General features: G+C 59.1%; 51 protein-coding genes and 2 pseudogenes (1 of these 53 running past the window's edge). 28 read left to right on the top strand and 25 right to left on the bottom strand.

Annotation, left to right across the window (positions count from 1 at the left end):
- The 3 genes from ABIA90_RS44160 to ABIA90_RS44150 all read right to left on the bottom strand — a co-directional run.
- Positions 1-315 carry the 5' portion of a response regulator gene (locus ABIA90_RS44160; protein ID WP_354116297.1) on the bottom strand. 57 nt of this gene lie to the left of the window's left edge, so 315 of the gene's 372 nt are visible here — the first part of the coding sequence; its start codon is at positions 313-315; its stop codon lies beyond the left edge, outside the window.
- A gap of 165 nt (positions 316-480) precedes the next feature.
- The gene (locus ABIA90_RS44155) at positions 481-1089 is read right to left on the bottom strand and encodes a response regulator transcription factor (RefSeq protein WP_354116298.1); all 609 of its coding nucleotides are present in this window, start codon (positions 1087-1089) and stop codon (positions 481-483) included.
- Positions 1086-3014, bottom strand: coding sequence for an ATP-binding protein (locus ABIA90_RS44150; protein ID WP_354116299.1), 1929 nt, complete (start codon positions 3012-3014; stop codon positions 1086-1088). Before ABIA90_RS44150 ends, ABIA90_RS44155 begins: the two co-directional genes overlap by 4 nt.
- Before the next feature lie 483 nt (positions 3015-3497).
- Between ABIA90_RS44150 and ABIA90_RS44145 the strand changes: the two genes are divergently transcribed.
- From ABIA90_RS44145 to ABIA90_RS44125, 5 genes are all read left to right on the top strand, one after another.
- A complete protein-coding gene (locus ABIA90_RS44145) occupies positions 3498-3869 on the top strand; it encodes a hypothetical protein (protein WP_354116300.1) in 372 nt (123 codons plus the stop codon).
- Positions 3866-4819: a metallophosphoesterase family protein gene (locus tag ABIA90_RS44140; protein WP_354122168.1), complete on the top strand. Its 954-nt coding sequence runs from the start codon at positions 3866-3868 to the stop codon at positions 4817-4819. The genes ABIA90_RS44145 and ABIA90_RS44140 overlap by 4 nt, the downstream gene beginning before the upstream one ends.
- 3 nt (positions 4820-4822) lie before the next feature.
- A complete protein-coding gene (locus ABIA90_RS44135) occupies positions 4823-6916 on the top strand; it encodes a sensor histidine kinase (RefSeq protein ID WP_354122167.1) in 2094 nt (697 codons plus the stop codon).
- Positions 6888-7562: a response regulator gene (locus ABIA90_RS44130; protein WP_354116303.1), complete on the top strand. Its 675-nt coding sequence runs from the start codon at positions 6888-6890 to the stop codon at positions 7560-7562. The genes ABIA90_RS44135 and ABIA90_RS44130 overlap by 29 nt, the downstream gene beginning before the upstream one ends.
- A gap of 654 nt (positions 7563-8216) precedes the next feature.
- Positions 8217-8417, top strand: coding sequence for a biotin/lipoyl-containing protein (locus ABIA90_RS44125; protein ID WP_354116304.1), 201 nt, complete (start codon positions 8217-8219; stop codon positions 8415-8417).
- A gap of 255 nt (positions 8418-8672) precedes the next feature.
- Here ABIA90_RS44125 and ABIA90_RS44120 read toward each other — a convergent pair whose 3' ends face one another.
- Positions 8673-9599, bottom strand: coding sequence for a cytochrome c oxidase assembly protein (locus ABIA90_RS44120; RefSeq protein ID WP_354122166.1), 927 nt, complete (start codon positions 9597-9599; stop codon positions 8673-8675).
- A 300-nt stretch (positions 9600-9899) separates the two neighbouring features.
- Between ABIA90_RS44120 and ABIA90_RS44115 the strand changes: the two genes are divergently transcribed.
- Positions 9900-11822 (top strand): chloride channel protein, encoded by a 1923-nt coding sequence (locus tag ABIA90_RS44115; protein WP_354122165.1) that lies wholly within the window; start codon positions 9900-9902, stop codon positions 11820-11822.
- Positions 11823-12119: 297 nt separating this feature from the next.
- Entirely contained in the window at positions 12120-13370 is a 1251-nt protein-coding gene (locus ABIA90_RS44110; protein WP_247307310.1) for an FAD-binding domain, read from the top strand.
- A gap of 460 nt (positions 13371-13830) precedes the next feature.
- On the opposite strand, the gene ABIA90_RS44105 is transcribed toward ABIA90_RS44110, so the two are convergent.
- The gene (locus ABIA90_RS44105; RefSeq protein ID WP_354116307.1) at positions 13831-15165 is read right to left on the bottom strand and encodes a hypothetical protein; all 1335 of its coding nucleotides are present in this window, start codon (positions 15163-15165) and stop codon (positions 13831-13833) included.
- Positions 15166-15553: 388 nt separating this feature from the next.
- Here ABIA90_RS44105 and ABIA90_RS44100 point away from each other — a divergent pair, with 388 nt between their 5' ends.
- From ABIA90_RS44100 to nhaD, 5 genes are all read left to right on the top strand, one after another.
- Positions 15554-16393 carry a formate/nitrite transporter family protein gene (locus tag ABIA90_RS44100; protein ID WP_354122164.1) on the top strand — a complete coding sequence of 280 codons (840 nt, stop codon included), beginning with the start codon at positions 15554-15556 and terminating at the stop codon, positions 16391-16393.
- 277 nt (positions 16394-16670) lie between these two features.
- A complete protein-coding gene (locus ABIA90_RS44095; protein ID WP_354122177.1) occupies positions 16671-17021 on the top strand; it encodes a PDZ domain-containing protein in 351 nt (116 codons plus the stop codon).
- A gap of 295 nt (positions 17022-17316) precedes the next feature.
- Positions 17317-17553 carry a MarR family transcriptional regulator gene (locus ABIA90_RS44090; RefSeq protein WP_354122163.1) on the top strand — a complete coding sequence of 79 codons (237 nt, stop codon included), beginning with the start codon at positions 17317-17319 and terminating at the stop codon, positions 17551-17553.
- A 205-nt stretch (positions 17554-17758) separates the two neighbouring features.
- Entirely contained in the window at positions 17759-18166 is a 408-nt protein-coding gene (locus ABIA90_RS44085) for a hypothetical protein (RefSeq protein WP_354122162.1), read from the top strand.
- 571 nt (positions 18167-18737) lie between these two features.
- Positions 18738-20018 (top strand): sodium:proton antiporter NhaD, encoded by a 1281-nt coding sequence (gene nhaD / locus ABIA90_RS44080; RefSeq protein WP_354116310.1) that lies wholly within the window; start codon positions 18738-18740, stop codon positions 20016-20018.
- 232 nt (positions 20019-20250) lie between these two features.
- Here nhaD and ABIA90_RS44075 read toward each other — a convergent pair whose 3' ends face one another.
- Positions 20251-20532 (bottom strand): hypothetical protein, encoded by a 282-nt coding sequence (locus ABIA90_RS44075; RefSeq protein WP_247303166.1) that lies wholly within the window; start codon positions 20530-20532, stop codon positions 20251-20253.
- Between the two features lie 946 nt (positions 20533-21478).
- Here ABIA90_RS44075 and ABIA90_RS44070 point away from each other — a divergent pair.
- A complete protein-coding gene (locus tag ABIA90_RS44070; RefSeq protein ID WP_354122161.1) occupies positions 21479-22726 on the top strand; it encodes a tyrosine-type recombinase/integrase in 1248 nt (415 codons plus the stop codon).
- 964 nt (positions 22727-23690) lie between these two features.
- Here the strand turns inward: ABIA90_RS44070 and ABIA90_RS44065 are convergent.
- The 9 genes from ABIA90_RS44065 to ABIA90_RS44025 all read right to left on the bottom strand — a co-directional run bounded on the left by ABIA90_RS44065 (position 23691) and on the right by ABIA90_RS44025 (position 32689).
- On the bottom strand, positions 23691-24545 hold the full coding sequence (locus ABIA90_RS44065; RefSeq protein WP_247303162.1) for a carbohydrate ABC transporter permease: 855 nt from the start codon (positions 24543-24545) through the stop codon (positions 23691-23693).
- A gap of 1 nt (position 24546) precedes the next feature.
- Positions 24547-25491, bottom strand: a complete 945-nt coding sequence (locus ABIA90_RS44060; RefSeq protein WP_247303161.1) for a carbohydrate ABC transporter permease — start codon at positions 25489-25491, stop codon at positions 24547-24549.
- Positions 25488-26516 (bottom strand): ABC transporter ATP-binding protein, encoded by a 1029-nt coding sequence (locus ABIA90_RS44055; RefSeq protein WP_354122160.1) that lies wholly within the window; start codon positions 26514-26516, stop codon positions 25488-25490. The genes ABIA90_RS44060 and ABIA90_RS44055 overlap by 4 nt, the downstream gene beginning before the upstream one ends.
- Positions 26517-26630: 114 nt before the next feature.
- Complete coding sequence (locus ABIA90_RS44050) at positions 26631-27971, bottom strand: extracellular solute-binding protein (protein ID WP_247303157.1); 1341 nt, start codon at positions 27969-27971, stop codon at positions 26631-26633.
- Positions 27972-29003: 1032 nt separating this feature from the next.
- A complete protein-coding gene (locus ABIA90_RS44045) occupies positions 29004-29927 on the bottom strand; it encodes a complex I NDUFA9 subunit family protein (protein WP_247303155.1) in 924 nt (307 codons plus the stop codon).
- 61 nt (positions 29928-29988) lie between these two features.
- Positions 29989-30741 (bottom strand): cupin domain-containing protein, encoded by a 753-nt coding sequence (locus ABIA90_RS44040; RefSeq protein ID WP_354122159.1) that lies wholly within the window; start codon positions 30739-30741, stop codon positions 29989-29991.
- Positions 30742-30860: 119 nt separating this feature from the next.
- Positions 30861-31577: a CapA family protein gene (locus tag ABIA90_RS44035; protein ID WP_247303151.1), complete on the bottom strand. Its 717-nt coding sequence runs from the start codon at positions 31575-31577 to the stop codon at positions 30861-30863.
- 114 nt (positions 31578-31691) lie between these two features.
- Complete coding sequence (locus tag ABIA90_RS44030; RefSeq protein ID WP_354122158.1) at positions 31692-32168, bottom strand: MBL fold metallo-hydrolase; 477 nt, start codon at positions 32166-32168, stop codon at positions 31692-31694.
- Positions 32165-32689, bottom strand: coding sequence for an MBL fold metallo-hydrolase (locus ABIA90_RS44025; protein ID WP_354122157.1), 525 nt, complete (start codon positions 32687-32689; stop codon positions 32165-32167). The genes ABIA90_RS44030 and ABIA90_RS44025 overlap by 4 nt, the downstream gene beginning before the upstream one ends.
- A gap of 294 nt (positions 32690-32983) precedes the next feature.
- Here ABIA90_RS44025 and ABIA90_RS44020 point away from each other — a divergent pair, with 294 nt between their 5' ends.
- From ABIA90_RS44020 to ABIA90_RS43975, 10 genes are all read left to right on the top strand, one after another.
- Positions 32984-33433 carry a YbhB/YbcL family Raf kinase inhibitor-like protein gene (locus ABIA90_RS44020; protein ID WP_247303147.1) on the top strand — a complete coding sequence of 150 codons (450 nt, stop codon included), beginning with the start codon at positions 32984-32986 and terminating at the stop codon, positions 33431-33433.
- 406 nt (positions 33434-33839) lie between these two features.
- On the top strand, positions 33840-34940 hold the full coding sequence (pdhA, locus tag ABIA90_RS44015) for a pyruvate dehydrogenase (acetyl-transferring) E1 component subunit alpha (protein WP_247303145.1): 1101 nt from the start codon (positions 33840-33842) through the stop codon (positions 34938-34940).
- Entirely contained in the window at positions 34933-35913 is a 981-nt protein-coding gene (locus ABIA90_RS44010; protein ID WP_247303173.1) for an alpha-ketoacid dehydrogenase subunit beta, read from the top strand. Before pdhA ends, ABIA90_RS44010 begins: the two co-directional genes overlap by 8 nt.
- A 20-nt stretch (positions 35914-35933) precedes the next feature.
- Positions 35934-37034 carry a dihydrolipoamide acetyltransferase family protein gene (locus ABIA90_RS44005; protein ID WP_354122156.1) on the top strand — a complete coding sequence of 367 codons (1101 nt, stop codon included), beginning with the start codon at positions 35934-35936 and terminating at the stop codon, positions 37032-37034.
- A gap of 43 nt (positions 37035-37077) precedes the next feature.
- Complete coding sequence (locus tag ABIA90_RS44000; RefSeq protein ID WP_247303140.1) at positions 37078-37242, top strand: hypothetical protein; 165 nt, start codon at positions 37078-37080, stop codon at positions 37240-37242.
- Positions 37243-37583: 341 nt separating this feature from the next.
- Positions 37584-37718, top strand: coding sequence for a hypothetical protein (locus ABIA90_RS43995; RefSeq protein WP_256468602.1), 135 nt, complete (start codon positions 37584-37586; stop codon positions 37716-37718).
- Between the two features lie 303 nt (positions 37719-38021).
- A complete protein-coding gene (locus ABIA90_RS43990; RefSeq protein ID WP_247303139.1) occupies positions 38022-38414 on the top strand; it encodes a hypothetical protein in 393 nt (130 codons plus the stop codon).
- Positions 38401-39516 carry a DUF1254 domain-containing protein gene (locus ABIA90_RS43985; protein ID WP_247303137.1) on the top strand — a complete coding sequence of 372 codons (1116 nt, stop codon included), beginning with the start codon at positions 38401-38403 and terminating at the stop codon, positions 39514-39516. The genes ABIA90_RS43990 and ABIA90_RS43985 overlap by 14 nt, the downstream gene beginning before the upstream one ends.
- A 35-nt stretch (positions 39517-39551) precedes the next feature.
- Positions 39552-40922: a DUF1254 domain-containing protein gene (locus ABIA90_RS43980; protein WP_502916692.1), complete on the top strand. Its 1371-nt coding sequence runs from the start codon at positions 39552-39554 to the stop codon at positions 40920-40922.
- Positions 40846-41028: a DUF1214 domain-containing protein gene (locus ABIA90_RS43975; protein ID WP_354122154.1), complete on the top strand. Its 183-nt coding sequence runs from the start codon at positions 40846-40848 to the stop codon at positions 41026-41028. Before ABIA90_RS43980 ends, ABIA90_RS43975 begins: the two co-directional genes overlap by 77 nt.
- A gap of 337 nt (positions 41029-41365) precedes the next feature.
- Here ABIA90_RS43975 and ABIA90_RS43970 read toward each other — a convergent pair whose 3' ends face one another.
- The 5 genes and pseudogenes from ABIA90_RS43970 to ABIA90_RS43950 form a co-directional block, all read right to left on the bottom strand.
- Entirely contained in the window at positions 41366-41566 is a 201-nt protein-coding gene (locus ABIA90_RS43970; protein WP_212491321.1) for a DUF6494 family protein, read from the bottom strand.
- Positions 41567-41873: 307 nt separating this feature from the next.
- The gene (locus tag ABIA90_RS43965) at positions 41874-42443 is read right to left on the bottom strand and encodes a PDZ domain-containing protein (protein ID WP_354122153.1); all 570 of its coding nucleotides are present in this window, start codon (positions 42441-42443) and stop codon (positions 41874-41876) included.
- On the bottom strand, positions 42379-43683 hold the full coding sequence (locus ABIA90_RS43960) for a serine hydrolase domain-containing protein (RefSeq protein WP_354122152.1): 1305 nt from the start codon (positions 43681-43683) through the stop codon (positions 42379-42381). The genes ABIA90_RS43965 and ABIA90_RS43960 overlap by 65 nt, the downstream gene beginning before the upstream one ends.
- Positions 43683-44294 carry a serine hydrolase domain-containing protein gene (locus ABIA90_RS43955; RefSeq protein ID WP_502916691.1) on the bottom strand — a complete coding sequence of 204 codons (612 nt, stop codon included), beginning with the start codon at positions 44292-44294 and terminating at the stop codon, positions 43683-43685. The genes ABIA90_RS43960 and ABIA90_RS43955 overlap by 1 nt, the downstream gene beginning before the upstream one ends.
- 59 nt (positions 44295-44353) lie before the next feature.
- Positions 44354-44626 (bottom strand): annotated as a pseudogene (locus tag ABIA90_RS43950) (serine hydrolase domain-containing protein); the annotation flags it as partial.
- On the opposite strand from ABIA90_RS43950, the gene ABIA90_RS43945 reads away from it, so the two are divergent.
- Positions 44573-44800 carry a hypothetical protein gene (locus ABIA90_RS43945; protein ID WP_354122150.1) on the top strand — a complete coding sequence of 76 codons (228 nt, stop codon included), beginning with the start codon at positions 44573-44575 and terminating at the stop codon, positions 44798-44800. The pseudogene ABIA90_RS43950 and the gene ABIA90_RS43945 sit on opposite strands and share 54 nt — an antisense overlap.
- 600 nt (positions 44801-45400) lie before the next feature.
- A pseudogene (locus tag ABIA90_RS45670) lies at positions 45401-46415 on the top strand (IS110 family RNA-guided transposase).
- A 516-nt stretch (positions 46416-46931) separates the two neighbouring features.
- On the opposite strand, the gene ABIA90_RS43930 reads toward ABIA90_RS45670, so the two are convergent.
- The 3 genes from ABIA90_RS43930 to ABIA90_RS43920 all read right to left on the bottom strand — a co-directional run bounded on the left by ABIA90_RS43930 (position 46932) and on the right by ABIA90_RS43920 (position 50535).
- Entirely contained in the window at positions 46932-48131 is a 1200-nt protein-coding gene (locus ABIA90_RS43930; protein ID WP_247457813.1) for an IS256 family transposase, read from the bottom strand.
- Between the two features lie 1431 nt (positions 48132-49562).
- Positions 49563-49898, bottom strand: a complete 336-nt coding sequence (gene fdxA, locus ABIA90_RS43925; protein ID WP_247315912.1) for a ferredoxin FdxA — start codon at positions 49896-49898, stop codon at positions 49563-49565.
- A 34-nt stretch (positions 49899-49932) separates the two neighbouring features.
- Complete coding sequence (locus ABIA90_RS43920; protein WP_247303126.1) at positions 49933-50535, bottom strand: MarR family winged helix-turn-helix transcriptional regulator; 603 nt, start codon at positions 50533-50535, stop codon at positions 49933-49935.
- A gap of 98 nt (positions 50536-50633) precedes the next feature.
- On the opposite strand from ABIA90_RS43920, the gene rpoH reads away from it, so the two are divergent.
- Together rpoH and ABIA90_RS43910 are read left to right on the top strand one after the other, a co-directional pair.
- The gene (gene rpoH / locus ABIA90_RS43915; protein WP_354122411.1) at positions 50634-51533 is read left to right on the top strand and encodes an RNA polymerase sigma factor RpoH; all 900 of its coding nucleotides are present in this window, start codon (positions 50634-50636) and stop codon (positions 51531-51533) included.
- Positions 51534-51713: 180 nt separating this feature from the next.
- Positions 51714-51950, top strand: coding sequence for a zinc-finger domain-containing protein (locus ABIA90_RS43910; RefSeq protein ID WP_247310179.1), 237 nt, complete (start codon positions 51714-51716; stop codon positions 51948-51950).
- Positions 51951-53931: 1981 nt separating this feature from the next.
- Here ABIA90_RS43910 and ABIA90_RS43900 read toward each other — a convergent pair.
- Positions 53932-55095: a beta-propeller fold lactonase family protein gene (locus tag ABIA90_RS43900; protein WP_247310181.1), complete on the bottom strand. Its 1164-nt coding sequence runs from the start codon at positions 55093-55095 to the stop codon at positions 53932-53934.
- Positions 55096-55627: 532 nt separating this feature from the next.
- Positions 55628-56644: an integrase core domain-containing protein gene (locus ABIA90_RS43895; RefSeq protein ID WP_354116317.1), complete on the bottom strand. Its 1017-nt coding sequence runs from the start codon at positions 56642-56644 to the stop codon at positions 55628-55630.
- Here ABIA90_RS43895 and ABIA90_RS43890 point away from each other — a divergent pair.
- The gene (locus ABIA90_RS43890) at positions 56552-56971 is read left to right on the top strand and encodes a helix-turn-helix domain-containing protein (protein ID WP_354122410.1); all 420 of its coding nucleotides are present in this window, start codon (positions 56552-56554) and stop codon (positions 56969-56971) included. The two genes, ABIA90_RS43895 and ABIA90_RS43890, sit on opposite strands and share 93 nt — an antisense overlap.
- Positions 56972-57671 lie beyond the last annotated feature (700 nt).

Below are 57671 nucleotides of genomic sequence, written 5' to 3'. Positions count from 1 at the left end.
AAACGGGTGTTCGAGAAAGTCGAAAGCGCCGGACCGCACCAATTCGACAGCAATCGCGAACTCCGAATCACGTCCGATCACCACGACCGCGAGTGGAAGTTGCCGGCGATTGATCTCGTCGATCAGCCCTCGCAGTCCAACGCCCGGAAGGTCGAGGGGCGCGAGAACGCATCCCGAGGCGGTTGCGGCAACTTCGTCGAGGAATTGTGCGGCGTCGTCGTAACTCTTTACGACGACAGGCTCGCCCGCGAGTGCGTTAACGATGCGGCGGCACTCATCGGGAAGCGGGTCGACGACATAGATGGTTTCGGCCATGAGCCTCTGGCCCTGCTAACGGCGGTCGAGTGACGTGCTGACCGCCGCGTCAGGCCTGGCCGAACGTCAAAGGACACTTATTGAGGGTGGGCTCTGTCCAGCCGCCGAACAATATGAATAAATACTTGCGACCCTTATAGTAGCCGGGCATCGTCCGCCGACCGCTCAGCTATTGCGTCGCTCGATCACGAGCCGGATCAGTTCCGCGGCCGAACGGACCCGCAGCTTTTCCATGATGTGACCGCGGTGCAGTTCTACGGTCCGGTAGCTGATGTCGAGCAACCTGGCGATCGACTTGCTGGACAGACCCTTAGCTACCTGCTCGAGCACATGGTGCTCACGTTCGGTAAGTGTTGCCAGGCGTTCGGCGAAGCCCTCGCCAGTATTGGTGACTAGTCGAGACTCCGCATCACGACGCAGGGCATCGTTGATGCTGTCAAGCAGTTGCTGTTCACGATATGGTTTTTGAACGAAATCAACGGCGCCCGCTTTGATGGTCTTGATGGCGACCGCGATGTCTCCATGGCCGCTGATGAACACGATCGGAATGCGTGCACCAATCGCGTTTAACTCGTCCTGGAGCGCGGGCCCGCTGATATGTGCCATGCGGACGTCAAGCACGAGACACCCCGGCAGCTCGGGATCGAACCCGTCAAGAAACTCCCGCGCGGAACGAAACGTGGCCGCTTGCAGTCCGACCGACATCACCAGCTCCGCAATCGAATCCAGTACTGCAGCATCGTCGTCAACAATAAACACGGTGGGCTCACTCATGCCGTCAGTTTCCCTTCACGAGAGATAGGCAGTGTGAATTGAAAAACGCATCCACTATCCACGTTCGGGGCCAGCGATATGTGGCCGCCATGCGCTTCGATGATAGCGCGGGAGATCGAAAGCCCGACGCCCAATCCCCCTCCCTTCGTTGAATAGAACGGTTCAAAAATATGCTTGGCATCGTCGGGGCCAATTCCCGGTCCGTAATCGGTGACGCTCACGGCGATTTCGTTTTCTGCGGTGCCCGAAACTCTAATTTTGATGAGGCTGGTGGCAATTCCAGCTTCCTCTACCGCCTCAATGGCATTGCGGATTAGATTCAGGACCACCTGTTGGATCTGAACCCCATCGACGAAGAGCGGTGGAAGATCCATCGAGATCACGGACTCGAACCTGATACTCGCGCTGCGGCTTTCCATCTCCACCAGCTTCAAGGTATCGGCGACCAGTTGCCCGACTTCGATTCTAGTCGTCTCCGATTCATGCTTCTTCACCATGGTTCGAAGCGACCGCAGCACATCGCCTGCGCGCGAGGCTTGCTCTCCGATTTTGTCCAGCAAATCTTCAACCTTGGCTGCGTCCACGGTGCCAGCGAGCCGTCTGCGCGCCGCGAGCGCATAGTTCTTGATAGCGACAAGCGGCTGATTGATCTCGTGTATGATCGCCGCCGACATTTCGCCGACCGCATGGACACGCACCAAATGCGCGAGACTTTCGCGATACTGTCCTGTTTCTACCTGGGCCCGTCCCATTTGCTCCGCGGCTCGCTTTCGTCGTTGGCGTTCCAATAGCAACCAAGCGATCAGAGCAGCCTGAAGCAGCACAACAGCCAGAGCACTGAGGATCTGCAAGGGATATTCGCGCCACAAATGCCGCTCGGCGACGCGGATTTCGCATCCGGGGGGCAAGCTGTGCTCGTCCAACGACCATTTGTTTAACGCGTATACATCCGCCACGCATTCAGCGGGGACATCGGAAAGGGCCGGGACCGAGGCACCCGCCCTCATTTGAATCAGCAGTTTGGCGACCGTGCGGCCAAGATCGTCGTAGGATTGCACGATTCCGGCCGCGATGCCGTAGCCCAAGTAGGTTTCGAAGACGCCATAGGTCGGCGCGGTCGATTCGGCGCTAATCGTGCGAAGCACCTCACGTGGCGTATACGGCCGGCCCTCGCGATCACGGAATTGGGTGAGATACAGCACGATGGTACTCGCCGGCTCTCGTGCTACTATCTCCACGAGTTCGGGCTGCGGCAGGCCGATCAAATAGCGTGTCTCTGCAGTCTCATTCCGCGCGGCGAACACCCTGCGGACCTCGTCAGCAAAGTCTTTGTCGTAGTCGGATACACCTGCGACCACGAGGATGCGTTGCGCACCAGGCTGCAGTCGGCGAGCCAGATCGACGGTCCTGCCGATATCCCGCCCCTCTCTCACGCCCTTCGTTCGTGCCGAGAGCGCGAGACCATCAAGCAAGTAGGTGGGAACGCTATGAAACAGGATCTGGGCGCCAGGCCATAGGTCATTGCCGTACCTGTTAGCAAAGTCGAGAGCGGGCTTCGTCACCGCAACGATAAAGTCGATTTTCAGTCCCGTGTATTTTTTGGCCAGCAGAGCCCGAAACTCCTGATCAAAATCGCCGAACGCAAACCGCTGAGCATCGAGCGACTCGGAGAAGAACTGGAATCGCTGCGTTGTATCTTTGGCCAATTCCTCGCGCATGGCATTGTCGAGGGCTAGCAATCCTGGGACATACGGGTGGGTAGCAATGAGGACTAGAATCCGAGTTTCCGGTTCGACCGCGCGCAGCGGCGCCGCCATGATGCAAAGCGCGGCAGCAACGAGCAAGCGTGCCAAGCCGCCCGCGAGCTTCATCGATGCCCTGTCCGCAAGGTTCACCGGATTCGCATCGCTCAGGAAAGCGATCAAAGGCGGCCTCACACGGTACTAAAAAGGTCAGCAGTTCGAACCCAATCCAAAGCAGTCCTATTACGGTACCCCCGCTATCAGGCCGCGACTATGCAGAAGCGGCTGAAGTTCTGATAAGTGGGATTGACCAGGGCTGCCTCTATTGCCGCCGTCCACTCCTGGTAGCTTCTCGGCCGTGCCACGGAAAGGAGGCCGGGACTGCTTCGGCAGCTGCCGTATCTCAGTAGTTCGGGTCGTGGGTATTGATCTATATCAACGACTGCGCAGGGGCGAGTTTTACGCGGGGCAGCCACGCCCCCATCGGTGTTGAAGCTGCATTGATGTTGTCTTGATTTGGATTAACGCGTCTTCGACGGGTGTATTGTTTCGTTGCCAAAGCTGCATAGCTCACTGCCAGTGATCTGGGTCAATTTCGCAAAGCGACGAGGCGTCACTCAGGCAACCAAATGATGGCGCGCCGCCCCATTCTCCTCCAGAGGATCAATGATGATGCAGTCATCATACAACCCCAGCAACCCGAGCCGTCGCCTTGTTCTCGGCGCGCTCGCGGCACTGCCAACCCTCCCCATACCGTTCGTCGCCATTGCGCAGGCGCAGACAACGCCCCCGGGGCCGCTTCCCACCGGGGCCGGTTTTTCGTTCGCGGCGGTCGGCGATACCCGTCCGATGATGTACCTCCCGTTGAAGGAGGGGCAGCCGGACCTCAACAAGTTCTTCGTCGAAATGTTCGGGTTGGTCATGCCGGAGAAGGTCGCTGAAGCCGTTGTGGCGAAGGATGTAAAGATGATCTTCGATCCGGTCACAAAAGACCTGATTAAGGTAATCATGCCATTCGCGTCAAGACGGAAGTCATGACGCTGACGGTCGATAAAGGGTGGGTGACAGAGGCATCCGTTGAGGACGTAAAGCTGCTTCCCGGCGTGCATCGGACGATGTTTCGGCTCCAGGGCGGCGAATGGGTGACGCGTGAAATCGTGAAAGACGTCCAATCCAGTCGCGCCAAATTCGTTGTCAATAGCGGCGACGCCGTATGGTGGGGCAATCAGGGCTTAACCGTCAGCGACAGCCCATACTGGAAACGCGTGAACGACACCATGTTGAAGAAGCTGCCCGCGCCAGATGACGAGATGCGTGCAGCCGGTCTGGATGGGCGGTTTTTCATGAGCGTGGGTAATCATGAGGTATGGGCCGATCCGAAGATCGAAGGCGTTCTTTCGGCGGTGCCGTATCTAAAGAAATTCGGCGTCACGCCGGAAAACCTCATCTACAAATTCGACTTCAAGGGCACCCGTTTCATATATCTGTGGAGCGGCAAGTACGACTACCGGTCGCCCTCACAATGGGACGCTGATCGGCCGAAGTACGCCGAGCAGATGACGCAACTGCAGAAGTGGATGGACGAGGCGAAGGCGAATGGCATTCGGAAGGCCTTTATCGTCTTCCATTTTCCGGTTTTTGCGCGCTCCGGCCTAGGTCCTATCCCGGCTCCCGACAACCCGCACAAGGTGATTGCGTCGTATGCCAAGGACATGGAGGTGGTCGTGTTGAACGGGCACGTCCACACCACGGAAATCTACGAAGTAGATGGGGTGAAGTATCTGATGCTGGGCGGTGGGGGCGCTGGGTTGAATTCGTTTTCCGTCAACAGCGACAGCGATGATGAATGTTCCATGTCAAGCCCAATTCTAGACCGCAACACTGATTGCCTGTACGATGGGATGGATCGAGCGATCCTGGGAGTCAGGGTGACCATTAGTACTGTCGGGAAAAGCCCGACAAAAACCAGAACATCGAGGAAGTGCTGAGACGTGGGCGTTTTGCTGTCTCATTTGATACCTACCCGCATGGAGGCGCCCACCTTGATCTCCCGGCGCGCAGCGCGCCGCCCCCTTATCCTCGTCTTCAAAGCGGCAGCGATGCCTCTTGCGCTTTTCGCGGGGTGGGTCGTTTTCCTGAATGCGCAGCAACAGCGCAGGGATTCTCAGGCGGCCGCGGTGGAGACACTTGATAGCGTCGTCAACCGACTTGCCTCGGAGATCAGCCTCCAGCTCGAGATCGCCGAGACTGTCGCGGCTTCGGCCACGCTCGATAAGCCGGACCTTGACGCATTCTATCGAGAAGCGACGCGCGTCAACGAAGCACGTCCCCTTTGGCAAACGATACAGCTTGTCGATCCCGATGGAAATCAGGTGCTGGACGTTAGCCGCCCGCTCGGAGATGGGATGCGCGCCACCGTCGACCGCGAGAATTTCGAACAAATCCTGAGGACGAGAAAGCCGGCGATCGGCGGAATAGGGCCACGCGGTCCTGTCACCGGCAAACGCGTGGTAGCCGTCAGGGCGCCCGTTGAGCGCGATGGGCAATTGAAGTTTGTGCTCACGGTGGCCCTGGTGCCCGATGCAATAAGCCAGATTTTGAAGAGCGCAGGTGCCCCGGCAGGCTGGGTGGGGTTTGTGGTCGATGCCAAGGGTAACATCGTCGCCCGCACCTTCGGTGAGCAATCCGAGCTCGGACAATCTGCCAGCGCCACAGTCCGCGAAGCGATTGCCTCTGCGCCAGAAGGAAGCTACGTCAAAACCACGCCTGTCGGCGACCAAGTCGACTCGATCTATAAACTCATTCCCGGAACCAGCGGATGGTCGGTCCATTTCGGAATACCGACGCAGGAACTCAACGGGCCCGTCCAGCGCTCAGCCATTTTTCTTGCCGGGGGTGGAGTCCTGAGCTTCGTCCTGGCTTTGACTTTGGCCTGGTACACGATACGCGACATTTCGCTGCGTCGGCGCGAGCAAGAGGCGCAGGCGGCATTGGCACTCAACGCAAGTGAAGAGCGACGCAGGCTGACGATCGATGCCGCAGATCTCGGCGTATTCAGCTGTGACTTTGCCGCCAGAGAAGCGATTGTATCGCCCCGCGCACGGGAGATGCTCCAGATAGAAGGTTCGCGCTCCGAAGGAGATACGAGCCTTCCGATAGATCAGATGCTGAGCAGTATTGATCCCGCCGACCAGCAGAAATTTGAGGCTTCCTTGCTGAGTTGCCGTTCGGGAATCGTCGCGATAGCCGATTTCCGGTCCGCTCCCCCTCACAGCCGGTGGCTGCGGGCCAGCGGAAGGCTATCTCGACTCGATGACAAAAACTTGGACGTGGTATATGGGGTCATTCAGGATATCGATGAGACCAAGCGAGCCGAGCTGGAACGACAGCAACTGCTTCGACGTCTTTCGGAGGCAGAAGAAAACGAACGCCGTCGAATCGCAAGGGAGCTTCACGATCAAATCGGCCAGACGGTTACAGGTCTCCTTCTCGGTCTAAAGAACCTGGAGCCGCTTCTCGGCACGAGCCCCAAACGCAAGCTCGGATTGGAGAGGCTCAATTGGCTGCAAGGACTCGCAAGAGGGATTGGGCGCGATATCCATCAAATCGCCTCTGATCTGCGCCCGACTGCCCTTGATGACCTGGGCCTTTACAAGGCGCTGGAGGCGTTCTGCGCGGAGATCCAGCGGCGGTTCGGGATCAGCGTTGATTTTCAACCTCTGGGCAGAAGAGATCGTCTCGGCCAGGATGTCGAAATCGCGGCCTACCGCGCCGTTCAGGAGGCCGTGAATAACGTCGTCAAACACGCGCAAGCGCGAAACGTCAGCGTGGTAATCGACCGACGTACAGCAGAGCTGAGGATAGTCGTCGAAGACGACGGGAACGGTTTCGACTTTCAGGAATTCTCGCAGGGTGAGAGCCGCCACGCAAAATTGGGCCTGTCGGTAATCGAGGAGCGCCTCACGCTGCTGGGCGGATCTTTGGCGATTGAATCTGAACCCGGCCACGGCACCTCTCTCTTCATGAGAATACCGGTGCCAATAGAGGAGATGGGCTATGTGCCCGATCCGGATCACGTTGACTGACGATCATCCGCTTGTTCTGGCCGGAATGAAGTCTTTGCTCCAGGACGTACAGGACATCGAGATCGTCGGGGAAGCAACGGATGGACAGACCGCCCTTGATATCATTCGCCAGGCCACGCCAGACATTGCCATCCTGGACATTTCACTTCCCGGTATCAGTGGCCTTGAAGTCGCTCGCACCCTAGCGACGCAGCTGCCTCAGGTTCGTCTGCTGGCGCTGACCGTGCACGAGGACCACGCCTACGTTCAGCCCATGCTGCAGGCGGGAGCTCGCGGCTATCTGCTGAAGCGCTCTGCGGCCGACGAGCTCGAGCGCGCAGTTCGCGCGATTGCTGGAGGTGGATTGTATCTGGATCCCGCAATAGCGGAGAAAGCACTTCCGTCCACGCATGGCGCACATTCGTCTTCTGGCGCTTCCACAGCCAGCGAGCTGACACCGCGCGAGAGTGAGGTTCTCAGACTCATCGCACAAGGCTTCAGCAACAAGGAAATTGCCAATCAACTAAACATCAGCATCAAGACCGTCGAAACTTACAAGGCCAGGGCGGTGGAAAAGCTCGGACTGTTTACGCGTGCTGACATAGTGCGCTACGGCGTGACCCTTGGCTGGTTGGACCATCTGGCAAAGAGTCCCGATCAAGTTTGACCTGGAATTAGAATTTAGTGGGCGAAGCGGCCCTGGCCGCACGGCACTCAGACGTCAGGATTGTCCCGACAAGCCGCGCTCATCTCCCGACTGCCCAATGGGACGCCGTAAACTATCTTCCGTGAAGCGGATGCGAGAACGAAAGCGAATCACCGGCCGGGACGTGCTTCTTCCAGGCTTCTGCACTCCGCACCTCCCAGGAACGGATCAGCTTGTTTGGAGACATATATGAGAAATGTACTTTTCCGAGGACGTGCCGGTTGCCAACTCTTTGCACAGTATGAAAAACTGGCTGGGCTCGCGGCTGGGACAAGCTCGCGGCGAGATGACCGCACGGCGAGAACCGCGGGCATTTGTCTCGCGTGCGTATACCTGACTTGCCTTCTGTTCACGGCGTATGCGATTGTTTGAATGGCGGTCGGCGTGCTGACCACCGGACATGGAGAGAGATTTCGAAGTTCGGGCTCGTATGTCCCGATTTTTGGCGGGAACTCGTCCGATCATGGATACAGCCGTGGAGCTCCTTTTCCTCGGCACGTTGGTCACGACTCTTGTCGTCGCGGCGCTGTAAATCGCGGCTCGTCGCTTTTCCCAAGCTCTTAATTGTCAGCTTCCGATGTAACGCGCTGCGTATCATGCTGGACGCATAGACTAATGCGCGTCGGAGACCCAGTCAGCATCGACGAACCGCTAGTTGAGATTGAAACCGACGGCACGACTGTAGAGGTGACAGCGCCAGCTACCGGAGTGCTGTCCGAGATTCTTTTGATGGACGGGAAAACAGTTACGGCAGGCACACTGCTCGGAGCGATTACAAAGTACGGGAGTGGCAGCAAGAGCCCTGGCGCAAGCTGAACGTGCGAAGGCGGAGCGGGCGTGAGACAGCCGATCGCCCTAATCAGCTGTTTGCTTATGAGTGCGCGTGCTAACCTATCGAGGTTTATTGAGTGCGATTCTAGTATCCGGAATCAGAGCTAAGTGATGCGGCGCCTTTGAATCTGCGTTTTCTTGGCACGGACGAAGGGTTCAGCTCTGTCGTTATCGATGTGCTCCTGAAGCTGTTTATTATCCCGACTTGAGTTACAACGCACGCTCTAAGAAACGTGGCTACTAATATTCTCCATCTGATATGTGCGGGATCGAATCGGTCCGGTCGTTGTGCTCCTGGCCTGCCTTCTGCAAGTACGCGATGAGGTCGCGGCGAGACGGGGCGTCGAGCACGCGAACCGGCATGCGTGCGCCGGGAATGAATTTCCGGGGGTCGGCCAGCCACTGATCGAGATTATCCGTGGACCAGATGAGACCGGCGCTCTTTAGCGCGGGCGAATAGTCGTACCCGGGAGCCCAGCCGGCTCTGCGGCCGACCACCCCGCCAAGCACGGGGCCAGTCTTGTTTCTGTCTATCGCGTGACACGCAGTGCAGCGTTCCATGAAGAGTTGTTGGCCGTGGACGGGATCCGGCGCGGCATTGGCCAGGAAACGTGAAAGATTCTCGCTGTGTGACGGATTCGCCGAGCGAAGAAATGTATAGCTTAATGTGATCGTATCGACATGGAGATTGTCCGAATCCTTTGCAAAGGCAGGATCGACGAAAAAGACAACGGGCATCTCGACCTTCTGATGCGGGTCAAGGCGCTCTTCATTGAAGCAGAAGCACTGAATTTTATTGAAATAGATGCCGCTCGTCTCCGGCGTGACGTTGAAGGTCGCGTGCCCGACGATCGACTCGTTGCTGAGATTCTCGGCGGTGAAGAATACGAGCTTTTGTTCGCCCAAGTGAACGGTCACGGAGCGCTGCTCAGGTTCGAACCGCCACGGCAAGTCCGGCGCGACGTTGCTGTCGAACGCAACGGTCACAGTCTGATCGGAGGCGGCAGTTGAGTCGGAATACGCCCGTTGTGTCGTCCCTCCGTATCCGGTTGCGCCACAGAAAGCGCGGTACAACTCTGGCGAATAAGCCACCAGGCCGAACATGATGCCGAGCACCACGAAGCACGGTAGGAGAACATTCAGGTTTTTCCGGTAGCGCGGCTCCATCTCGACTCCTTGCACTGGCCGCCCCCGGCATCTGGCATGATCTAGACCGACGCGGCGTAACCGTCCACCGGTCGATGAGAGCCAGTTTCGCCGTGGTGTTTGACGAGTTTGTGATCGTAGTTGCATCCGTAGGACACGTTCGACCCTCACCACGTCCCAATTTTGGTTCGCATCTCCATCAATCCCATATCAATCTCATGGCGCTCGCTGCACCGGGATTCGTCTTAAACCCTCGCAGGCTCGCTCTGAATATGCGTCGACAGCCGGTTTAAGCAGCAGCGGCTGCCCGATAGGCAGGCCGTGTGGCAGTTTCCAAAGCAGCAAAATTTCCCATTGATTTTGCGGGGACTTCATGTCGATTGGTTTGGACATTTCCCCGATTCAACTGTGCCCGACATGTCATCAGCGCCCCTCTCCTCGTCTAAATTTCCAATTCGGCCTGTCGTCGGCAGCCCCGCACCGGTTCCGGACCGTGAAAGGAGGGTCAATCTACTGGTCCTTTGCGGCCTCGCGCTGATTGTCGGGGTCATGACGGGCTGCGGCGCCGTCGCACTGCGAACGCTCATCGGTCTTTTTCACAACGCGTTTTACAACGGCACTTTCAGCATCTGGTACGATGCCAATGTGAGCGAAGGGCCGAGTCGGTTTGGCGACTGGGTATTTCTTTCGCCCGTCATCGGCGGTCTCGTTGTCGTCTTTCTGGTGCAGCGTTTCGCCCCGGAGGCAAAGGGCCATGGTGTTCCGGAGGTTATGGATGCTGTTTTTTACAAACGCGGCAACATCCGCGGTCAGGTTGCGATCATAAAATCTCTGGCTTCAGCCCTTTCGATTGGCGGTGGAGCTGCAGTCGGTCGCGAGGGTCCGATCATTCAGATCGGGGCAGCACTGGGTTCTGCTTTCTCCCAGGCGATCAAACTGTCGACGTGGCAGAAGATCACATTGCTCTCCGCTGGAGCCGGTGCCGGGATCGCGGCGACCTTCAACACACCGCTTGGCGGCGTGCTGTTCGCGCTGGAAATCCTGTTGCCCGAGGTCTCGAACCGCACTTTTCTTCCAGTCGTCATTGCGACGGGTGCCGCAACGACCATAGGCAGAATCTTGATCGGACCGGATCCTGCCTTCGTCGTCCCTGATATTCAAATGTCGCTAGCCCAGGCTCTGGGTCTGCAGGAGGCAATCGCTTTTGTCGTGCTGGGAGCCCTGTGTGGCGTCGCCTCCTGGGCCTTTATACGCCTGCTGGTAGTTATGGAGGACGGCTTTCCCAAGCTGCCCGGAAATGCCTACACGCAAAACATCATCGGGATGGCCGCCGTTGGCCTGATGATGGTCGCTTTAACTCACGCCTTCGGCCATCCCTATGTTGATGGCGTTGGCTATGGCGTCATCCAGTCGACCCTCGACAACAAGATGACATATGCAGGCCTGCTTGCGTCGCTGTTTGTGCTAAAGATGCTGGCCACGACGATCAGTCTCGGATGCGGAGCCTCCGGCGGTATCTTTTCCCCATCGCTGTACCTCGGAGCCACGTTGGGGGGAGCCTTCGCCCTCGTGGTCAGCATGGTCTTTCCACACGCTGGCCTGACCGTTCCTTCGGCTGCGATCGTCGGCATGGCCGCCATGGTTGGCGCCGGCACCGGCGGGGTCATGACCGCCATCGTCATGGTGTTCGAAATGACACGGGACTACGCCATCATCGTGCCCGTGATCGTCGGTGTCGCGGTCGCGGCCGGCATTCGCCGTACGCTGATTGGTGAGACAATCTACACGATCAAGCTGCGCCACCGCGGCCACCGCATCCCGAAAGAACGGCACATCAACCTTTATCTGGTCAAGCAGGCCCAGGACATCATGGAACGGCGTTTCATCCTTGCCAAGGTCGGGACAACGTTGAAGGAAGCCATAGGCGCGGAAGACACCGACGACCTACGCGCCATCATCGTCGAGCGCGAGGGGCGGATTGTCGGCCTGATACCGCCACGCTCGGGCCTGTGGCTTGAATCTCAGCGTAATCCGAACCTGCTCGTCGAGCGCTTCGTCGAAAGCCGCGCTGTCATTTGCAGGGATATCGATCTCCTGAGTCTCGTGCTCGCAAGATTGAAACGGCATCGCTCCGGAGCGGCGATTGTCTTTCACGGGGTCGATCGGCCGAGAGTCCGAGATATTGTTGGCGTCATCACAAAACGCGCAATAGCTGACACGGTCATCGATAGCTACGACGATTAATCAGCGAGCGACCGAAGCGAAACCAGAAGGAAATGATCAATGTCCGCCTGGTGCGGCCTAGAAGCGTAGACGGGAGATAACTATGCGCGCTATCCTGCTCGCAAGCGCGGCGGCGAAGCCTTGCATCGATATTTTGCATTGAGTGGACGACCGCGTCACTACGCTTAGAGTCGTGGTTGTAAATTCCCCGCCGGACCTATCGGGAACCGCGAGCGGTCGGCACATTCCTCTGATCATCAAGCTCTTTTGATTTCCTGTCGGGGTGACCCGAACGCGCGCACCGTCTAGTTTTTCTGTATGAACAACAGCGTTTTAATCTCCGGTGCGGGAATCGCTGGACCGACATTAGCCTTCTGGCTGAAGGCGGCGGGGTTCCAACCGACTCTGATCGAGCGGGCGCGCGCGTTGCGCGTCGGCGGTTATGTCGTCGATTTCTGGGGTCTTGGATACGACATCGCTGAACAAATGCACCTGACCGACGACATCAATCGCATCGGCTATCACGCGCGTGAGATGCGGGTCGTTGACGATCTCGGGAAACGCATCGCGGGATTTGGCACCAGGGTGTTCGATGAACTTTCGAACGGACGCTATGTAACGATCGGACGGAGCGACCTCTCTCGGTTGCTTTTCGAAAGGCTCAGAGGTGACACCGATGTCATTTTTCAAAGCGAGATTCTTGCCCTTCAGGAACGCGACGACTGCGTGGAGGTTCAACTGAAGAATGCGGGCACTCGCCGATTTGGTTTAGTTATCGGCGCCGATGGCTTGCATTCCACCGTTCGCAGGTTAACGTTCGGGCCGCAGTCACGGTTTGAAAAGTATCTTGGCTATGCGGTCGCAGCGTTCGAGGTCCGCGGTTACCGACCGCGCGACGAAGATATCTATTTGATGTATGGACAGCCCGGCCGCATGCTTGGCCGCTTCACGTTGCATGATGACCTGACGCTGTTCTTGTTCGTGTTTGCCGCCGATAGCGATACGTTACCAGAAGGGCTTGAACGGCAGAAGGCTATGCTGCGCGAAAGATACCGCGAAGGGAAGTGGGAGTGCCCCCTCATCCTTGCCGAATTGGATCGTGCACAACAACTCTATTTTGACCGGGTTAGTCAGATAAGGATGGAAAGCTGGACGCGCGGCCGCGTTGCCCTTATCGGAGATGCAGCATTCTGTGTATCCTTGACGGCCGGGCAAGGCTCGGCTCTTGCGATGATTTCCGCATTCGTACTCGCAGGTGAACTCGCCAATGCCGGAGGCCGCCATGAAGATGCCTTTGGCAGATACGAAGCATTTTTGCGGGCCTTTATCGGGGAGAAACAGCGCGCCGCCGAGCGCTTTGCTCGGGTCTTTGCGCCAAAAACCCGGTGGGGCCTGAACGTTCGCAACCAGGTGATAAAGGCGTTCGCCATTCCCGGCCTTGCAAGGCTAGCAATCGGCAGGGATATTACCGACACCCTACAACTCCCCGATTACCACTGGCTAACGCCTTCGTGGTCAGGCCATCGGGTGACACCCTCTGGCTCGGAACCGAGCCCAACGAGGGCATGAAGCCGCGTAGATCATTTGCTTATGGCTCCTCTCCGCCGAACGACATTCTTTATGGCGCTCTGAAGCGGCGGTCCCGCTCGCGTAGACAACGGGAAAGTCCGGGTCGATTTCCCGAGCAAGTTGAGCGACCTGCCAACCATCCATCTTCCCTCGTAGATTTATGTCGTCTAGGAGCGCTCGGTGCTTTCCCCTGTGTCCCTTGAGCAGGGTAACCGCCTCTTCCCCCGATGCCGTGATGGCGGGTTCGAAGCCGCCACACCGAGCGCTTCTTCAATGAGAGTTTGGAGCAACTGGTCGTCTTCAACGACCAAGATAATCGGCAAGTCCTGCAATACCCCGGCTCCCCACTACTGCATCAAGCGATTCGAGTTACAAAGTGAACATAAGTTCCCGGCCCGCACTGTCAGCCGCACGCAAGAGAGGGGTACCGTGGCGCACTGATTCTGTCGGCGTCTGTCGTTCAACGGCCTTGTCTTGACGTGGGCAGGTCGTCGGACTCGTCCTGTACGACAAAGTGTCTTGCGGCAGAGATCAGCACTACGAAAGTCGCAACCCATGCCATGCGCGCGCCATAGCGATCATGCGGACCCGAGATCACACCGCAAATGAACGCGTTGCCGAGCAGTGCGAATGTTACAGTCCCTGCAAGCAAAGTAAGATCATCCAACGAGCGCCGCCAAAGCCCGCGACCGAACAGAACCACGGTCAGCAACATCGACGCCAGTGCGACCGGCACGTGAAGACAGTTGATCGCGGTGAAGTCGAGCTCGGAATGCTGCTGGCGCGCGGCGCGCATAGGCGTTACTTGCGCCGAGATGTAACGCTCGATGATCCCATAGGTGTGGGGAATCCAGACATCGGAGCCCTCGCCGGTTGCGACGAGAGTAAGTTGCTGCGCGGTCGCAGCCAGTGCGGCCTCGGCTTGCAAGGTCGGATATTCCGCGAGCGAGTGCAACACGATGAAGCCCATCTCGTCGTTCAGGCCCTTGAAGCGGCCTAGCGTGTTGAACATGCTGTTGCCCCAAAGGAACTGATCGGCGGTCGCGGGCAGCTGATCGCGATAGGGACAGAGTTTCAACTGCTCGCGTGGACAATGGTCCCTGAGGTAGCGCGCGACGATACCGTCCTGCATGATGCGGCCGAACGCAACACCGAAGCCACCGGGAGTCCAAGCCAATTGTCCCGACAAGGCGAAGTTTGCTGCGAGCAGCATCGCCGCGCCGGCAACGAGGGTCAGGCTGCCCTGAATCAAACTGATGATTGGGATTTGACCGCGTAGCAGCAGACGTACACTCCACCCGACCACGCATAGCCCTAGTAGCACCCCGAGCGTTGCGCTGTGAGTTGCTGCGGCGAAGGCCGTGAATACAAATAGGCAGCACTTTTCGACGGTAGAAATCCTGTCATTGTGTAACACCAGGACGAACAGCGCGAGCACCGACAGACCGGCAAAAATGTCAGTCAGAAGCATGCTGGCGATCCAAGGCAGCGCGGTCGTCAGGATCAGCACGAGGCCGATCGCCATCAGCCGTAGCGGCTGGCTCATGCCGAGAACTCGCAGCGTCAGTTGCAGGATCCACAGTGACGCCAGGGCCTGGATTCCGAGGTTGATCCAGAAGCTCGAATGCTCACCAAAATGCAGGTAAAGGCCGAACACCGTTGAGCGGCTCGGCACGAGGTAACCTTCGTACCACCTTGCCAGATAGCCACCGGTATCCCACTGAAGCAGCGGATAGCCATTCCAAAGAGCCGGCGCGAGCAACATCAAGGGAATGGCTACCGCGGCGATCCACATCGACCGTGAGGCGGCGATGCGCCCACGTAAAACCTGCGTATTGATGGCCTACCCCCTGCCCTGTTTTGGGGAACATGCCCGGAACTATTCTTGGAATCAAGACGCTGACAGACGGCTACTGAACGTTCTGAATCCAATTTGCTCGAAAATCCGACGAGGGCCAATGCATCGTGGTGCGATGCAATAGGTCATAGTGCGATATATCTGGGCGATATTGCTAATCTTCTAGGCGCTGCGCACCTCCCGTTTCGAGGGCGAGGCGCGAAACTGTCCCGCTTTTGGGTCGATTGTTCGCTGTTTCATACGCTGGCATGTGCGTTGCATCAGCTCTCTTCAAGACGAGTAGGCTGTTGGCGCCGTCGCGACTTTGAGAACAGAGAGGGTATTGATGTCGTATCTAACGCCATCGGAATTCGTCACCAAGATGGTGGACGCGGGTGAATCTAAAATCTTCATGTCCACCCGTGACACGCTGATCCGCGCCTACATGGCGGGCGCGATCCTCGCCTTGGCGGCATGGCTCGCCGTCACGATCAACGTGAACACGGGCCAGCCGTTGGCCGGAGCGCTACTGTTTCCTGTCGGATTTTCCATGCTGTATCTGCTGGGCTTTGACCTACTGACCGGCGTATTCGTGCTTGCTCCGCTCGCGTTGATCGACAAACGGCCGGGTGTGACGCCGGGTGGCGTTTTGAGAAACTGGGGTCTAGTCTTTGTCGGAAACTTTGCCGGGGCGCTCACGGTAGCCTTCATGATGGCATTTGTGACAACGTTCGGCTTCACGCAGGATCCCGATAAGGTCGGCATGACGATCGGAAATGTTGGCGAGGCTCGAACGCTCGGCTACGCGGCACACGGCGCGGCCGGCATGGCAACATTGTTCATCCGCGGGATGCTGTGCAACTGGATGGTCTCCACCGGCGTCGTCGGGGCCATGATTTCAACGTCGGTCCCGGGCAAGGTCATTGCGATGTGGATGCCGATCTTCTTGTTCTTTTACATGGTGTTTGAGCATTCCGTCGTGAACATGTTCCTGTTTCCGTCGGGGCTGATGCTCCACGCGAAATTTTCCATCATGGACTACTTCGTCTGGAACGAAATTCCGACGGTTCTTGGCAACTTGGTGGGCGGCCTCGCGTTCACGGGGCTTACCCTGTACGCCACGCACGTCAGGACGGCACCGAAACGCAGCGAGACCGAACTGGCAATGCGGCGTGCCGCAGCTTGATCGCGATCGCGGAGATATCGCAGCGGGGCATGGTCGTCCGGTAACAATCCGAATGTCTGGATCGGTTGACTGGCGGTGACGTAGGTTTCGGATAGCAAGATGCACTATTGGATGCCGCTGATGTGAATCGGCGCCGTAATCCACAGCGGATCAGGTCGCATGAAGCGAACTCGGCGAGCGGTGCTGCTGTTACCCATAGTTCTCGGCGCGGTTTTTTGGTTGACAACATCGCGTGCGCAGACCGTTGCTCGAGTGGGGGTCGTCGTATCCGATATGACTGAAGCATGAAGGCCATGTTCTCGGTCTGCCGGATCGTGGGGTCTTTGTCGTCGATGTCAGGAGCGATAGCTCGGCGGCCCGGGCAGGTATTCTTGCCAGGGATGTGATTTTCGAACTCGATGGTGGTCCTATCAATGGGGTCGACGATTTTATATGCCGAGTAGCCCGAAAGCAGCCTGGCGACTCCATTCGGTTCCAAATCCTTCGAAGCCTGAAACCTCTGGCGATCACGGTCAACCTTGGCACATGGCCCAACGAGCTTTCGTCATTTCGAAGTATGTCTATTGGATGCGGGGTTGTGGATGCGCAGCCAGGCGCGATGGTCGTCCCGAACAGTGCGGCTACTTGACTTTGATGACTCGGAAGGCAAGCTGAGCATAACTCAGTCTAGGATTTGGCGCGCCATATGCTTCGATCGAAGCAAGATAGAAAATCTCAAACCGCGACTGACTCACAGAAGAAGAGAGTAGCGCGAAAGAGTAGGGATACAGTTGACTATAGAGCGCTGGCCGAATTTCGACTTCAGCTCCGGCGTTTCCTCGAATTCAGCGAAGCCAACACCCGCAAGAACAACCTAACGTCACAGCAGTATCAAGCCCTGCTTACGATAAAGGGCTTGTCTCGGCCGGATTATCATATGTCACGTGGGTGAACTGGCAGATTTTCTGCTCGTCAAGAACCATACCGCAGTGGGTCTGGTGGATCGAATGGTCAAGATCGGCCTGTTGAAACGCTTCCGGAACAGTGGAGACGGTAGGCGGATTCTCGTGATGCTCACTCACAAAGGTGAGAGGCATTTGTCCAACGTTGCCGAGCTCAACTGGGCGGAGCTTCGCTCCCGCCGGCTTGCCCTGGCAAAAGTACTCAAGTCGTTCTCCTGAGCGGCGCTGTATTGCCTCCCAATATGTGACTTTTCAGGGAGACGGCAGGCGGGCAAGAAGGCGCTCGCGCCCCAAACCCGACATCGGCGATGGCTTAATCTTCTAGGTTGAATTATGGCCATCGCGATGTATAACGCCACTCGGGTGCTCGCTGCATCGAGCAGCGACAGGTCAAGCGATGGTCGGGCCGCCTCGCGGATAGCGCGTGCCCGTGAAAAATTTTCCATCATTTGACGATCTGCCGAACCACCAGCGCCCAGCGGAACAGGCCCTCAAGAACCGTCAGCAGTTGCTGCACGCCGCGCTTGTTCGGTTCCGCGCGGCACGCTTGCCCTATGGTGGGGGGCAGTCACGTCCGAAGGTTGTGAGGGTCTCTCCAATGCCCTTTAAAGCTGCGCATGTGTCTTTCGTCTCGTTTGCCGTTGAGATTTTGTCCTCCACCGTTACCCAGGTGATGATCGTCGAAACAGACTTGCACCTGAATCCGCGACATCCCTCGTACAATCGCTCGGCCGTAGAGGATCTGATTTCTTCCGCACGGGCCTATACCAGCGCACACATAGAAGGTCCCTCGTCCATTCGGCTTGTTTCGACGCGTAGTGGAGAGATTTGATGGTGAGGACTCAACGATCATCCGCGCGTGCGCCGTATGCTGCACGCCGGAGCGAACAACTGCGGCCGAGACCTCGAGCCTTCAAGGAAACCATATAAGAGCAAACGACCAGGATTGGAGATGCTTCTTGCGACGCCGTAAGCCTTGGACAGAACAGGACGAGGCAATTCTCTTGGAGATGCGAACTAGTGGGGCATCGTGGGAGACGATCGCCAATTTTTTAGATCGCACTAAAATGTCCGTCGAGGTCCGCGCAGCAGAGATTAGGCGTCGCAATGGAGGTGCTAATTGTGAAGCGTCCTAAAAACATGCGACATGTTCCGTCCCTTCTGGGTGTCATCGTCCTTTTTGGAATCGTCTTTTTCTTGACCAGAGAGACGCTTTCAACACCTAAATTGGTAGGCGGCATTTGTATTGCCCTCCTGGTCTATGCCGCGACCATGGCATGGCACATCCGTAACATCCTTCGGTGAACATCCTGGATCGCGTGCGCTCATCCGTGATCGTATTAATTATCGATTGGCCGGGTCGTGCGTGATCCGAAGGTAACCCCAATTTTCGAGGAGCCGTTTTGATACTAGCGCTGACCGTGGTTTTCGTCGTGGTTTATGCCGCGATCGCCCTTGAGCATCCGATTAAAGTAGAGAAGTCAGCGTCGGCCCTTTTCGGAGCAGGTCTGCTTTGGACGATCTACGCCATCGGAGCAGGTGAGCACGAAGCAGTCGTCCACCAACTAACGGAAACGATAGGTGCGACGGCGGGCATTATCTTCTTCCTGATGGGAGCCATGACCATTGTTGAAGTCATCGACGCACATGATGGATTCGAGCTCATTACCTCGCAGATCAAGACGAAGAGGCTCGCCACCTTGATGTGGCTCGTGTGCGTTATAACATTCTTCCTCAGTGCGGCGTTGGACAACCTCACGACGACTATCGTGATGGTCTCGTTGATCGGGAAGTTGTTCGAAAAACAAGATGACCGTTGGTTGTTTGCATCGCTAGTCGTTATTGCCGCCAATGCAGGAGGTGCATGGTCTCCCATCGGGGATGTCACCACGACCATGCTCTGGATCGGCGGTCAAATCACGGCCCTCGAAATCGTCAAGGCACTCTTTTTCGCTTCCATAGCGAACATGCTAGTTCCGCTGTTGGTGGTAACCTATCAATTGCGCGGCAGAACGTTTTCAATGCCGGTGACCGATAGTAACGAGACTGCGAGCACCCCGCCTTTCGAGCGAAACGTGATGTTCGCCTTGGGTGTTGCCATCCTGATCATGGTGCCTGCCTTCAAGGCCATTACTCACCTGCCGCCTTTTATGGGCATCCTCTTTGGTCTGGGAACGCTATGGCTCGTCGGAGAGGTCATTCACCGAAAGAAGGAGCCTCAAGAACGAAGGCATCTAACGGTCGCCCATGCGCTCACTCAGATCGATCTCAGCTCGATCGTATTCTTCCTTGGCATTTTGCTGGCGGTGGCCACGCTGGAGCACACCCAAGTTCTCGCCGCTCTTGCGAAGTGGCTGGATCAAACGATCGGTCGCACCGATGCCATTGTCATGGCACTGGGGTTGATCAGTGCCATCGTTGACAACGTTCCCCTCGTTGCTGCATCCATGGGGATGTATGGGCTTACGCACTATCCACCTGACACATTTCTCTGGGAATTTATCGCCTACTGCGCGGGCACAGGGGGATCGATACTAATCATTGGGTCGGCGGCTGGGGTCGCCGCGATGGGCATCGAGAAAATTCAGTTCATCTGGTACATGCGAAGGATCAGCGGACTCGCACTCTTGGGTTACACCGCCGGAGCGTTGATATACATCTGGCAGTATCGGTGGCTTCACTAGAGAATCGAGAGTCGCATGTCATCGGTCCGCCACGGTTGATGGCACCCTCGCTTCTTATGTCGGCTATTGGTCGGTAGTTGAAGGTCGTTTGAACCCGAGTCATGCCGGCTTTCAGAAGCAAACCTGACGGCAATTCAACATCGCGTCTTGCCCCCTTGCGGACGTCGTCCAACTCTTTGCAGAGTGGGGGCGGTTCAACTGATTGGCAAAACGTTACTCTGGCGGGCGTTTTTCAGAAACCACAGGCTGCGTAGGTCTTGCGAGCAAGACGGTAGTGCGATCCGACTTCAACGAAATCGACATCGAGGCACTGATTGCCGTGGCGGTAGTCATCGGCGAGCCCTTGGCAATTTAGATATTCGATGTTGATCCGCCAGCGATGTTCCTGCGGGTCATAGGTCGCAAAATCATGTTGCGCCACGGCCGGTCCCTTGCAAAGCCCACCGATGTATTGCCGGATCTCCGGTGGCAAATCGGAAATATGCTGCGGGTCCCATGGGTCGTGCTTGTTCATCGAGGCAGCTTGAACGGTCGATCCTTGACATAGCAGCAAAGCCAATAGGCAGTTGCGCCAAGACATCGGAGCCTCCCCATGGTCATTTGGCGTGGAGAATAGTCTCCTCGCTGCCGGATTTCCATGCCGTTTGCGTTGCCGCCGCTGGCCCGCTCCCGGGGCAGAGTTTAGGCCAGCGGCGCAAGAGCCCAGCACGTCCGTTTCTTGTTTCTCTGAATGCTAGTGAGAGAAGCTGACGGGAAACTGACGACCGGCGCGGTGGAGTGACGCAGGCGCGGATTGGGGGGCGCTGAATTGGGAGGGCATATAGCGCCGGTGAGAATTGTTCGCAGCATTGATTTCTTAAAACTGCAACACATGGGGTCCCTCCAAGGCCGTAGGTGCTGATATGCCGAAGGGGGAGTGCAAGATCGCAGGCTTGCTAGCAGGAGAGGGAATCGAATCCCCGACCCAATCAATCCGGTTCTGGCCTTTAGCAGGCGATTCTTGCGGCGAAGCGTATAACAGATTGTCCGCTTTGCTCGCTCCAGCATCCCATTCTACGACGAGCATGAAATTGACCTAGCCCACAGGATCCGCGCGCTCTATCGGTGAAGGTACAGAAACAAAGGAAAAGCCGAACAGCAATCTCGCCACGCCGGCCCTCACAAAACCGTCGCACGAAATCCGGCTTGTTCTGTCGGAGAAAATAAAAAAGCCCCTTCGGGCCAATCTCTTAAGGATGGTGGGCGCACCAGGGCTCGAACCTGGGACCCGCTGATTAAGAGTTTAAGATCATCCCTTCCCTGCAGTTTCGATTGCACGCCGCGTTACGATGAGTATTCGAGAAGCCCTTTGTTTATAGATGTTTCTCGCATAGTTTCGCGCTCCGTCGAACTCAAACCTCCAAATAGCTCGATCCGCCAACACCGTTTGAAAACCGTTTTGGCGGCCCTGGACTCTCGTCATGACCGATATTCGAATTTCTCTCACCGGGCGGGCTTCATCCATTAGGGTTTCCATTGGCAACGCCAGCGAGATGTCAACCCGAGCTGCGCGCGCCATTGCCAAGGAATATTTGGCTCAGATTAGCCGGGGGCGGCATCCGAAGGACGAGAAGCAAGCCGAAGGGACGAATCCCGCTCCGGCGATGGAGATTGGGGGGACAGTCGCAAGGATCACCCTCAGGCAGGCCTGGCAGCGGTATCTCGAGGCACATCTGATGCGCAAGAGCCGCAGTGAAAAGACCATCAGCGGCTATCGCGACCACGTCGAGCGAATCTTTGCGGATTGGCTCGACACCGCCCTGCATGAGCTCGCAACAGACCCGGCTCGGGTGGCCAGGAAGCACGACGAAATCACAAGAGAGAATGGGCCGTACATGGCCAACGGCAGCATGCGAACTCTGCGGGCCATCTATAATCATGCACGGAAGACGAACAGGTCGTTGCCGTCAGATAACCCGGCCGATGCGGTCGACTGGAATGAAGAGGAGCGCCGCAACACCGGGATGGGCTCCGCCGACCTGAAGGGCTGGTTCGCGCAACTCGCCGCCCTCGACAACCCCGTGCGGAGAGAGTTCCACCTCTTTACTCTCCTTTGCGGTTCTCGGCCCACTGCGCTCCAGGAAGCTAAACCGGAACACATCGATTTTCGGCGGCGGGCGCTGCACATTCCCAAACCGAAGGGCGGCAAAAAGAAAGCCTTCGATATCCCGTTGTCACGTCAGATGATCATTTGCCTCGTCCGCGCGATCCGGTTCAGCAGGCAAATGTATCCTGTGCAGGCACAAGAGTGGGTGTTTCCGGCCGACAGCACCTCGGGGCATTTGGCGGAAACAAAAGAGGACCGGGAAATGCTATCGAAGTGGGGTAACGACCTCCGCCAAACCTTCCGTACGATTGCGACTGCAGCCGGTGTCTCGGAAGTTGACGCCAAGCTCCTGATGAACCATGCCATTCCCGGTGTAAACGCAGGCTACATTACGCGGCACAAGCTTCTCGAAGATCATCTACGCAGCCAGCAGCAGGCGATCAGCAATGCCGTATTTGCTGCGTTGGGCCCATCGATGACCCAGAGGGCCTCGTTGCAGGATTGGCTCGGAAGAGGTGGTAGCCGACGAGCAACTCAACGGGCGGCTTGCGACAGAAAGCAAGGTGTAGTCTGGCCGGTTGTTCAAATTGAACAAGGATCATTCCGGAACTCGGTGCGTTGACGGTCCGACGCTTTTATGCGGGACACATGAATCGCTCCAATCCATCATGGGCCAATTTGAGCTAGCTGTCCCCGGGCTCAATTTGAGCGCCGGAAGGATGGCGACCAGCAGGCCGCTCCAACCAAACAAGGGCCATTCTAGGTAACTCCAAGCGGTCTCGGCACATGCTCCATGTCGGCGCAATCGAGGAAATGCGGAACGCCTGCGGCCAGATCGCGCGCCCCGCGAGACATCCGGCGGCGCCGTCGCCATAGGCGTGGCTGAGCGAACGCTCGAAATCGTCGGCTTCGACGCCCGCCGACAGCATGCCCCGTGGACGCGGCACGGTGAAGTTCCGCCTGGGTCAAGGATTCGAATCGGGGACGGGATTTGAACCTGTGACGTTCAGGTCGTCAGTTGGCGACTAGATACTTGAGGCCGCGGAATGTCGGCCGGCCAAGAACTGAGCGTCAACGAGACGTGGATCTGGTGGGCGGAGACCGACCCATTCCAACATCAGCATTAGATACAAACCAGCTCCGTTCGCCACGTCGAACGAGACCAACGTCTCGCAGTTGCCCGCATGCGCTCGTCAATCCGCTCGGGTCGAGCCCATCCATCATGGGGCCATCGAGAATTTCCAGCGCAAGTCTTTCATTTCATTGATCTATTTTTCCTCCACTCGATCCTTTATGGGATTGGACCGATTGAAGAATTTCGCGCGACCAGGCTTCTGCACATTGGTTTCTCTAAGATCATATCCGACCAGATTGGAAGCGAAAATCGCGCTTTTGCATTCTCAGTGCACACGCGTGGCGCCTACGGCGAATACCCAATTGCCACCGATCACAACGCGTTCGTTGACCGACGCCGCGCCCTGCCGGCGAGCAGCCGCAACACTGCCCGGCATACCGGGACTTTTGCAACACGATCTGCCATGAGCTGACATGGTATCTATGGCGAAGAGCATATTTGGTTTCGCGCGTTACTTGATCGCGCCCATGGTGAAGCCAGCTACGAAACGAGCGACGAAGAAATTGTAGATGACGGCAATTGGCACGCTCGCGATCAGGCAGGCTGCCATCATCGAGCCCCAGAAATAGACGTCGCCCCGCACAAGAAAGGTCGGCACTCCGACGCTCACCGTATAGCTCGACGACGCGGTGATAAACGTGACGCCATAGACAAATTCCTGCGTCACCAGAGTGAAGGCGAAAATGACCGCCGTCAGTATCCCGGCCACCGAAATCGGCATCACCACCTTGATGAATGCGCCGAAGCGGCTCAGCCCGTCGATCATGGCTGCGTCCTCGAGATCGCGCGGGATCGCCTTGAAGAAGCCCATCAGAAGCCAGGTACAGAACGGCACGGTGAAGCTCGGATAGACGAGAATGAGCGACCACACCGAATCCTGCAATCCCACTATCGCGATGATGCGCGAGAACGGGATGAACAGGATCGTCGGCGGTACCAGATAAGTAAGGAATATCGTGACGCCCAGAGTTTGCGCCCATGCGCCGGCCATGCGAGCGAGCGCGTAGCCTGCCGGGACCGCGAGCACGAGCGTGATGATCACGACGGCCACTCCGACGAAGCCGGTATTTAATAACCATTGCAGGTATTGGGTGTCCTCGAACAGCACCGAAAGATGTCGCAGCGTCGGCGGGCTGTTGAAGACGAAAGGATTGTTTTCGGTGTTGTACAAATCCTGGTTGGCTTTGAAAGCGGTGATCACCATCCAGTAAAACGGAAAGGCGAGGAACGTCACGAAGAACACGAGGACGGCGGTGTGAACGGCCGTGCCGGCAACATTTCGCGCGCGGGCAAATTCAGGGGTCATGTCACGTCACCTCGGTGCGCCGCGCTAACCACAGGAACAGGATTGCAACGCCGGCCAGGACGGGGAAGAGGAAGAGAGAGATGGCGGCTCCTCCCGCGAGGTCCCCCCCCTGAATTCCGGTAAAATAGGCCCAGCTAGCGATAACCTGTGTGGTGTCGTAGGGACCGCCGCGCGTCAGAACGAATACCACAATCATGTCGGTGAACGTGAAGATGATGCCGAACAACAACGCCACCAGGGTGATCGGCACGATCAGCGGCATCGTGATCTGGAAATGGTGACGCCAGAACCCGGCACCATCAACCTCCGCCGCGTCATGGATATCCTGCGGGATCGACGATAGCCCGGCGAGGACGATGACGGTCGCCAGCGGCAGGATGCGCCATACGTTGACGATGATGATCGATGCCCTTGCCAGAGTTGGCTGGCCAAGCCAGATCGGCCATTCGTTGGGCCCGAGCAGGCCGGCCGCGCGGGCCGTCCAGTTGACGACGCTGTAGATCGAATCGAAGATCCATAGCCAACCGATGCTGCCGAGCGAGATCGGCGCCACCCACGGCAGCAGGATCAACAGCCGAACCAACCATCTGCCTCGGAAATCAACAACAAGCGCCGTCGCCAGAATGTTGGCGCACACGAGGACGATAAACTGGGAAACGACCGTGATGACAATCGTATTCTGCAACGAAAGCCAGAATGTGCCGCTGTCCATTATGCGTAGGAAATTTTCCAGCCCGACAAAGTGAACGTCGTGGCTGGCGACCGTTGCGCTCGACACGCTGTAGTAGAGCGAGAGCAAGAAGGGAAAGCCGACCAGAAGGCCGATGTAGAGGATTGCCGGCGCAAGCATGGCCCGCAACAGCCAGCGATCGTTGTCGGCAATACGGGACAGGAAGCAATCCCTTCCGCGGATCTCGCCGGCTGCCCGTGTGATCACTGACGTCATGCCGCGCCTCCGTCGACACGCCGGCCACTCGTGCGCTCGAAGCGGGCGATGTCCTGGCGCCGCACCGTGAAGTCGTAGACCCCGCCGGCGTCAATATGTGTGCGAATGTTGGTCGGGATCTTCGAGATCAAGCGCGCCTCGGGCGTTCGGCCATCGATCAGGCCGTAGACCAAGCGATCGGCACCGAGATACTCGATGCGGGTGATGCGAAACGGAAAATCGATATTGTCGCCGTCCGGTTCAACCTCCTTCGGCAGGAACGCTTCCGGCCGGAATCCGATCCAGATCTTGCCGTCCTCGATCAGGTTCATCGGCGGCGAACCAATGAAAGTGGCGGCAAAGATGTCCGCCGGCAAGCCATAGATCTCGTGCGGCGTGCCGATCTGGTGGACACGACCCTGGTTAAGAACTGCGATGCGGTCCCCCAGGCCCATCGCCTCGGCCTGATCGTGGGTAACGTAGATGGTGGTGGTGCCGAGGCTACGCTGAAACTGCTTCAGTTCGTCCCGCGCGGAGTTGCGCAACTTGGCATCGAGATTCGATAAAGGCTCGTCGAGAAGAAAGACCACCGGTTCACGCACCACCGCCCGCGCAAGCGCGACGCGCTGGCGCTCTCCGCCTGACAACTGACGTGGCTTTCGGTCGAGGAAGTCCCCAATACCGAATATCTGCGCTGCCCAGGCGACCTTCTTGCGGATCGCCTCTCTTGGCATGCCGGCTGCGCGCAGCGGAAACGAAATGTTCTTTTCGACCGTAAGGTGCGGATAGAGCGCGTAGCTTTGAAACACCATAGCGACGTTTCGTGCGCGCGGCGGTAGGGCGGTCACGATGTTTCCGTCAATCACGATATCGCCCGAAGTCGGCCGCTCAAGGCCGGCAATCAGGCGCATCAACGTCGTCTTTCCGCAGCCCGAAGGACCAAGCAGGACCAGGAACTCTCCTTCCCTGGCGATCAGGTCAATGCCGTCGACAGCGCGAACCTCGTCGAAAAGCTTGATGATACGTCGTGTTTCGACAATGGCCATGCGCAGTCCCGATTGCCTCACTCCGCGAAGCCGTTCACCGGAACGGCTTCGGCGCCAGGCATGATCCGAGGGGCACGGAATTCCGTGCCCCAACGGCAATGCGTGGCGAGACGATCAGATCATCTTCCGATCTTTCCACTTCGCCCAGATCGCCTTCATCTTGGCATCGGCGCGCTTGAGAGCGTCTTCCGGAGTTTCCGCGCCCGCGGCGGCCTCGGCGAACATCGTGTTGATCACCCAGGTATTGAAGGTCTCGTCGATCGCGGCATTGGAGTTGCCGGGATAGCCGACGTTGGTCGCCCAATCGAGCACGTCCGAAAGCACCGCGTACTTGTCCGGCGGCACCGCCTTGGAATCCTTGGCGATGAGCTGGGTCAGGTCGGGGACAGTGTTCGAGAAGCAGGGGAAGTTGTAAAATTCGCTGGCCATGAAGCCCTGTTTGAAGTTGTCGATGTAATCGACCAGGAAAGTCTTTGCGCCGTCGATGTTTTCGGAAAACTTCCAGGTCACATAGCAGTTCATCACGTGCTCGAGACCGATCTGCCGAACCGGGCCTTTCGGCGGCTTGGCGAGCGCGATCTTTTCGTGGATCGGCATCTTGTCGTTTTCGCCCGCGCGCGTGATCGAAATCGCGTTGAGCACGAGGGACGACCTGCCAGCGAGCATCTGCCGGTTGTTCGACGATGGATCCCAGGCGAACACCTCTGGCGTCTCAGTCTCCTGGAACAGAGCTTTGACGAATTTGAGCGCTTCGAGGGTTTCTTTGGAATTGATAGCGAGAGTGCCGACGGCGTCCTGCTCGTGCGCGCCGAACGAATACATGATCGCACGCATGGCCATCGCGGTGTCGAGTTCGGCGGAGAGGCCGATACCGACCGGAATGCCGGTCTTGTCTTTGATCTTCTTGCCGCCGACGCGGACGTTATCCCAGGTGTCTGGCTTCATGCCGATGTCGCCCCAGAGATCCGATCGATAGTTGACGGGATCGGGGACGAAGCTGTCGGAGAAAGCGAAGTATTTCTGGGTCTTCGGATTATAGGTACTCTTGACCGCCAGATCGATCGGCTTGCCGAGCTGCTTCTCGCATGCGGCATAGACGTCGCTCATGTCCACAACCTGTTCCTCGTAGACCGATGGCGGCGCAAGGAACATCACCAGGTCATGGCCCTTCTGCGCCGAGACTTCCGCGGCTGCGCGCGAAGGGATCAGGCCGAGGTTGATGTTGTCGACGATGACCTCGGTGCCGTTCTTGGCGCCCCATTCCTTGGTGTAGGTGTTGTTGAACCACTTGTCGTAGCCGGGGACGAAGTGACTCCATTGCAGTATCTTCAGTGTCTTGGCGGCGCGAGCCGGCGAAACGTGGAAGAATGGTCCGGCGGCTGCGGCTGCACCCACAGCTGTCTTGATGACGTCGCGGCGCGACAGGCCGTAGCGACGAGATGCACGGGATGACATCTTTCCCTCCCATTGCTTGATCGTTCAGCGGGAGGTTATGTGCCGGTCAACCGCAGAGACGAGCTCCCGCTGACATTAGCTGGCAATAATTATCCCACAGGCAGGAAATGTTGACAACGCAGCAACGGTGCTCTCATCCAAGAAGAACTCTGTTGCCGGACTGCAGGCCCGGCTAGTCGCACATGATCCTCGGACCGTGGTGGCGCGCTTGATGTTCGCGCCGGCGCCCGGGTCCGTGCCGCGTCGCAATCTTGCCAAAGGATGGATATCGTCAGAAGCGAACCTAATCCTGCGCAACCGAATCCTAGAATTGTTTAGATATTTCAACATCATATAGCTGGAAATTCCTGTTCGGAGCGCCGTTCCAGACGCGGCTTCAAGGGCGCCTCTGGCCGGACCAGTCGAGGGCTTCCGCGGGGAGACGGTGGATCGCCTCCAACCCAACGCGGGCGCCGCCGGCGACAGATCGGCCCGCGCGGGCTCTACCAGCCTTTAGCTGCGCATGGCGGCGCGGAAGCCGACGAAGCTCAACGCGCCCGCCACGGTGACGGCAATCCAGCTCGCCCAGAACGGCACATCGACGCCATTCAAGGTGACGGATCACCCCATCACAATCCGGATCAACTGCAGAAGCGCGATCAGGGCAAAGATGGCGGCGGCAAGCGTGCAAAAGGTTCTTATGGTCATTGCCCGTCTCCGATGGCACACGAGGACGTGCTCGTCCCCAGCGCAGCCAAAATGGGGAGGGGCCGGCGCGGCGGCCACTCCCCTTGTGCAAGGAAGCGGCTTAACAGAGCCATTCTCGATGTGTTGCACAATCGCCGTTTCGCGACGCCGCGAGTCGGGATCACTTCCGCCTTTGTGCAGAGGCTGGAGACATGCCGGCTCATCTGCTCATCAGGGATCAACGGAAGTGGCCGGCCTGGGCTCAAAACGGCGCATTTGATCCCTCTCGGACATCCAGTGGCTGAGTGCGGGCGGATGTCGCGCTGAACCGTCAGCCGTTGAAACGGATTAACCGAGCAGCCTCCTTCACCCGCAATTCGACAACATCTTTTGGAGTATCGCCTCGACCGACTGCGGCGAAATCCCAAGTTCAGCAAATCCAGGCAACTCCGGCGATGACACGGTGTCGATTTGCATCAGTTCCACTTGATTGCGCGTGAGGAGCGGGCTTGGGAACATTTCGGAGACCCACGCAAGTGCATTCCAGGCGGCAAACGGGATTGGAACCAGTCGGGGCACAAGTCCAGCCTGGCGCGCAACGGCTCCAAGAAACTCCTCGTAAGAGTAGACGCGCGGGCCACCGAACTCGAAGATTGTTGAAGGCATCTCCGCTTGCCGCATGACCCGGCCAATTGCCTCCGCAACATCCTCCACATGGGCCGGCTGCAATCTGGTCAGGCCGCGGCCGAACATCGGATAGATCGGAAGTCGGAGGAGGAGCCCAAGGATGGTCGTGAGGAACGCATCGTCTGGTCCGAACATTACTGCCGGGCGGACGAAAAGTGCATCGCCGAAGGCGGACCGGACCGCCAGTTCACCCTCGCCGCGCTTTCGGATGTAGCGCGATCGTGAGCCGGCATCGGCGCCAATTCCTGAAATGTGAATGAGCCGATCGACACCGGCACGACGAGCTTGAGCCGCGACCCGTTGCGCAGCCTCGACGTGAACGGAATGAAAAGTCTCCTGTCCGCGCTCGGCGTAAAGGCTAACCGCGTTTACAACGCCACAGGCGGCGGCAAGCGCATCCGCGACTGACCGCTCGTCGTGAACGTTGGCCCACACTGATTGAAGCTGCGGATCATCGGGACCAAACAGTCTGTGCGCCCGGTCCGGATGCCTTGACGCGGCCCGAACAGGAAATCCGTGAGAGCGCAGATGCCGAACGATGCGGCAGCCGAGAAAACCGGTTCCGCCGAACACGGTGACGGTGCGATCGTTCGTTGCCACCATGATTCAAATTCGCCAATTCATGCGAACGGCCGTCCGGATGCTTTGGGCGGCCCGCCGTCAACTATTGTTTCTTTTCCGGTCCGCCCGGAAGCACGGCTGCCACACCTTCCGGATTGATGTTGAAGGCCAAAAATACCAACGGCTCGTTGCCCGGGTTTCCCCATCGGTGCACGAGCGCGTACGGTTCATAGATCAGGGAACCTGGTCCCCTTGCTTCCGTCTTGCCGTCGATCGTGTTCGCTCCGGTGCCGGATATAATATAGTACAGAGCCGCTCCTGAGCGATGGTGCGGCGGGTTGGAGGGCATCTGCGCCGGAAATGTAACTCGCGTGAGATTGAGATCATACCCCCCTGGCTGCAGGTCGGGGATTGGAGTCGCGGTCCGATATAGCTCTGTCACGGCAGCAGGTGCCGTCTCGACAGGCCGACCCAAGTCCACAGCGGGAGCAAGGAAAAAATGGAGGAAAGTAGATGGCTCTCCGCCGCCCGCCGTCAGCGCCGCGGTTTTTCCACCAGCGATGAATAGCCCCTCGCCGGCGTTGAGCGTTTTAGCCTCGCCATCGAGCGCGACCTCGGTCGATCCTGATAGCTGGTAGAGGATGCCGTCGGCCGCCGAGACGCCGCACTTCTCGTCCGCTTGAAGGGTGATGCTCACCGCTTTGAAATGCAGCGGCACGTCCGTGACGGTCGGCAGTTTGGTTGCAGCGACCACGGTTCGTGTAATTGCCGGTGGAGCGGGCGCGGTTTGTGCGGTCCCGGAGACGGGAAGCGCCATCGCGCCGAGCAACAGTAGTCCGGTTGTCCTGAACTGCATGACTGCCTCCAGGTTCAGCGGGTAATCGGAGCACCATACGCTCTCGCAGTACCTCTTGGAATGGCTGGCCGCTTCGAGCGGCTACCGCGCCATTCCAGCCGGCGATCCTCGTATCGGCTCTAGAGAGGTTCTCCGAGTCTAGGATAGCTGCCCGGCCTCCTGAGTGCCATGACCTGGTTGGCGACCTGCAACGCGCTCACCTCGCATAGGTCAGGCAGCAAGTTGACGCCTGGAGCGTCGGGCGTCGCAGCCCACCCGAACGGGATGCCGCTCGATGTCGATCCGAACGAGAAGATCAGAAGCCTTGCTTTGGCAAGGTTCAGCACTGCGGGTGCGCGCGCTTCGTGATCGTTGCGTCCTGCGCCCGTCGCTTTGACGTTGAGTTTCTGCAGAACGGTCAGCGTCTCCAGCAGGCCGGCGCGGCCCCAATCGAGCACATGGTTGTGGGCCAATACACAGCAGTCGATCCCGGCAGCCACGAGACATTCTGCATTCTCGGGGCTCACGCGGTAATTGATGCCCTTGTTCGCCCGGTCATTGCTGCGGGTCACAGCCGTTTCGAGATTGATGATCCGCGCGTCCGGCTGCATGCGCTCCAATTGGTCCAGTGCGGCGCCCCAAACGTAGGACGCCCCGTTGCGCCGCGAAATGGGCCCGTTCGCCTGCTCGGCGAGCAGCACGTAAGTCTCCGCCGTTCGCACGTGGCGTTCGTAGATCTCGGAGCTGCAGGGATGCGCCAGCACCTGGTCGATGCCGCGGCCGCACATGACATCTCCACATGGAAAGAGCCGCACCGATTTCCGATGCCCAGCCGTCAGATGTCGTTCCTCGGCCATCAATTACCGCCTGGTGCGATGGATTTGACATTCGCTACCTTGGCTCAGCGAGCAGTCATGGCGAACGTCAAATCCAAACCGCACTAGAAGTGATATTGGACACTAGTCTTCGCGTCAGGCGTGAGATCCTCTGAACGCCGTCATCACCTCGGCCAGCATCCGCACCTCGTCTCCCGCATAGCGCGGAGAGAAGTGAAACGGCTCGACGCGGCGCACATTGGCTTGCCGCGCAATTTCTCCTGCAGCCATGGTTGTAAGATGGGCCCGGTTCCTCGCCAATGCGACGTCGGCCTCCGCAAATGCCGCCTCGATGAAGAGAATGTCCGCATTCTGAACGAGCGCTGTGATGGCGGCACGATTGGCCGGCGTGTCGGCAACATCGGTAACATAGGCAATTTTCTGGCCGGCAGTGACCGTCAAGAGATCACGCAGGCTGCCAAGCGGGACAAGACGATCGTCCGAGGTCGCCGATCCGTCGATACGGATCAAATGATCGTCCGCGCGACGCTCGACAACGGCCTGCTTGAGCGAGCGCAACCACGGACCAACGGGAAGCCCATGCTCCGACAATCGGTTCTTCCAGATGTTCACATGCGCCGCCTCGCGCAGCGCAAAAGCAAGGCAGGGCGTGCCGTGTTCGAGGATCGCGGCTGACACGGTTCGTCGCTGAGGACGCCGGCAAGGGTTTGGCGTGAGACTAACGGCTCCGCGGCAAAGGCCCGCCTCAGCCGGAACCGCGTGGTAGACATGGAATTCTGCGTTTCGAGTTCGCTCACAGCGAAAACGAGATCGCAAGGATAGTTTTCGACCAGATTCCACCGATAGGCCTGAAGTTTGTGAAAGACGCGCTCGGCGAAGCCGGCCGGGCCGTAAAGCTGTACTGTTTTCTCGTGTCCCACGAGCAAACGGAGCAGATGATCAAAGCCAACGAAATGGTCGATATGCGCATGCGAGACGAAGAGTTGGTCGACGCGTTGTATCTTCCGCGCTGACAGTGAGGCGATTTCTCCGACATCGAACAGCAGACTGTGCTTTTCGAACAGCGTCTCCACATAGACCGTCGGGTCTCCGCAGCGACCGTTGACAAGGCTCGGATTGAAGATGGGGCGCATAGCAGTCTATTCTGCAGCGGGTTTTTGCGCATTTCGGGCGTCACTCTGCCTCCACTGCCCAAGGATACCCTTTTACACCGGGTTGAGTTTGGGCATGCCCGACGAACTTCCGATTTGAGCAGACATTACTGATTCCGCACTGGGCAAAATCGAGCTATACCGCCGCGATCCGCTCGCGGGCGATGTCGTCTGCGAACCTCATCCTCAGCGCAGCCGATCTAGTGAGGTCGAGCCCGTCTCTGAGGAACTCGTCAAGCCCGAGCCAATGTCTCCTGCAGCCCGATGGAGAGAGCCATGAAGCTCGTTTCAAGCGCGCTCGCTGACGGAGCAGCAGTTCCACGGCGCTTCACCTGCGATGGAGAAAACCTCTCGCCACCTTTGCAATGGTCGGACGCGCCGGGGGGAACGCGGAGTTTTGTCCTGCTCTGCGACGATCCCGATGCACCTGCCGGCACATGGCACCACTGGGCGGCCTACGATCTTCCGCCAACAGTCACGGAACTTGCTGTCGGTGCCGCGCAGAACAAGAACATCAAGCAGGCGGTCAACGATTTTCGCAAAATGGGGTATGGCGGCCCGTGTCCGCCCCATGGCCATGGACCTCACCACTACCACTTCCGGCTGCTCGCGCTCTCGACCGACCATCTTTCGGCAAAGACCAATGCGTCCTGCCCTGAGGTCGAGCGAGAGGCACGCAAGTACGCCATCGCGGAGGCGACCCTCGTTGGTAGGTATGAGAGATAGTACCGGGAGAAGTGCCGCTCACCCGTGCGTGAAGTCACCGGGTTTCAATCCGAGCGCTTTGACAGCGGCTGCGGGAAGCGTCCCCAACGCTTCGACGCTCTCATTCGGGGCCATGATTGCTGCGACAATTGCTTCGGCCTTGGCAGGATCTCCCTCGGCCACGAAATAGACCGAGCGAAGGGCTGTGCCGCCACCTCGCGGTTCAGTTGTTACCAGGACAACCTGACCATTCGCCATGGTTTGATGTACCACCGTGGCAGTGCCGCTTCCATGTCGCATGGAGCCCCATAACCGCAATGCGGCAGTGCCCCCTGCGCGCCGAAGCGACTCGCCACGGTATTGCAACGTCGCGGCACCAGCACCAAGTGAGCTGTGGGGGGGGCGAAATCGCTCCCGGAGCGAGACCGTGGCCAGCAAAAGGGTGGCAAACGAAGGGCTCCCGGTGATCGCGCACTTCGAGGTGCGCCGCCGCAATTACCTTGCGTCAGACGGCTCTATAGACCGGCCGCTCCCTGCGTTCGCCACCGATGCCAAGCTGCTCGTCGGGCTTTATCGGGCCATGGTGCTCCTGCGGCTTTTTGACAGAAAGGCTGTCGCATTGCAGCGTACCGGCCGGCTCGGGACCTATGCGGTTTCGCTCGGGCAGGAGGCGGTGTCGGTCGGCATCGCCAGTGCAATGCGGGAAGAAGACGTGCTGTTGCCCTCCTATCGCGACAATGGCGCGCTTATCTGGCGTGGCGTCAAACTGGAGGAGATATTGCTGTTTTGGGGCGGGGACGAACGGGGCAATCGCTTCTCCGGACCGGTCCACGATTTCCCGTTCTGCATTCCCGTCGGATCACAGGCACCGCATGCTGCAGGCGTCGCCTATGCGTTCAAGCTGCGGAGGGAACCGCGTGTCGCCGTTTGTATGTTCGGCGACGGCGCCACCTCGAAAGGCGATGTTTACGAAGCGATGAATTTTGCCGGTGTGCACAAATTGCCGGTCGTGTTCGTCGCCACCAACAACCAGTGGGCTATTTCGGTGCCGTTGCGACTGCAGACTGGTTGCGAAACGCTGGCGCAGAAGGCCATCGCCGCCGGGTTCGCTGGCGAGCAGATCGATGGGTGTGACGCGGTGGCGGTGCGTGCCGCGGCTGAGGAGGCCATTACCGCAGCCCGCGACGGCAAAGGCCCCCGCTTCATCGAGGCGGTCACCTATCGGCTCGGCGATCATACAACTTCCGATGATGCATCACGCTATCGCTCGGCCGACGAAGTACGAGCTCATTGGAAGGAAGAACCGATAGCGCGCTTGAGGACCCATCTTGTTGGCCAAAAAATGTGGACCAAAGCGGACGAGGAGCAGCTTGCCGCCGAGTGCTATGAGCGCATCGAAGCGGCGGTCGAACGCTATCTGACAATTGAGCCGCGTCGACCCGAAACCATCTTCGATCACCTGTATGCCGATCTGCCCGAGGCCTATGCCGTGCAACGCCGGGAACTCGCGGGAGAGAACGATGCCTGAGGTAACCTTGGTCGAAGCCGTCAATCTGGCGCTTGCCCGCGCGATGGAGGATGATCCGGGTGTGCTCGTTCTTGGCGAAGATGTCGGCGTCGATGGAGGCGTTTTCCGCGCGACCGTGGGCTTGCAAAAGCGCTTTGGATCGGAGCGCGTCCTCGATACGCCGCTTGCCGAACTCCTCATCAGCGGGCTCTGCGTCGGCATGGCGGTGCAGGGGCTAAAACCAATCGGCGAGATCCAGTTCATGGGATTTCTTTATCCCTGCTTCGACCAACTCGTGAACCACGCATCCCGCATGCGCAATCGCACCCAGGGACGGCTCACCTGTCCCATGGTCCTGCGCACTCCGCATGGGGCCGGCATTCGCGCGCCCGAGCATCATTCGGAAAGCACGGAGGCGATGCTCGCCCATATTCCTGGCTTGCGCGTCGTGATGCCTTCCTCGCCGGAACGTGCCTACGGACTTCTGCTCGCAGCGATCCGGAATCCCGATCCAGTGGTGTTTCTGGAGCCAACCCGCCTTTACCGCGCGGCGAAAGGCGAGGTGGAAGACAATGGCGAAGCCTTGCCGCTGGATCTCGCCTTTGTCCTGCGGGAGGGGCGCGACATCACGCTGATCAGTTGGGGCGCCACGCTGAGGGAAACCATGGCGGCTGCCGATGCACTCTCGGCCGAGGGCATCGCCGCCGAGGTCATCGATCTCGCCACGCTCAAGCCCTATGATGAAGATACCCTGCTTGGTTCGGTCGCAAAGACCGGGCGTTGCGTCATCGTGCACGAGGCGGCACGCACCGGGGGATTCGGAGCCGAGATCGCAGCACTTATCGCGGAGCGCGGCCTGTCCTTTCTGCTTGCGCCCGTGACCCGCGTCACCGGCTACGATACGGTCGTCCCAATGGCACGCCTCGAGCAACACTACATGCCTTCGGTCGAACGTATCGTGACCGCCGCCCGCAAGGTTTGCCAGTTCAGCTAGATTCCAACGGACTTTGTCCCATGCGCCAGCTCACGTTGCCGGATCTTGGGGAAGGTCTTGAAGAGGCGGAGATCGTCAGTTGGTATGTCAGCGAAGGCGATCACGTCGTCACCGATCAGCTGCTCCTATCCGTCGAGACCGACAAGGCGGTCGTTGAGATACCGTCGCCGTCGAACGGACGCGTCGCGCACCTGTTTGGCACCAAGGGCGATATCGTGAAGGTCGGCATGCCGCTCGTCGAATTTGCCGAGGGCGCCGAACCGGACACCGGCACCGTTGTCGGCGAACTCGGCGGCGGCGAAGCTGCGCAGGCGGTAGGAATCCCTTCTGCGCGCCCCACCGGGCAGGAGCTCAGGGTGTTTCCGGCAGTGCGCGCGCTCGCGAGCAAACTCGGCGTTGCCCTTGACCTCGTCGATGGCACAGGATCCGGCGGCACCATCACGCGGGCCGATGTCGAACGGGCTGCCAAGAGCATGTCCCACAGCGGTCCAGCCGAGCCCCTGCGCGGTATGCGGCGCGTGATGGCGCAACGCATGGCGGCATCTCATGCCGAAATCGCCCCCGCCACTGTCACCGATGACGCCGACATTGACGATTGGCGGCAAGGCGAGGACGTGACGATCCGGCTGGCGCGGGCCATCGCCGCCGCCTGCAAGGCTGAGCCCGCGCTCAATGCCTGGTATAATTCCGCGTCCGGCGAACGGCGTCTGATCGAGCGCGTTGATCTCGGCATCGCCGTCGACACCGAGGGCGGCCTCATCGTTCCCGTGTTGCGCAACGTCGCTGAGCGGAGCGTACCGGATTTGCGGGCAGGACTCGACCGCCTGCGGGCTGACGCGATCGCGCGCTCGATACCCCCGGAGGAGCTACGCGGCGCCACGATTACGCTGTCGAATTTCGGGATGATCGGGGGGCGGTTTGCGAATCTGATCATCGTGCCGCCGCAAACGGCAATCGTAGGCGCTGGCCGGATCTCCCAACGGGTGGTCGCGCATCGGGGCCAGCCTGCGGTGAGGCGCACCCTGCCGTTGTCGCTCACCTTCGACCATCGCGTCGTGACGGGCGGCGAAGCCGCACGCTTCTTGGTCGCGCTCAAGTCAGATCTTGAGCGGATTTCGTGAACCAGCAGTTCGACGCGAATCGTGGACCGATTGGAGCACGATCATGAGGACCTTGTTGCAGCTCGTGCTTTCCATTGTTGCCGTCGCGCAGGAAGCGACCGCGCAGGACGTAGAATGTGTCCGCGAGCGCGCCGCCATGGTCGAAACCATCCGGGTTCTCGATGCCATCGACGCCCGCTTCGCCGCCGACCAAACCAAGCGAGCATAAGAGCGGGAGTAGACTCGGGGACACTGGCCAAACGCCGGTGACCAAGACGCGTGGGGCGGCGGAAGCACAACGCGAATTGCGCGTGGACAGTACCCACAGCCGGGTGCTGTTCATATCTAGCCCTTAGTCGAACCAGGCGAAAAGCTGGAAGCCGCAGTGAACAAGCCCCCGTCGTGGTGACGACCCTAGCACGGCAACGGTAATGGCGTGCGTGGCAGTGCCGGTGTTCGGCGATGTAAGCCGGAGCGAACCGTCTATCCTAAGTTCGGTGCCGTCTCCGAGTAGTGGCCTGATTTGATCTAGCTCAATGAACCATTCCCTGCCCTCCGGGACCTTGTGGCATGACGAAGCCCGAGGAACAGAGCGAGGCAAAGGAGCCCAAGCCCTCCCGGTTGGAGGAGGCGCGGCGGATCATTGAAGAGTACGCCAACGACCTGCGGGAGATCATCCGGAAGCTACGTCGCAAGATGAATTAAGGCAGACTCAGTTGGCGGCTCCAATGTCACACTGTTAGCCTCAGTTTGCGGCCTCTCTCATTTTACGATGTCGCTTTCTGGCCGGCCCTTCGGCGAAGTGGCGGCACGACTCGTTGAAGTCCGTTCAATGGGGCATAGCGGACTGGATTTGCTCACGTTAAGTTCTTCGCATTTTGACCCTCAGCGGACCTTTCGCCGTCGTTGGCGCGTGCGTTGAGCGCTCTGCCGGAAACACATAGCGCCGGATACAACCTCGGATTATATTCTCTCGAACTGCCCTAGCCGCATATAGGGAGGTCACCCATGCCCACACGTCGCGATACCCTTTCGCTCCTTCCTGCGGGTCTTCTGATGGCGGGAGGTCTGGCCAGCGCAAGCGTAGGCGTCACCGGAGTTGCCTCAGCGAGCGAACGACCGGCCGACATCAAGAGAACGCGAATTGGCGACCTGCGGTATGAAGCGGGATTTCCGACTGCCGAGACGGTCAAGAAGCTGTACGACGAGCTCGACTTCCAACGCGCTGTGCTGGCCTACCAGTACGTGGACCCACTCGTCGCAATGAACGAGTTGAACACGGGGTTGCAGCAGGTCGGCGGGCGCGAGGGGGACTGGTATCTCCTTCAACATTTCCTCGACCACGCATGGTATCGCCCTGACCGGCAACAGCACGACAATCTACGCGATGGGCTTCCTTGATCTCAGGAAAAACGGTCCCATGGTCGTGGAGGTTGCGCCCGGTTCGTATGGCGCCTTTTTTGATTTGTGGCAGCAGACCATCGCTGGCGTCGGCGCGATTGGTGAGGATAAGGGCAAAGGCGGTAAGTTTCTTGTTCTTCCCGTCGGTTTCAACGAAGCGGTCCCCGAGGGCTACTACAGGGTCACTTCGCCGACGTCACTGGCCGCGTATTTTGCCCGTGGTATCGTCCGTAATGGCGATGTTGCAGGAGCAGCAGAGAGCTTGGAGACCACGCGCATCTACCCGCTGTCAGAGCGAAATGACCCGCCGAAAACGACCGTCGTGCTGACCTCGGGCAAGGACTGGAACTCAATTGCACCAGAAGGCTTCAAGTATTGGGAGCGCGTCGCAGAGGTCGCCAACTATGTGAGCGAGAGCGAAGATGGCGCTTTCCTGCTGGCCTTGCTCAAACCGCTCGGCATTGAACCTAGCAAACCCTTCGATCCCGATCCACGGATGAGGCAAATCCTCACTGAGGCCAGTGACGTCGCTTGGGCGATCGACCAAGCAATCAGCATGGCCCCGCGTCTCAAGGACGTCGTCTATTACCCCGGCACGCAATGGGAGTTCGTGCTCATGCTGAACCCCGGCTTGCGAGACAGGTACTGGAGCGACCTTGAGGCGCGGATCAATTACTATTTTCAGGCGACAATGGCATCGCCTGCCATGAAGGAGAAGCACCTCGGTGAGGGTTCGCAATATTTGCGCTCCGCACGTGACAGTAAGGGTGATTGGCTGAACGGCTCCAATCAATATCGGCTGCGCGTCCCCGCCAACATGCCGGTGAAGGAGTTCTGGTCGGTGACGGTGTACGACTTCGAGACGAGGTCGATGGTCCAAATCGACACCGACGTGGCAGCCAAGTCCACCTACGACAAGCTCGCGACCAATGCCGAGGGTTCGATCGATCTGTACTTCGGACCGACGGCGCCCTCAGGCAAGGAAAGCAACTGGATCAAGACACTGCCGGGACGTGGTTGGTGGGTGTGGTTCCGCTTCTATGGCCCGACCGAAGCGTTCTTCGACAAGTCGTGGAGGTTGCCGGATTTCGAGAAGGTCTGACGAAGTAAGCGCACTGAGGATTCGACCTACGGCGAATGAGTGGGAGCAACAACATGAAAAGCACCATCTTGAATACGTTGCACTCCGCCGCCGTCGTGATGACGCTGTGCACGGCGGCCACCATCGCCCCGCAGGCGTCGGCGCAAAACCCGCAGCCGCCAAGCCGTCAAGACTCCGCCGATCAACTTCTTTACCGCCGCGCGTTCGAGGTTGCCTTGTGGGCCATGCCCGCGGCGGACAGCTTTGCCGCCCGGGAAGCAGTGAAGCGAGATTTGCACGGCAAGCCGAATGATGTGGCGATCAACACCAAGCCGCTGAACTCGGATATCCACCTGGTCGCTCTGCAGACCCAGACTCCGTATCTGCAAGGCGCCTTCGATTTGAAGGATGGGCCCATCGTGGTCGAAATCCCCGCTGCTACCAGCGAGTCCCATCTATACGGAACGATCTGTGACGCTTGGCAGCGCCCGCTTGACGGGATTGATGTTGGTAAGGATGGCTGGGACGAGGGAAAGGGCGCCAAATATCTTCTGTTGCCACCCGACTACAAGGAAGATGTGCCCGCCGGATACAAGACCATGCGGAGCCGCACCTACCTGCAGAATTTCCTCATCCGCTCGATCTCGACGGCCGGCTGGGATGCCGCCGTGGAATACGCATACACGATGAAGGTCTATCCCTTGGCGCAGGCGACAAGCCCGGACAAGACGACCTTCCTCGATATGTCGGGCACCGTGTATCGCGCCGCTCCGGTATTCGATGCTGGATACTTCAACCTGGTCGACATGCTCGTGCAGGAAGAGTCTGCGAATGACTACGACAAGACCATGTTTGGGATGGCCGCATATGTCGGCATCGAGAAAGGCAAGCCCTTCAAGCCCGATGCTCACACCGTGCAGATCCTCGAACGCGCGGCGAAGGATGCGCAAGCATACCTGATCCAGATATCGAACGGCGTTGCATTGGTCCCTGCTGAGGGGCAACCCGGCTGGACCCGTTTCAACCTGCACAAGGAGGATATCGCGAAAGGCCGCCTCTACGTCTACGAAAATGCGGATGGGACGATCGACTATCAACGGCGCGCAGCGATTGATTACTGGGCCTATGTCATGCCCGCCGTTCTCGGAAGCGGAACCATGTACAACGCCGCGTTCGTCGACGCGGAGGGCCGTCCAATAGACTCGACCAAGAATTACCGGCTCCGGATGCCGAACGGCTTTCCTGCCCGGAATTTCTGGTCCGTGTTCGCCTATGACGGCCGCACCCGCACCTTCATTCTTCATCGCCAACAGCAAGAAAGGCCGCCAGCTTTCATCCCTCGACAAGCTGGTGAAGAACCCCGACGGGTCCACAGACATTTATATCGGTCCCGCCGCTCCCAAGGGTCTGGAATCGAACTGGATTGAAACCATCCCTGGAATTGATCTTTTCATGGGCCTGCGGACCTATGGTCCTGAGAAGGCCGTATTGGATGGAGCGTACAAAATTCCACGCTTCGAGCTGATGAAATAGGTCGGGGTGACGACCTAAGGTCCGCACATGGCCCCTTTGAGACATGCCAGGGCGGTCTGACGATGTCCGTTGATCGGGGTAGAGCAGAAGTCTCGTTTCGGGGCAGTCAGGACCGTTGTTGACCCGAAGGCGACGTTCGGCCGGCTTGGCTAGGAGCCGACGTCTCGGAGCGTCGCCATCAGAATTACTGCGGCGACGAGGAACTCGAAATGATCGCTTGTTTCAGCCCCTTACGCCCATAGACAAGGAAAGTCGCAACAAGGATCGCTAGGCCGGCGACCGCAATGATAGCCTTCGTGAGGATCAAGGCCATGACTTCCCACAGCCGGGACAATCGTCAGAGCTCGACTGTTTCCTCGACCACATGTTTCAGCGGCGTCCCCTCAGCGGACAGGGTCATTCGCAGTTTGAGCTTGTCACCCTTCACCTCCCCGCTACGCACTAGGTTCTCAATTTCACGCTGCGATGTAACTCCGACATGCTTCAGAAATTTACGGATAGCCATATTGAAGCGGTCTTCATCGAACTCGGCGGTCATGGCTGTTCTCCCTGATCGGGCAGGCAAAGTCTAACACGAGGCGAGCAAAGACGAAACATCGAGGCCCCGCTCGCGTCGCCGCCGACTTCCTCGTCAACCTGATTGCCTGGACCTCGGCCCGAAGCTGAAGACTACACCTGACGCTGCGATGTCGGCCGTCTGAGGTAGACCGGACACGGCTGGCGCTGTCCTCGATCGCCGCTTGTGACCCTGAGCGGAAGTCGAGACCGCCACCATCTCGGGCCGCCGGACACCTGATGTTCGAGCAACGCAAGCTCCCGCCAATTTCATCAGCTGTCAGTGTGCCTTATTGTGCGAGTACGCCGCGTTGCTCCCATGGTCCCGGATTGAGAACCGCGCCGTTGACTTTGCCGGCTGCGTCTCTGACGAAGGCGATCCGCGTGTGATCGCCACTCTCGACCTGGAATTCATCCTTTGAGCGAACCGCCACCGATGTCGGCTGGCCCTTGTCGAAATCAAGGATCGACCAGCCGCCTATTGCTGTAACGACGAGCTTGCCGTCCGCGACACGGATCCGAAGCTGGATGCTGCGAAAGGGGACCGCCTCCCGGGCAAAGGCAACAACAAGCGGATCGTGCTGCCCCTGCCGGGTGATTTTGAACTTGATCGTGGCGTTGACCGGGCCTGAAATCCGGCCAAGTACAGCTTCCAGGGTCAGGCCATCGATCGATGCGTCGTCGATGGAAGTGATGAGGTCTCCCGCCATCACGCCGGCCCTCGCGGCGGGACCTCCGTCGGCCGGCGCATCCCTTCCGCGCGACGTTTTCCGAGAAGACGGAATAAGCACCCGATCAAGCCTGCCCGAACTGCGCGACCACGCCCGACCATAGTCGCCAGATTTCGGGGGACTTTTCATCGACGGCGGTTTGCACCATGACCAGCTTCGAGGGCGGATCAACAAGGATACGCTGCCCGAGATGGCCCAACATTGCGAATTGCCGTCTGCTTCCGGGAAACAGGTAGAACTGATAGCCGTAGCCGAACCCTCCCTCGGCCTTTGCCAGATAGCCGTCGGAAGCGCGCACCGTGGTTGCATCGACCATCCATTGCGCCGGGATGATCTGTTTGCCGTCCCATGCTCCGTCGTGGGCGAGCAGGCGGGCGAGCCGGGCATAGTCGCGCAACACGGCGTTGAAGAAGCCGTGCGCCACTTCATAGCCTTCCGCGTCGATCAGCCATTTGGCATCGGCTTCCGTGCCGATCGGCTGCCACACCTGTTCCTGGAGATAGTCGGAGAGTGATTTGCCCGTTGCGTAACGCAGCACCAGACCAAGCACATCCGTTTCGATGCTGGCGTAGCGGAATTGCGTACCCGGCGGCGCGATCCGCCGATTGAATTGCGCGATGCTGGCAACGGTGCCCTTGTTGGAAAACCAGTGCTTGCGCACCATGTCGCCCCACAAGCGATCGAGGTCGCGGCCGCTGCCTTTGCCTTCGTCGGCCTGCTCGCCGCACTCCACGCCCGACGACATGTGGAGCAGCGCGCGGAGCGGCGTCGCGCCATATTCGGTGCCTTTCAAGCCAGGCACATACGTTTCCGCGGTATCGTCGATAGATTTGATCGCGCCTTCCGAGATCGCGATACCGACCAGCATGCCGGTGATCGATTTTGCCATCGACTGCGATATCAGCCGGTCGCGATCGGTACGGCCGTATTGATACTGCTCGACTAGGATCCGGTCATCCTTGGCGATCAGCAGACCCGTCACTGGATTGCGCGACAGATAATCCGCAAGCGAAGAGCGGCTTCCCTTGTACTGGTAGCTGACATCCGCCTGCGTTCGCTTGAACGGCCAGGCCGTGGCTGCGCGACTGACCAAGCGCGTTGGAAAAATCTCGTCGTAATGACTGAATGCCCCGACGCGGTATTTTGGCGAAGCCGGATTGCCGGGCTGGTAAACGCGCCAGCGATCCTTCACCGGATAGTTCTCGGTGGCACCGTAAAGCTCTGCATCCGGACCAGCAGCGGAAAAAACCGGGCCACCGCCGCTCTCGGCGGCCCAACTCCACTTGACCGACGCAGCAACACAACTCGCCGCAAGTCCGGTCAGAGCCGATCGACGCGAGGGTGCTTTCTCGCCACCGCCGAAAGACATTACGCCGCCGCCTTCTTGGCAAGCCCGAACGCGTCCGCAAGCCCCCACCCGGTCCCATAAGCCGGACCCGCTTCATGGCCAGCGAGGTGGATGTCGGGCGGCAGCGAATTTGTCATCATCAGCCGGGCCGTTTCCGGTTTCAGAATGCGCGCACCGTCAAGCTCGCCGCCGTTGAGCAGCATCTGGCAGAAGCGCAGGAAGTCGGGGACCGTCGAAACGATGCCCCCGCCGCCTGAAAAGAACGTTTGCGGCGTCGCGACGTCGCCATCTGAAAGAGGTGGCGGCTGCGCGCCCGGCACGGCGACGAGACGGGCGAGTTTTTCCTCCGGCACATGGAAGCCGGTGTCAACCATCCCAAGCGGCGCGAACAGGCGGTTTTGCAGGAACTGGTCGAACGGCTGGCCCGAGACGACTTCGATAACGCGCCCGAGCACATCGTAACCGATCGAATATTCCCAGACTTCACCCGGCTGGTGCAGCAGCGGGAGTGTGCCGAGGCTGGCCACGAACGAAGCGATCGGCTGTCGCGCCGGAACAGCGCCCGCGCGCCGTAAAGCAGGTGTACCGCCGCATTGCCAAATCCGGGGTCGGCGTAGTCCCCCATGCCACAAACCAGACCGGAAGTATTGCGCAGAAGGTCCCGGATGGTCATCGCGCGCCTCGCCGGTTCAAAAACCTTCTGCGCAAGATCCAGGAGGATCGGATCACCTGTGGCCAGATCCTTCTTGACGACCTGCATATCCTTTAGCCCCGGCAGATACTGCGCCACGGGAGCATCGAGGTCGAGCTTGCCTTCATCGACCAGCATCATGGTGGCGACGCTGGTGATCTGCTTGGACATCGATCCGATGCGAAAGATCGAATCCGGCCGCATCGGAATTTTCTTGTCGTGATCCTCAAAACCGGTGGGCTGCAAGTAGGCCAGTTTTCCGCCTCGGGCGATCCCAACGACAAAACCGGAGGGATCACCCGTTTTAGTGTGCGTCTCAAACCAAGACGTGATGCGCGCCAGCCGTTTCGCCGAAAAGCCGAGAGTGTCCGGATCGCCGACGATCTGCAAATCGTCGGCAAGCGCCGAATCCACCAGCAGCGTAAGCGCCGCCAGCGCAGTCAATAAAATGGTAAACCGCTGATATAGCATAAGGAGGCCCGTTGTCGCAGCTCATTGCGGGGAAGGATCTCCGCGACGGGCGCCGCGAGCCTCTCTCGCAGCCTGTAACCCGTCACGGCAAAACCCGGCCGGCACTCTCACTCTCAGCCTCTTCTGGCGGGATCGGCGCCGCCGTGACCAAGCGGCCAGCTAGCTCGGCATGCGAGAGTGCCGCACGCAGACAAATGACAGAATGCGAAATCTGCGAGGCGCTCCGCCCTGCGTTCCATTCTTCGGGACTTAGCCTTGAGGTGATTTAGGGCCGCTGGCCCGATCAGGCGTGCGCCAAGGGCGCATCGCCTCAACGCAAAATGGCACCCGCAGGAGCGTGAGCATAGCGACGCCGAAGGCGGCACGCGGGACCGAGTGCAGCGACGAGACCGGTTAAGAGGGCACCCGGGAACGGGGCAGTGATAGCGACGCCGGCATACTTCATGACGGCGGGCCCCTTTCCCGAGTGCCCCCGGCGAGGAGCTCCGCAGCCCTTGCGCGAGCTGGGGTAATCCGATCCCGGCCACTCGCTAATCTTGTGCCGGGGTTGATTCGGCTCAGCAAAGGAGACAAGCGATGACCCTGTATGTCGGACTGGATGTTTCACTAAGAATGACATCAATCTGCGTCGTCGAGGCAGATGGCTCGTCGGTATGGGAAGGCAAAGCCGAAAGCGAGCCAGTTCCGTTGGTAAAGGTGCTTTCGCCTTGGCGCGACAAAATCGCTCTCATCGGGATCGAGGCTTGTCCGCTTTCCGAATGGCTTTACGGCGCATTGGTTGAGAGTGGGTTTCAGATCGTTTGCATTGAGACCCGGCATGCACAGCGCTTCTTGTCCTCTCGTCCCAACAAGACCGACCGCAGCGATGCGCGCGGCATCGCTGAGATGATGCGCCTCGGACAATATCGATCGGTGCACGTGAAGAGCAAAGCGTCACTCGCGCAAGAAGTTCGTCGATCACATGCTGGCGATCGAAGACACAATCCGGGGATTGATGAAGGTGCATGGGTTAAAGCTTGGTGCAGTGCACCGAAGCCGTCTTGCGGTGAGGGTCGAAACTCTGCTCGCGGATGCGCCTGACTTGCGGATGGCCATCGAGCCACTGCTCGAAGCGCGCAACATGATGCGTAAGCACAAAGCCCTCATGGATCGGCAGCTTTCGCAAATGGCTCGCAAGGATGATGTTTGCAAGCGGTTGATGACCGTATCCGGCGTTGGACCGCTCGTGAGCTTATCGTTCAAGGCGACGATTGACGATCCAGGGCGGTTCAAGGATTCCAGGGCCGTGGCGGCGCATCTGGGATTGACCCCTCGCGTTTATCAGTCAGGCGAGATTGATCGATCAGGCAATATCAGCAAATGCGGTGACAAGCTGATGCGGCATGCGCTCTATGAAGCCGCGAACTCGCACATGCGGATTTCCAAAAAGTGGTCGACACTTCGGGCCTGGGGCGTCAAGCTCGCCAAACGTATCGGGTCCAGAAAAGCGTGCGTGGCAGTTGCCCGCAAACTCGCGATTATCATGCATCGGATGTGGGTCGAGGAAACGGACTTCCGCTTCGGAAAGCCGCCTTTGACCCAACCCACATAAGGATCGTCCCGGCGTAACGATCTGCTCTGCCGAGGACGTGGGGAGGGTCAGTCCGTTTCGATCCCTGTGCTGTGCTCAAGCACGCGCTGTGAGCTTGGACGACCCAACTCGCCGGACCCCATCATGGAGCATGCCGCAGGGCTGACTCCGGACAGAAGCGCGGGCCAGGCAGCGGTGGATCGCGGAACGATAGCCGCATGATGCGGCAACGATCGTTACCCGAATGGGCGGAGACACCGGCAAGCGGTGGCTCCGGTCGCGGATCTATGCCCGAGACTAGAGCGTGACCGCCCGAAGGGCTGGCCGCCCAAAAATCATTTCTCAGTTTGCCCCAATAGCAGACATTTGGAGGACTAAAGCGGAGGTCCGAAAAGGGCCGATATTGTTGCAAAAGTCGGAAATCGAACAACCCTAAAACTCTCGCAAAAGCTGATCGTTGGACTTCTCTGGATCGTGTCCCCTAGCGTGGTGTAGCTGGCGGCGGGTCACCGCGTTCGCCGGCGAGGGCCGGGTCGGTCAGCTGGCGATAGCCGTGATGCTGACGCTCGGATCATCGCTCAACGGCGCGATGGTTTCCAGTGTCATGTAGCGGGCGCGCTGGACCGCCCACTCATCGTTCTGTTCGAGCAGGATCGCTCCGATGAGGCGGACGATGGCATCCTCGTTGGGGAAGATGCCGACCACCTCGGTCCGCCGCTTGATCTCGCCGTTGAGGCGTTCAATCGGATTGGTGGAGTGCAGCTTGGTCCGATGCTGCGGCGGGAACGTCATGTAGGCGAGCACGTCGGTCTCGGCCTCGTCGAGGAAGCAGGCCAACTTCGGCAGCTTGGGCCGGAGCTGATCCGCAACCTTGCGCCATTGCGTACGCGCGGCCTCGGCATCGTCCTGGGCGAAGGCGGTGGCGATGAAGGCGGAGACCACGCGACGGCCGCTCTTGCCGGCATGCGCCAGCGCATTACGCATGAAGTGAACGCGGCAGCGCTGCCAACTGGCGTTGAGCACCTTGGCCACGGTGGCCTTGATGCCCTCGTGGGCGTCGGACACGACCAGCTTGACGCCGCGCAGGCCGCGGCGGGCGAGCTTGCGCAGGAACGCCGTCCAGAACGTCTCGGCCTCTGACGGGCCGATATCCATGCCGAGAACTTCGCGGCGACCGTCGCTGTTGACGCCGACCGCGACGATCACCGCGACCGACACGATGCGGCCATTCTGGCGCACCTTCACATAGGTGGCGTCGATCCACAGATAGGGCCAGTCGCCCTCGATCGGACGGCCAAGGAACGCCTTCACCTTGTCGTCGATCTCGCCGCACAGCCGGCTGACCTGGCTCTTGGAGATGCCGGTCATGCCCATCGCCTGCACCAGATCGTCCACCGAACGGGTCGAGACGCCCTGCACGTAGGCTTCCTGCACCACGGCGGTGAGCGCCTTCTCGGCCATCCGGCGCGGCTCCAGGAAACCCGGGAAGTAAGAGCCCTTGCGCAGCTTGGGAATGCGCAGTTCCACCGCGCCGGCGCGGGTCTCCCAGATCCGGTCGCGGTAACCGTTGCGCTGGGCCAAGCGCTCGGGGCTCTTCTCGCCATAGGCGGCCCCGGTCTGGCTTTCGACTTCCAGCTCCATCAGGCGCTGGGCAGCAAAGCCGATCATCTCGCGCAGCAGATCGGCATCAGGGGTCTTCTCTACGAGCGTGCGCAGGTTCATCATGTCGTCGGTCATCGGCGGGTCCTCGGTTGCGTTGGCGCGTGTCGCAACCCGATCCTACCGGAGAACTGCCGGTGACCACCGCAAAGCCGCCCGCCCGCTACGGCGCTACTGGGGGCGCGCGTCCGGGCGGCTTTGCTCTACCGAGCTACACCACCTCCGGGGACACGACCCTTCTCTGCTGCCGCGTCGCCTTTCAACGCCATTACGGAGGTCCGTGATCAATTTGGGATGAAACGATATGGTCCCTCACGTCGCCTCGCGTAAAACGCATCGGCGGCTCTAAGAATTTTCGTTCGCCCCCTCAAAAAGACTTTTGCAACAATATCGGCCAATAGGCGACATCGGGCTTGCATTTCTTGCGACGAGGAGAGCGCCACTGAGATGGCTATAAGCAAAAGCCCCGGACAATGCCGGGGCTTTGAAGATTTCGATTTTTCTGTTGTCGATGAGGCGACTGCGACAAACGGGTTGTTCTCCTTCGTTCGAGGATAGTGGCGTACTCAATGCCCGCGAAAGCTCTTCACTCCTTGAATAGGTCGGCGCTGATGAGGATGACCGGCTCGGACGAGGCAGGCATCGCAATCGAAAAACGACGCGCGTGTCTATTATATTCCATGGATTTGCTACATCTCGTTACGGCAGCTGTGGCCTTCTTAGGCACGATCATAAGGAGATGGCATCACAAACAGATGGCGCACGTTTTATGGCAGCCGCGCTGTCTTGAAGTCGCCTCGCGACGGCACCATGTTGGGGGCGTCGATGAGACGCGTAGGACTTATCGACATCACGGTAGGTAACGCGACGCGCCTCGGCGCATCGCACGTTCCACCACACGACGCTGCGCGTCGCAACCCATCGCTACGCAACGCTTGAGCCGCTGGGGAAGCCCGGCGGCTTGCGTGCGTTTAGCCCGGACGGTCCCCCTCAATCGCCTGGGGCTCCGAGACGCCTACCGCAGCGAGCCGGAGGCTGAGACCGAGGAGATCTGACAACCAGGGCGCGAGTTAGTCCCACGCCGCCTGACCCGCCAGTTCACGCCGGCGGGCCTTACTTCGGTGGGTGCAAATCGCCTAGAAGCCAGCGGCCAAGGCCCTTGGACTTCATGGGGTCTTCAAACGCGGCAAAGGTCGTAAGTACCTGATTGCAAACAGCGCAAGTCGACGCCCCGGGCGCGTGCTATGGCTCGATGCTAACGAGCATCATCCGGGCCTTGCACTTCGGGCAGGCGGGACGCTCAATTGCAGCGAATGGAATGACGGACGAGAGGCGTTGAGATTGGGGCATGATGCTTCCCTCGAACAGGGGGAGCGCACTCTCTGTCACCGGTAGTAATGCCTAGGAGGCGGAGCGGTGGTTGTCTAAGTATGCGCCTGAGGGATCTCAAACGCGAACCAAGGCTGGCAAACTGCGAAGGTGAATGTTGCGGCGCGGGCGCTGTCCGCCTCAATCACCCGCGCCGGGATTTGGCGAGAAGTATTGGAGTTTGTCCGGCTTCCCCTCCCATTCCTTAGAGTCGGGCGGGGGCGCTTTTTTGACCATAATATTTGGCCAGATTTTCGCGTATTCCGCATTCAGCGACAGCCATTTCTCTAGCCCCGGCTCGGTGTCAGGCTTGATCGCGTCGACCGGGCATTCCGGCACGCAGACCCCGCAGTCGATGCATTCGTCCGGGTGGATGACGAGCATGTTCTCGCCCTCGTAGAAGCAGTCCACGGGGCACACTTCGACGCAGTCCATGATTTTGCAGCGAATACAGCTCTCGTTGACGACGAAGGTCAATTAAGCGTCCTTTCAGCAGATCGCAGCAGTGAACTCATTCATGGTATCCGTCCTCGCGGTGCTCGTTCATGGGTTGAAAATGGACGCACAGAAGACCTACATCCTCTGGCTGAATCGGAACACCGAGGAGCAGGCATTCAACGGCCGAGGGGCCCGTGCTAGGCAGGTTGCCGCACATCTCTCTGCCGAAGTGCGTGCAGTCCGGGCAAACACCGAACCGCCGATGCGCACCACCTGTAGCTAGAGTGGACAGCACTTGGTGCAGGGCGCGACGCATCGCAGTTCGCTCTGTCGCGTCGAGCGAATCCACGGCGCGCACCAGAACTTCGAACGGATCGCGTGCAAGCGCTTTTTTGCCCTTGCTCGTCAGTCGCAGACTTACGCTTCGCCCGTCCGTCTTGAATGGCTGTCGGACCAAGTACCCACCCGCTTCAAGCGCCTTAATGGCTTGTGTTGCAGTGCCGCGGGTTGTCGCTTGAAATTCCGCGAATACCGACGGGGTCCGCGAGAACGGGTTGGCACGGGCGAAGAAGCGGAGCGCCATCCATTGGGCCGGACTGAGTTCACCGTCATAGCCCTCAGCTTGTACGAACCGTCCCACCTGCAGCAGGAGCTCTGCCGTTTCGCGCGATGACATGACTGCCTCTTTGGAAATATAATAGTGTTTCGAAATTAACTTGACAACCGATCGGATGCAGATAATTTTGTTTCGAAACTAGTTTGAGGGCTTGAATCATGGCCCGCAACGCGGCCCTGCCGATCCTTACGGACGAACCCGGCCTCACCCATTATCTTGAGGAAATTCGGCGGTTCCCGATGTTGGAGCGCCAGGAAGAATACCTACTAGCCAAGCGCTGGCGCGAGCACGGCGATCGCGATGCGGCGCACAAGCTGGTCACCAGCCATCTGCGGCTCGTGACCAAGATCGCCAGGGACTATCGCGGCTACGGCCTGCCGATCTCTGAGGCGATCTCCGAGGGCAATGTCGGCCTGATGCAGGCGGTCGAGCGCTTCGAGCCGGAGAAGGGCGTCCGGTTCGCCACCTACGCCGTGTGGTGGATCAAGGCGGCGATCCAGGAATACATCCTGCGGTCGTGGTCGCTGGTGAAGATGGGCACCACGGCCAACCAGAAGAAGGTGTTCTTCAACCTGCGCAAGGCCCAGAGCAAAATCTCCGTCCTCAACGATGGCGATATGCAGCTGGACCAGGTGAAGATCATCGCCCGGCGGATCGGCGTCACCGAAACGGACGTGATTTACATGAACCGGCGGCTCGGCGGCGACGCCTCGCTCAACACCGCGATCCGCGAGGACGGCGATTCCGGCGAGTGGCAGGACTGGCTGGTGGACGAATCCACGGACCAGGAGACGACGCTCGCCGCGAGCGAGGAGTTCGATAACCGCCGCAAGACGCTGTCCAGCGCGCTCATCGTGCTCAACAAGCGCGAGCGGCGCATCTTCGAGACACGCCGGCTCGCCGAGGAACAGATCACGCTCGTGGAGCTGGCCGAGGAATTCGGCGTCTCGCGCGAGCGCGTGCGCCAGATCGAGGTGGGCGCCTTCGCGAAGGTGCAGAACGCAGTGAAGCACCGCGTCGCGGCGATAGCGACCCCGGAGCCACTGCAGGTGCTTTAGCTTCCAACCCTCTCCCGTGGTGGGAGAAACTGACGATGGACGTGTCGCTATGGGTGCGTTTTACGGCAACCGAGCGACGCGAGAGGGGCGCCGCTCACCGGGTGCTGATCGAGCCCTCGCTCGACGATCCATGCGCGGCACTTTGCATCGTCGACCGGGCGCCTAAGCCGCGCGCTGTAGATGGAAAGTTATCCGACGTTTCATAATGAAGTCGGGGTGCCGATCGTGCGCATTGGTTGCCGCGAGTTCAAGTGCATTGGGGATATACCGCCGCAAGATCACCCGCACATCTACCTCAAGATGGGCGATGCCAGTGAGATCGTCTGCCCCTATTGCTCTACGCTATTCCGCTTCGATCCAAGCTTGGGCGCACACGAAGCTGACCCGGCAGATTGTGCTTACCGTGATACGGACTGAGTTGAATTGCAGTAACGCTGCTTCCTTCGTCATGCCGGCCGCAGCCAACCAGCGCCAGGCGCTATCGTCCCGCAGTTTCGGGGCGGTTCACGATGGCCACGAACGATCCGAATTCGGCAGGATGCAAGCGTCACGACGGCCGAACCAGCCATAGCGGTTGCGCGCGACCAAGCCATAGATCGCGTCGCGGATCATCCGTGGGATGAATTGGAAGATCCATGTCCACTGTAGAGTCAGGAACGAAAGTATCTGCTACATAGTTTTTATCGACCGAACCAAACCGGATAGAACCACGCCGACGATCTCGACGCCGCCTACAAGATTGCCGAATGGAAGGACGAGAAGCTGAATCCTGTTTTGCAGGATATGTACCGGCACCTTACTTCCACGAAAGATCAAATCATCGAAGACACATTCGTCGTCGAGAACTTTAAACGTGTCAGCGACAGGCTAGACAGTCAGAAAGCCGCGCTCGCGCAGGAACTACTGGCCTCCGGCGCATGACGGCAAGGGAGTGACCATGAAGGCGGACCGAGGTGATCAAACTCGATGACTCCAGAAATGATCCAGGACGCGACTGTAGGCCGGGCGCTTCCTGTTTTTCACCTTGATCCAGTGCTCGCACCGGCCGCCCTTGTAGGCGCGCTCGCGGTGCGTTCGACAACATCGTCGACGCCAAACGCGTGATGTCGGTCCTGGGTAAGTTTCTCGCACGGTATGGACTCACCCTCCACCCCGATGAGACGCGCCTCGTCGACTTCCGCCCAAAGAGATCACAGAGCGCGCGCCACCCGGAGACGGATGGGACCACCTTCGACTTCCTTGGCCTGACCCATGTCTGGGGACGGTCTCGGAACGGTAAGGACACGGTTCGGCAAGTAACGGCCAAAAGCCGGTTTGCCCGCGCAGTGGCCGCAGTTAGTGGCTGGTGTCGGAAAAACCGCCACTGGTCCCTTCGCGACCAGCATCGCCATCTGTCCTCTATGATGCGGGGCCACTTCGCCTACTACGGCATCGGCGGCAACAGTCGACGCTTGCGCTGGTTCGCCAATCAAGTGGTGCGTATCTGGCGCAAGTGGTTGTCACGGCGTGATCGTCAAGGCGTGGTCCGATGGGCCCGCTTCAACGAACTCCTGGCACGGCATCCATTGCCTTCAGTCAAGATCCTCCATGGCTACGCCCGCGAGCGAATCTCTCGAACCGGATGCGGGAAATCTGCACGTCCGGGTCTGTGAGGGATGGGGACGGCAACGTCCCCATCTACTCGGCACTCAAATCATACGCCGCCCTGCGGACAGTGCGCGAAGCCATCACGACGGAGCCGATGAACTGGGTACTCGATGCCGACGACGGCCAAAGCTGTCGTGGGAGCGACCCGTCAGAGGGGCCGGAAATTCCCCATGCAAAATCGGCATCCCGTTTTGCGGCGCGTTAAAAACCCCGCCATCCACCGAAATGAATGACGGGGCTTTCGAGCTTTCTCTTTTTCGGGGATTTCTCCTTTCCAAAGATACTTGCTCTGACAGGATAACGGCTTCGAGCCTGATGAGTTCCGAATATTTTCTGATCCGCCAGATTTTTATTCGGTGTGGTCGGCTCAAGGTCCAATCCGGGGCTGCCAGGAAATATGCCGGCACATCGCGAAATGAGGCGTACGTCCTGACCTATCACCCCGTGCTCGGGGAACTTGAATGCCTACATAGCATAATTTTGTGCCGATGTCTGGCTAGGCCCATGTCCGTTCAGGGTCGTGTGTCACGAGCGCCGTCTGAGTACGACGGTGCGCAACTGTACGAGAGATGAAGGAGGGCCCTTCGAGGTCGGCAATCAGGTGTTGATCTCAAGCTGCCGCGAGCTGCTGTCGTCAAAATCACGCAAAAGCACGCTCGCGGCGCTCCTTTAAGAGTACATTTGAACCGGAAGGCGTGAGGGCGGAAGTCCCTTTCCGCGGACCAAGTCCGCGGAAAGGGGACGCAAGACGCTACCGCGCTGGCGCGCGCATGGACGCCGGCTGGCCTGGCAGCTTCAGCCTGGGTCCTACCTCGGTCAGCTTGCCGTCGGCGAGGTCAAACACCTGCAGGTCCTGGTCGATATAGTTGGCCACATACAGGTAGTCGCTGTTCGGACTGTAAGCGACACCCTCCGGCAGGCCGCCGAGCGGCGCACGCGCGGTCACCGTCAGCTTACCGTCGGTGCCGATCGACATCAAAACGAGTTCGCCGGCTCTGGTCTTGAACCAGTCGCTGTCCTTGGCCGAGCTGCCAAGCAGCAGCGGGGTGGCTGCGGTCTTCCCATTGGGCGCGATAGCGAAGCCTTCCGGTCCGGTACCGGGAGTCATCACGTCGACCACGTGGGGATGTGGACCAGTCGCTTCGATAATCACCGCGGCATCGGCGTTGTTCTTCTGTGCGCCGGTGTTCGATGCGATGACGTATTTGCCGTCTGGCGTGATGTCGATGTTGTAGGGATTGAATGCCGATGGAATGTCCATCGACTTGTCGTAGGTCACGCTTTGTCCATCGATCGCCAACACGCCGATTTTGTGCACGAGGTTCAGGCAGACAAAGGCGCGCTTGCCGTCGGGTGCGATGACAACGGCCGCAGCCTGCTGCTCCACCGGTACCTCGCCGACGGCCTTGACTGTTGAACCCTGTATCGAGACAACAGAGACACTCTTGCCGTCTCGGTTGGCGATCAACGCGAGGTCGCCTTTCTTGGAGATCGAGAGACCGGATGGCTGCCGCCCGACGGCAACCGTGTCGATCAACTTCGGCGGATCCGCAGTGAGGTCAATCACGTACAGTTTGTCATCCGGGACCGTTTTCCAGGAGCTCCCCTCCTGGACGTGAACCACGGAATTGGCGACCAGGCCCAGCTTGCCGTTTGGTGTGATCTGCAGGTTCGTGGGCGGGCCCAGCAGAGAGTTCGCCAGCGGCAGGCTTGCGCGAACCTTGGGTTTGGCGGGGTTGGAAATGTCCACAACCAGCACGGCATCGCTACCCGGGGCACCATTCGTCTGGCCTTCGGGACCATAGGTGATCTTGCTGTCAAGGCCGATCAGGATGTCGTTGGTTCCGGCCATCGCCGAGCTGCTGCCGACAAGGCCAAACAGGCACGTGGCGCAAAGAGCAGTGCTTAAATTCATGATGCGTTTTCTCCCGTCCCGCTTCATTTCTAGATGAGCCTGTTCCGCCACCGTACTTCGCAGCCTTCAGGGCTGGCAACCATTTACCGCGCTGACGGGCGTGGGGACGTTCGCCAGCGCCACGCGGGCGGACCATTGACCTTCGAGCAGCGCGCCGCGCAGCCGCGTGACGACCGCTTCGGGTCAAAATGCGAAGAACTCAACGTGAGCAGATTCAGTCCGCTATGCCCCATTGAACGGACCTCAATGAGGCGCGCCGCCAATTCGCTGATGGGCCAGGAGCGGTCATACGAGGTCATTGCATGCGTATTGGATGATCGCGTCTAGAACTCGCGCCTTCGGCATTATCGTCATCCTTGCGCAGAGCGAATTCACTCTCGTTGGCAGCCCTCTGTACGGCGTCGCCCTCAAACGCCATCGCTGTCCCTAGCTCGAGCGCGCCTTGCTTGAATCGTTTATCCGTCATCACGAGCTGCATTTTGTCATCGGCATTGTTCCTCGTCAGGCTCGCTTGCCTGTGTGTACCGAAAACTTAAGCTCGGGCGTAGTGGTGATGAAGTCCGCCTAGGACGGCAAGTGACCTGACCACACCGGTTCGCTGAACCGGGCGAGAAACCGGCGCATCCTTATCCAAGGCCAAGTGCGTCCGCGTCTCATTATAGTAGCGAGCGTAAGATTTCAGAATCCGGCGCAGATGTGCCTCGCCCAGGACAATGATGTGGTCCACACATTCACGCCGGATCGACCCGATCAGCCGTTCGGCAAAGCCATTCTGCCAGGGTGAGGCCGGTGCAATAGGCTTGTCCCGGATGCCCATGGCACGCAGTCGGCGTGTGACGACCGCACCGTAGATGCGATCACGGTCCCGGATCATGTAACCGGGAGCCCCGTCCCAGGGAAATGCCTCCGTTATCTGATGCGCAACCCATTCTGCGGTCGGATTTGCTGTGACGTTGGTCCAGACGATATCTCTACGGTCGAGCCGGACGATGACGAACGCATAGAGCAGGTCGAAACCGATAGTTGGAACAACGAACAGATCCATGGCGGCAATGTCCGGCGCGTGGTTGCGCAAGAAGGTTCGCCATCCCTGGCTGGGTGGCCCCCGTCGTTTGACCATGTACTTGGCGACGCTCGACTGCGCGACTTCAAACCCGAGCTTGAGCAGTTCGCCGTGGATGCGCGGCGCGCCCCAAAGCGGATTTTCGACGCTCATCCGCCGGATCAAGGCGCGCAGTTCCGTGTCGATCTGCGGTCGCCCTCCCTGTGGGCGCGACTTCCAACGCCAGTAGCAGCGAAAGCCGGCCCTGTGCCAACGCACGAGCGTCTCGGGCCGGATGATTGTGAGAACCTTCAGGATTGATGGAAACCAGCGATACAGCTGGATCAAGAACCAGCGATCATGGTTCGTGAGCCGGACGCGACCACGAGGCCTGCGCCTCAAGACAATCAACTGATGTCGAAGCACCGCGTTCTCGGCTTCAAGCCGCAACTTCGACTTGAAGGGCGAGGCCAGGACGGCCAGAACGAAACAGAGCAGCCCAATCATTCCGCCAGCTTAGGTGATTCCATCAGGTCATCAACTCGGATTAGGTTTTCGGTACACACAATGGGCCTCACCTATCATGCGCATGTGAACGCCGCCAGAATCGGACGCACGCCCGCCGATGGTCAGCAGGGAAGCCCGCTGACTCAGCGCGAGCGGCAGTGTCTCGCGTGGATCTCTGATGGCAAGACGATGCAGGACATTGCCGACCTTCTAGGGGTTTCGTCGCGTGGGGTGAAGTATCATCTGGACAATGCCAGGCGAAATCTTGCTGCACTGACCCTTCCACACGCTGTGGCTCTCGCGTTTCGGCAAGGATTGCTCCCATAGTCGGGCGACCGCCGTCCAGTGCGGCCAACTTGCCATGCACTCGTGGTTTGGCCAGGATGAGCTTGCCAGGAGAGTGCAAGCGGTCGCGTCGAACGAAGTCAACGCTACATCATTTGCGGCATTCAGCCAGAAATGGATGGTTGCTCGCAATTCGTCATAGCCATGTCTTTGCGGAACCTTCGGCTGGGCAATTGGCCGTCGCCCTGCGGCCGGGCTGTTGGCCCGCTGAAGCCCCGCAAGCGGGTCTCCCCAGCCTGGCGCGGAAACCGCTGCCGCAGTGATGAAAGTTGCCGTGTGGTGCATCGCGAGATGACCGATTGCCTTTCGCTGCCTATCCGAGCAAGGGGGCATAGCCACACATGGCGCCCGATCGAGAAGCCAACCTCGCTCGCTCGGCTGAAGTATTTCTCTCCGAAGGCAAAGGTCACACGTTCGAATCGTGTCGGGTGCGCCAGCTTTCCTTTGTTTTACAACGCGATATGCAGACCCAGCCTCGGACTTCAGTTCTGGTTCATTCGCGCGAGTAAGCAGTTGGGAGTAACACGCGCCTAATTTAGCGCTCGCAATGCAGGTCGGTCCAGTTCACCGAGAGGAAGTTGTTCGGGCTAGCCCGGATATCTCACAGCCGGGCGTGTAGCGATCCGATTGTGAGCGGGGAGCGAGTTTGCGGGGACGGGAGGTTGGTTTGGACGCCTGGGTC

The organism is Bradyrhizobium sp. LA6.8 (genome assembly GCF_040547935.1).
GTDB classification, from domain to species: Bacteria; Pseudomonadota; Alphaproteobacteria; order Rhizobiales; family Xanthobacteraceae; genus Bradyrhizobium; species Bradyrhizobium barranii.
Note: the sequence above shows the minus strand (reverse complement) of the source record. Positions and strands in the feature narration are given on the sequence as shown.

Coding starts and splice junctions, on each gene's coding strand:
- ABIA90_RS44155 (WP_354116298.1), bottom strand. CDS start 1,089: ATGAGTGAGCCCACCGTGTTTATTGTTGACGACGATGCTGCAGTACTG.
- ABIA90_RS44145 (WP_354116300.1), top strand. CDS start 3,498: ATGATGATGCAGTCATCATACAACCCCAGCAACCCGAGCCGTCGCCTT.
- ABIA90_RS44140 (WP_354122168.1), top strand. CDS start 3,866: ATGACGCTGACGGTCGATAAAGGGTGGGTGACAGAGGCATCCGTTGAG.
- ABIA90_RS44130 (WP_354116303.1), top strand. CDS start 6,888: ATGTGCCCGATCCGGATCACGTTGACTGACGATCATCCGCTTGTTCTG.
- ABIA90_RS44125 (WP_354116304.1), top strand. CDS start 8,217: ATGCGCGTCGGAGACCCAGTCAGCATCGACGAACCGCTAGTTGAGATT.
- ABIA90_RS44120 (WP_354122166.1), bottom strand. CDS start 9,599: ATGGAGCCGCGCTACCGGAAAAACCTGAATGTTCTCCTACCGTGCTTC.
- ABIA90_RS44110 (WP_247307310.1), top strand. CDS start 12,120: ATGAACAACAGCGTTTTAATCTCCGGTGCGGGAATCGCTGGACCGACA.
- ABIA90_RS44105 (WP_354116307.1), bottom strand. CDS start 15,165: ATGTGGATCGCCGCGGTAGCCATTCCCTTGATGTTGCTCGCGCCGGCT.
- ABIA90_RS44100 (WP_354122164.1), top strand. CDS start 15,554: ATGTCGTATCTAACGCCATCGGAATTCGTCACCAAGATGGTGGACGCG.
- ABIA90_RS44075 (WP_247303166.1), bottom strand. CDS start 20,532: ATGAACAAGCACGACCCATGGGACCCGCAGCATATTTCCGATTTGCCA.
- ABIA90_RS44070 (WP_354122161.1), top strand. CDS start 21,479: ATGACCGATATTCGAATTTCTCTCACCGGGCGGGCTTCATCCATTAGG.
- ABIA90_RS44065 (WP_247303162.1), bottom strand. CDS start 24,545: ATGACCCCTGAATTTGCCCGCGCGCGAAATGTTGCCGGCACGGCCGTT.
- ABIA90_RS44060 (WP_247303161.1), bottom strand. CDS start 25,491: ATGACGTCAGTGATCACACGGGCAGCCGGCGAGATCCGCGGAAGGGAT.
- ABIA90_RS44055 (WP_354122160.1), bottom strand. CDS start 26,516: ATGGCCATTGTCGAAACACGACGTATCATCAAGCTTTTCGACGAGGTT.
- ABIA90_RS44050 (WP_247303157.1), bottom strand. CDS start 27,971: ATGTCATCCCGTGCATCTCGTCGCTACGGCCTGTCGCGCCGCGACGTC.
- ABIA90_RS44045 (WP_247303155.1), bottom strand. CDS start 29,927: ATGGTGGCAACGAACGATCGCACCGTCACCGTGTTCGGCGGAACCGGT.
- ABIA90_RS44040 (WP_354122159.1), bottom strand. CDS start 30,741: ATGCAGTTCAGGACAACCGGACTACTGTTGCTCGGCGCGATGGCGCTT.
- ABIA90_RS44035 (WP_247303151.1), bottom strand. CDS start 31,577: ATGGCCGAGGAACGACATCTGACGGCTGGGCATCGGAAATCGGTGCGG.
- ABIA90_RS44025 (WP_354122157.1), bottom strand. CDS start 32,689: ATGCGCCCCATCTTCAATCCGAGCCTTGTCAACGGTCGCTGCGGAGAC.
- ABIA90_RS44020 (WP_247303147.1), top strand. CDS start 32,984: ATGAAGCTCGTTTCAAGCGCGCTCGCTGACGGAGCAGCAGTTCCACGG.
- ABIA90_RS44010 (WP_247303173.1), top strand. CDS start 34,933: ATGCCTGAGGTAACCTTGGTCGAAGCCGTCAATCTGGCGCTTGCCCGC.
- ABIA90_RS44005 (WP_354122156.1), top strand. CDS start 35,934: ATGCGCCAGCTCACGTTGCCGGATCTTGGGGAAGGTCTTGAAGAGGCG.
- ABIA90_RS44000 (WP_247303140.1), top strand. CDS start 37,078: ATGAGGACCTTGTTGCAGCTCGTGCTTTCCATTGTTGCCGTCGCGCAG.
- ABIA90_RS43995 (WP_256468602.1), top strand. CDS start 37,584: ATGACGAAGCCCGAGGAACAGAGCGAGGCAAAGGAGCCCAAGCCCTCC.
- ABIA90_RS43990 (WP_247303139.1), top strand. CDS start 38,022: ATGCCCACACGTCGCGATACCCTTTCGCTCCTTCCTGCGGGTCTTCTG.
- ABIA90_RS43985 (WP_247303137.1), top strand. CDS start 38,401: ATGGGCTTCCTTGATCTCAGGAAAAACGGTCCCATGGTCGTGGAGGTT.
- ABIA90_RS43980 (WP_502916692.1), top strand. CDS start 39,552: ATGAGTGGGAGCAACAACATGAAAAGCACCATCTTGAATACGTTGCAC.
- ABIA90_RS43970 (WP_212491321.1), bottom strand. CDS start 41,566: ATGACCGCCGAGTTCGATGAAGACCGCTTCAATATGGCTATCCGTAAA.
- ABIA90_RS43965 (WP_354122153.1), bottom strand. CDS start 42,443: ATGAAAAGTCCCCCGAAATCTGGCGACTATGGTCGGGCGTGGTCGCGC.
- ABIA90_RS43960 (WP_354122152.1), bottom strand. CDS start 43,683: ATGTCTTTCGGCGGTGGCGAGAAAGCACCCTCGCGTCGATCGGCTCTG.
- ABIA90_RS43930 (WP_247457813.1), bottom strand. CDS start 48,131: ATGACCGACGACATGATGAACCTGCGCACGCTCGTAGAGAAGACCCCT.
- ABIA90_RS43920 (WP_247303126.1), bottom strand. CDS start 50,535: ATGTCATCGCGCGAAACGGCAGAGCTCCTGCTGCAGGTGGGACGGTTC.
- rpoH (WP_354122411.1), top strand. CDS start 50,634: ATGGCCCGCAACGCGGCCCTGCCGATCCTTACGGACGAACCCGGCCTC.
- ABIA90_RS43910 (WP_247310179.1), top strand. CDS start 51,714: ATGGAAAGTTATCCGACGTTTCATAATGAAGTCGGGGTGCCGATCGTG.
- ABIA90_RS43900 (WP_247310181.1), bottom strand. CDS start 55,095: ATGAATTTAAGCACTGCTCTTTGCGCCACGTGCCTGTTTGGCCTTGTC.
- ABIA90_RS43890 (WP_354122410.1), top strand. CDS start 56,552: ATGTCGAAGCACCGCGTTCTCGGCTTCAAGCCGCAACTTCGACTTGAA.
- ABIA90_RS43895 (WP_354116317.1), bottom strand. CDS start 56,644: ATGATTGGGCTGCTCTGTTTCGTTCTGGCCGTCCTGGCCTCGCCCTTC.